Source organism: Kitasatospora sp. NPDC001547, from assembly GCF_042894165.1.
In the GTDB taxonomy this organism is placed as follows: Bacteria; Actinomycetota; Actinomycetes; order Streptomycetales; family Streptomycetaceae; genus Kitasatospora.
This window is the reverse complement of record NZ_JBIAVL010000032.1, coordinates 1-45,179: the sequence shown is the minus strand read 5'-3', so window position 1 is coordinate 45,179 and position 45,179 is coordinate 1. Positions and strand designations below refer to the sequence as shown.

Sequence of the window (45,179 nt, the reverse complement as noted above, 5' to 3'; positions counted from 1 at the left end):
CCCGCGGCCGGGGTGGGGGTCCACCCGGCCCCGGACCCCTGCGCCCGCGGCACCCCCGCCCCCCCCCCCCCCCCCCCCCCCGCGGGACTGCCCCGCCTGCGGGGGCACCGGATTCGCCGCCGCCGGCAACGGCTGGTCCCACCCCTGCCTCGGCTACCTGGAGATCGAGGACGACACGGTCGCCGCCGCCGACGACCCGTGGAACCGGCCCTGAACGACCCCCGCCGGGTGCGCGCGGCCAACCGCCGCGGGCACCCGGCGGCGTGCCGGTCCGACCTCCGTCCGCGACCGGATTGCCCTACCGTGATGGGCGAGCGCCCACCCGACGTCAAGGAGAACCCGTGACCGACACCGGCACTCCCGGGATGGACCCCGTCCTGGACGCCCTGTTCACCACGCAGGGCACCCTCGTGCGCTTCACCGCCGGCGAGACGCTCATCCACCAGGGCGACCTCACCGACGACGTCCTCGCCCTGCGCACCGGAGCCGTCAAGGTGCTGCAGCACGGCGACGGCGACGGCACGGCGATCGTCGTCGCCTTGCGGGAGCCGCCCGAGCTCGTCGGCGACCACGAGACCATCGCCGGCGGCCCCCGGACCAGTTCGGTGGTCGCACTGACCGACGGGAGCGCCCTGGCCGTCCCCGGCGCCGACTTCCGCGCCCTGGTCGACGCCGACCCGGCGGCGGCCCTGGCCGTCTACCGGATGGTCTCGAAGCAGCGGCGGGACGCGGACCAGGCCTACGTCGAGCAGCTCTCCCACACCGTCACCCAGCGGGCAGCGGCCCGCCTCCTGGCTCTGCTGCCCCGTCTCGGCGCCACCGACGAGGCGACGGGCGCCGTCAGCCTCCAGCTCAGACCGCGTTTGAGATCTGCAGCAAGCCGCTCGACTACTGAACAAAGTCCTGCCAGAAGGGGACGTTCGGTCGCGGGTTCCAGGTCTCGGGGTGCTCGTACCCCTCTTCGAACTCGGCGCTGATGTAGTCGGCAAGGTCTTCGCCGTAGAAGATGATGTCCGTGCCCCAGATCGAGAGGACGGGGTGCCCGTGGGTTCCGCTGCCTGCGGGAAGAAACCGGTGTGCGTAGAGAGGTACCAGTCGGGGCACCGCTGCCAGGTGCCTTTCTGCCGTAGCCCGGGCGTCCTCTGGTTCGGCGGGGCGTGTGCCCCACGAGGTGTGCCAGTAGCCGCGCTCGACCGCCCGTAGCACTCCCTCAGTCGGCCATGCGAGGTGGGAACGGAGTTCGTCGGGGTTGCCGTTGCGCCAGTCGGGCCAGGGCTTGTCCCAGGTAGTGCCTTCTTCGGGTGGCGAATAGACGGGCAGGCCGGCCGACAGGAAGGCGCGGTGGTCGTCGGAGAACTGGATGCCGTACTCGGTCTCGACGCGCTCGAACTCGTCGTCGCTGAGGCCGGGTTCTATGGTGCAGCAATCGGCCTGCCGCAGGCGGCGGGCGGCTTCGGCCCCGAGACGGGCTCCGTCGATGTCGATCACAGCGGAACAGTAGCCCTTGCCGCACCGGAGGTTCAGCTGGGGGTAATCGGACCGCAGTAGACAAGTGAGCGCGGACCGGAGCGGGTTGCCGCCCGGCCTCGGGCGAGCCGACGGACCATGACGCCGATCATCGCCCAGCGGATCATCGTCTCGGAGTGGGCCGGGCTGGTCTCGTAGTCCCGGGCAAGGCGCCGGTGCGCGGTGAGCCAGGAGAAGGTGCGCTCGATGGCCCACCGCTTGGGCTGGACCTGGAATCCGCGCTGACCGGGGTCCTTGCGGACGATCTCCAGCTCGCGGCCGAGGATCTGGGCGGACCAGTCGACGAGTCGTCCGGCGAAGCCCTGGTCCGCCCAGATCTTCCGGATACCTGGGTGGTCGAGGCGGGTCCACAGCAGTGGGCGGCGACCGCCGTCGCGGTCCTGGATATTCGCAGCGACGACGTGGACGGCCAGGAGCAGGCCTAGGGTGTCGGTGACGATGAACCGCTTGCGGCCCTTTACCTTCTTGCCCGCGTCGAAGCCCCTGGTCGTGACTGGGACGGTGTCGGCGGTGCGGACGGACTGCGAGTCGATCAGCCCGGCGCTCGGTTCCGCGTCGCGGCCGTCGGCTTCACGGACCTTGCCGCGCAGGGCGTCGTGGATGCGCTCGACGGTGCCGTCGTCGTGCCACCAGGTGAAGTACCAGTACACGGTCGGCCAGGGCGGGAAGTCCTTCGGCAGCTGCCGCCAGGCACATCCGGTCCGCACCACGTAGAAGATCGCATCGACGATCCGCCGCCGCGGGTGCTTCTCTCGCCGGCCACCCTTCGGCCCCACCCTCGCTGGCGGCAGCAACGGCTCCACCAGCGCCCACTGCTCGTCCGCCAGGTTCGACGGATACCCACCCCCAGAACCACTCACACAGAGCTCAACGACACTGACAACCCCACGGCACGGCAGATCTCAAACGCGGTCTCAGAGGCTGATGAAGGCCGCCTGAGAGGACTGGCGGGCGGCGTCGACCAGGCTCAGCCGGGTGAAGGCTGCGGGGGTCATCAGGGGCTGCCAGCCGTGGAGCGTGTGGGTGCGCCACTCGGTGTGTTCCTCGGGCTGGAGCACGATGTCGTTGATCTGTTGTTCGCTCATGCAGCCGCCGTCGAAGACGAAGCCCGCCTTCGCGCGCGGCCAGTGCGGGGAGGGAGCGGCGAAGGTGACGGCGAGGAGACGGGGCTCCTTTACAAGATCGGCGCGCAGGGTCGCGATGTCGTGGCCGGTCTCCTCGTAGAACTCGCGGACCGCGGTGTGGAGCGGGGTCTCGCCGTTCTCGACGTCGCCTCCGGGCCAGTTCCACACGGTGGGGTCGCGGCGTGAGCGCAGTGCCAGTGATCGGCCGTACGGATCGGTGATGTAGAAGCAGCCGTACAGGGTGGCGTTCTGGATCGTCGTCACGTACTGCTCCGGCGGCAGCCAGCCCATGGTCCCTCCGTAGCGCGACGTCCCGGCGGGATCACGCTACCGTCCCCGTCCGGCGGGCGGAGGGCGGACACGGGCCGAGGGCCCGCCCGTGTTGACGGGCGGGCCCTCGGCGAGCGGGGGGTGGGTCACGCGGCCAGGGTCTCGCGGCCGCGGCGGGTGCGCCGGTGGAAGGTGTCGCGGAAGGTGGCCTGCCAGCCCTCGGGGTCGATGTACTGCATGGCGATCATGGCGGCGATCACCGCGCCGGTGAGGTCGTTCTGCACTTCGGCCCAGGAGTGGTCGTCGGGGCAGGTCGTCAGCCCCTTGAGGCCGTGGAGGGCGTGCATGGCCTCGCCCGCCTCCTCGCCGACCTTGCCGACCTGGAGGGCCTTCAGCTCTTCGCCGGGGATGTCCGCGCCGGCGGCGCGGCAGACGGCGGAGAGGCGTTCGACGGCGTCGAAGATGTCTTGCACCGGTTGCTCCTTCACTACGGGGTGTGGTGGGTGGTGGCCCCCGCCCCGGCCGCGTGAGGCGGTCAGGCGTCGGGGGAGCGTGTGGGGCGGCCCATCTGGTGGACGGTCCAGCCGGCGGCCAGCCAGGGTTCGGCGTCCAGCGCGTTGCGGACGTCGACCACCGTTCGGGCGGGCGTGCGGTCGGCCGCCGCGACGGGCAGCTTCGGGTCGCGGGTGTACTGCCCCCACTCGGTGGCGACGACCACCAGGTCGGCCCCGGCGACCGCGTCCAGGGCGGTGTCGGCGAAGGCCAGCTGGGGGTGGGAGCGGCGGGCGTTGTCGAGCGACTCGGGGTCGTGGACGCGCACCGTGGCACCGAGGTGGTGCAGGCGGTCGGCCAGGCGCAGTGCGGGCGAGTCCCGGACGTCGGAGGTCCCGGCCTTGAACGCGGCTCCGAGGTAGCCGATGGTCAGGCCCGCCAGGGGGCGGGCGGCGGCATGGGCGACGAGTTGGACGGCGGTGTCCATGCGTGCGCGGTTCACGGCCTGGACGGCGTCCAGGAGCCCGGCGGCGTCGGTTGCGCCGAGCTTGGTGACGGCGTGGGCGAAGGCGGCGACGTCCTTGGGCAGGCAGCCGCCGCCGTAGCCGAGCCCGGCCCGCATCCCGCCGTGGCCGATGCGCTTGTCGATGCCCATGACGTGGGCGACGTCGTCGATGTTGGCGCCGGTGAGGTCGCAGACCTGCGCGATGGCGTTGATGTAGGAGATCTTCGTGGCGAGGAAGGCGTTCGCTGCGGACTTGGCGACCTCGGCGGTCGCCGGGTCGGTGACGACCATCTCGATGTCGCCGCGGGCCGTGATCGGGGCGTAGACCTCCTGGACGGCGGCCAGCGCGGTCGGGGAGGTCAGGCCGACCAGGATGCGGTCCGGGAAGAGGCTGTCGGCGACGGCGTGGCCCTCGCGCAGGAACTCGGGGTTCCAGACCAGTTCGATGCCCTCCACGCCGGCGCGCTCGGTGATGATCTGCTGGAGCCGGGCGACGGTGCCGACGGTGACGGTGGACTTGCCGATGATCATGGCGGGCCGCCTCAGCAGCGGCACCAGCTGTTCGACGGCGCCCAGGACCTGGGAGACGTCGTAGCCCTGGCCGTCGGCGCGCAGCGGTGTGCCGACCGCCAGGAAGTGGACGTCGGCGAAGGCGGCGGCCTCGGCGAGGCTGGTGGTGAAGCGCAGCCGGCCGGTGGGGACGTGCTTGGCGAGCAGGTCGTCCAGGCCTGCCTCGTAGAACCAGGAGGCGCCGGTGGCGAGGGTGGCGCACTTGTCCGGGTCGATCTCGACGCCGATGACCTCGTGGCCCAGCTCCGCCATCGCGGCGGCGTGGGAAGCTCCGAGGTGGCCGCAGCCGATCACGGATACGCGCATGAACTGTCCTTCGTCGATGGGGTCTTGGGGTGCACCAGTGCGGTACACCCCAAGACGCTACCGCGACAACGCCGCCCTACCTGACGACCTGTCAGTTGATCAGATGGTCACGCCGAGCAGTTCGCACAGCTCCGTGAGCGCGGGGATCGCTTCCCGGCGGACGACCACGTCGCCCTCCCGGGCGCCCTCGACCGGGTACTCCTTGAAGACGCCGTTCTCCTCCAGGCCCTCGGTGTCGAGGAACACGATCTTCTTGCCCTCGGCCCGGGCCCGCTTCTGGACGGCTCGCCGGTCCGCGTGCAGGCCGATCACCAGCAGCGCCTTGGACTCGGGCAGCAGCGGCACCGGCGGCTCCTTCTGGTCGTAGCGGCGCACGAAGCACTCCTCCAGCCCGGCCCGCGCGGACAGGGTGTCGAAGTTGTGGGTGATCACCGGTCCCACCAGCGCGCCGGCGTCGTGCAGGGCCTTGAGCGCCCGGTGTGCGGCGGTCGGCCGGGCGACGAAGCACGAGCGGAACATCGCCACCAGGTCCGGCGCCTTGAGGTCGGCGCTGACCAGCATCTCGCGCACCAACGCGTCGTCTCCCGGGCGCATCGTGAAGGCGTGCGACTGCGTGAGCGCGTTGTCCCGCCGGTCGGTGACCCGGTAGACCTCGTGCAGGAAGTGCAGCGGCGGGATTCCCGCCTCGATGCTGGTGCCGCACCCCACCTCCACCTGGAACGGCAGCAGCTCCGCCAGGACGGACAGGTCCGGCGCGTAGGACGGGTTCCCGCGCCGTTCCTTGACCCGCATCCCGCCCCTCAGCACGTCCCAGGGCAGGTTGCGCACCGTACGCGGCACCGCGTACTCGTCGGTGATGAAGGTGACGTCCAGCGACCGGAAGCCCTCCGGGGTCGCCCGGCCAGCTCGCTCGTCCTGCGGGTGCTCGTCGTACTCGGCCAGGCCGAACCGCAGGTCGCCCTTCGCCCACACGTCGCCCTTGTCGCGCCAGTGGCCGTCCGCCAGCCACTGCCCGATCGACTGCCGGTACTCGGCGATCTCCTCGGCCGGAGCCGTGAACGAGACCGCCAGGTAGAGGTTGTCCAGCACCAGCCGCGGCACCGGGAACACGTGGTTCAGGTTGTACTCGTAGCGGTAGTGCACCACCCGGCGACGGCCCTGGTTGTCCTCGGACCAGCCCGACTGCTCGGCGTTCGCCGGGTCCTGGGTGCGCCGCCAGATGCCCTCCTCCAGATTGCGGGCCCGCTCATGCCCGCCACCGGCGAAGTGCCGCTCCCAGGACTCCACCTGCGCGGGGGTGAGCTGCTCGATCACGGGATAGGGGAAGAACACGAGACCTCCTTTGGTCGGCTGAGCGGGGGAAGACCAGCAAACGCCTGGAGGACCCGCCCGGGGAGGGCTCACAGCGGGGGCTCACAATCGTGAATCCCCGCACACACACGGCCAGTTGGGGCTACGCTCGCTCTCCCGGGCGTGCGGCTGACGCGGAGCCCATGCCGCCCCGGTTCCACAGGTCCGATCCGGACATGCAAGGGAACACCGTGACGCCACGTCGTGAACCGAACCACCGCCTCGCCCGGCTCATCAAGGAGAGCAAGGCCAGCAACGCCGCCCTCGCGCACCGCGTCAACGAACTCGCCGCCCGCGCCGGCGCCAAACGCGCGTACACGCACACCTCGATCAGGAACTGGACCGTCCGCGCCATGGTCCCGGACGCGCCCGCACCCGCGCTTCTGGCCCTCGCTCTCAGCGAACGCCTCGGCCGAACGGTGTCACTCGAAGAGATGGGCATGGCCGATACGCCCACGCCCACCGTCGAGACCGGCTTGAATTTCCACAGAGACCCCGACCAGGCCCTCAATCTCGCGGCCGAGTATTGGAGCACTGTGGACCGCCGGAGCTTCGTCAAGGCCAGCCCCTTCGCGCTCACCGCCTACAGCCCCGCGACCATGCGCTGGATGGCCGTCCCCGCCGACCCGCCCCGCGCCCGCGTCGCCGGCCCGCGCGTCGGCCGCGCCGACATCCTCGAACTGCGCACCGCCGCCGACGAGGCCCGCCGCTGGGACTCCAAGTTCGGCGGCGGCAACTGGCGCGCCCCCATGGTCACCGACTGCCTCACCCAGCGCGCCGCCCCACTGCTGCGCGGAACCTTCACCGACAAGATCGGCACCGAGCTCTTCGCCGCCACCGCCGAACTCGCCCGCGTCGCCGCCTGGCACGACGTCGACATGGGCAACCACGCCAGCGCCCAGTCCCACCTCGTCCAAGCCCTGCGCCTCGCCCGCGCCTCCGGCGACCGGGCCGTCGGCTCCTACGTCCTCGCCACCATGGCCCTGCACACCTTCCTGCGAGGCTTCCCGAACGAGGCCATCGACATGGCCGAAGGCGCCTACGAGCGTGCCAAGCACGACGCCCCGGCCCGAGTCCTCGCCTTCGCCAAACTGGCCGAAGCCCGTGCCCACGGCCTCGCCGGCGACGCCCCAGCCGCAGCAGCCGCGCTCAGCCGCTGCGAACAGCTCGTCACCACCGCCGACACCGACCCCCGCGACCCCGACTGGCTCACCTACCTCACCCACGCCCGCGTCGCCGCCGACGCCGCCGAGATCTACCGGGACCTCGGACGCCCCGCCGACGTCCTGCGCTGGAACGAGCAGGCCACCGCCATGCCCGCCGGCGTCTTCAGCCGCGCCGTCGGAATCCGCCACACCATCATCGCCACCGCCCACCTCCAGCAGCGCAACCTCGAACCCGGCCTCGCAGCCGGCGAACACGCCCTGACCATCCTCAGCACGGTCCACTCCACCCGCAGCCGCACCTACCTACGCACCCTCACCACCAACCTCAACCCCTGGCGCACCGAACCCGAAGTCGCCGACTTCCTCCACCGCGCCGACCAAGTCCTCACCCACTGAGGGACCAAACCCCCGAACGCGAGGCGGTTCGGCCTCCCGGAAGGATCGGAACGATCAGCAGCCGCGGGCGCCGCCCAGCCGCCGTCCTTCGGCGAACGGGACCGGCGAAAGGTGAAGCGGCTGGCCGGCCACTGCCTGCCTCCCGCGACGGCCACAGGCAGCGACCGATGACCGCCCGTAACCCTGCTCGGCGGCCCTCGCCAGGCGCCGGGAAGTGGTGCTGCGGATCGCCCTGCCGAACATCCCGGCCTGCACCGCCACGCTCGGCACCGGCGGAGTCGGTGCGGCCTTGCTCCACGGCACCGTCCCGGCCGCGGCCCCACCCGTCTGGCCACCCGTCGTCCTCGATGGCGTACGACGTCGCGCTGCGCACCTTGCACCGCCGCGACGGCTGACACAACCTGACTCCGTCAGCTCGGCATGTCGTACGGCCCGGAGCTCCAGCACCGGGCCGTACGACACGGCCTCCGGGGAGGATCGGAACGGCCAGTAGCAGGAACTATTGGAGGGGGTGCGTGGGCGCGGTGTCTGCGAACTCGGCGTAGATCAGGGCGTAGTCGGCCCGCGGGGCGAGCGCGCCGGGACGGTGAGGGCCAGTGCCGTCCGCGTCCCAGTAGGTGCCGGTCAGCCACACCGTCTCGCCTCCGCCCTCGGGGGTCACCTCGCTGAACCGGGCGCAGTCGGCGCTGCTGCGGGCGTGGCGCAGGCGAATGATCCAGTACAGGGTGCAGCGCACTGCCCGGACGCCGTTCACCTCCGCGAAAGCCGGCTTGCGCTCGGCCCAGAACGCCGCAGCGGCGGCCGGGTCGGTGGGCGGCTCGGTGCGGGCGGGCACCTGCTGCAGCGCGCCCCAGCAGGTGCGCCGCTGCAACTGCTTCAGGGTGATGCGGCCCGCACAGAACGCCGAGGCGGTGCCGAACTCGCAGGCGATCTGGTCCAGGTCCGCGGCGACGCCGGCGTCGGCCAGGGTGACGCGCATCTGCCGGGCCTCGTCCAGCTCGGAGGCGGTGACCGCTCCCGCTACTGGCCGTTCCGATCCGCCGGCGCTCCTGCGGCACAGCAGGCGCGACCGGCGGCGCTGTACGGTCGGCGGATGCACCCTGGCAACCAGCCCGGTCCCGCCGGATCGCGCCCCCGGATTCCCGCCGTCGAGCAACTCGTGGACGACGGCCTCGACGCGGTTGTGTGCACTGGCGATCCCGGCGTCGTGCGGGGCCTGCTCGCCGAGCTCGCAGACCGCGGGGATACCGCGCTCTGGGAGGCGGCAGTACTCCTTCTCGGTCTGTTGGCGACCCGGCCGGTCTACGGGCTCGGGGAGCACCAGGGCGTCGAGCGTCTGCGGCAGGTCGCACGGACCGCGGACCCCGGCACGGCCATGGTGCTGTCACTCCAGGCCGTCCACCGCTCCGAAGGGACCATTGCCGCCCACGACACCTGGCAGCAGGCCCCCGCGGCGAACCGGGAGCTCACCTTGAAGCAGCTACTCATCGCTGCCGCCTGCACGATCGGCGCAGACCACGGACGACTCGATCCACAACGCACGGTGCGTCTCATTCGTGCGGCCGTCATCGACGCAACGGCTCCCTGACCGCTCGAGACCGGCGGGGCACCTCTAGTCAGCTCAGGGTGAGCGCACCGGTTCGGACGGCGTACGCGAGGGCGCGCGGGGTCGCCTCGCTGTACCGGGTGTTCGCTGAGAACGAGGATGCAGGCTGGGCCTCAGCGGCCGGACAACAACTCGCTCAGCGTGGACTTCGCGATGCCCAGCTCCACCCGTGCAGCCGCCTGCGAACCATGACGCTCGACGAGGAACTGCGCCGCGATGCCGCGCTGCGTCCGGACGTCCGTTCCGACGGTGGAGCGCAGCAGTTCGGTGACGGTCGCGGCCGCCCGGACCCCGGCGAGGGCGTGGACGGTGCGGGCGTCCGGCGGCAGGGCGAGGGCGGCGACCATCCGCCGGGCGTGCCGGGCAGCGAGCAGCACCGGGGGAAGGTTCTCCTCCGGGAGGTGGCCCTGCTGCTGGTAGACGAACCGGGCGGCCTCGTGTTCGCTGAGCTCGCTCAGTTCGTTGGCGGTGTCGATGTGCACGTAGCGCCCGCAGCGGGGGTCACCATCTACCGATGCAGCTTGATGGGTTGGCGACCTTTGCCGGCCCGGTCCTAGCAGTAGCCGTCCATCCTGCCGCTGGCCGGGGCGAGGTTGGGCCAGGGATGCCCGGCGTTGTCGGAGGCTGCCGACCGCAGGAGGTCAAGAAGAGCGCACCCGGGGTAACCCAGGAAGCTCGCGTAGGCGCCGCGGTAGTAGCAGCTCCAGTAGCTCACGACCCGCCGTTGCGTGCGTGCGAAGAAGGCTGGGTTGTCCACGATGAACTGTCCGTAAGCAAGGTGGCCGCTGGCGCCAGGGGCGGCGAGATCACGCAGTTTGTCGCAGATGACGACAAGGATCTCCAAGACGTACTCGCCGACCAGTTGCACGACGAAGGGCATGACCCACGGGTCCGTGCACCCGACGATCTTCTCCAGATGGCGCTGTCTGACCAGCCCGTCGCTGTGTCTTGAGTACAGGCTGTGCAGAAGCCGCTGTTGGCGCGGCGAAAGGGAGGCCACGACGTCAGGCGAAGGTTCGTCGTTGTAGAGGCGCCCAGGGATCGAAACCCGCTGGCCCTCTACAACGACAGAGAACGGGGCATGCGGCTGGAATCGAGCAGCTGGCATTACCGCCCGGACCGCCTCGGCGTCACTCGCGAGCTCGGTTGGGAACGCCGCGATCAACGGATCGCTGGTTTTGGAGAGCGGCTGCACGAGCCGAGCATAGGCGGCGGCCCAGCCAAGCGGAAAACGGCATGACCGCCCCTGGGACCTGGCACCCTGCAGCCGCACACCTTGAAACCAGGCTCGCATGGCTGATGAGCAACTCCTCGGATACGAAATTTAACAAGATGACGATTGTCATCAACAACGCAGATGGAGTCTGCCCGAAGCAGTGCCCGAATGCCGTTCCGAAGATTCTCTATGACGACCAGGAGATCACCGTCTGGTACAGGCGCGAAGACGGAACCCTCCAGAAGGATAATACTCCCCTCAAGGGGACCAGGCCTGCGGCATCCAGGCCTAAACGAAGGTAGACTGCTGCAATGCTGAACGCCAGGTACGACAGAAAATGGCATCACGCCAACAGCCATGATGGCGCCTCCGCGCTCATCACCGCAGCACTCGCCGCCCTGAAACCGTTTCGCGAAACGGGCGACAACCTCGTGGCACCGGGGACCATGGCGGAGTTCTGCATCGCCGACCGCCCCTTCACTAATGAGTACGGGGGCGACAACACCCTGCTCGTCTCCGCCAACTCAACCACCGGATTCGGCGCCCTGATCTGGTACCTCGCAGATTCGCATCCGCTGAAGCGAGGAACCGGCGAGCACGCATGGATCTCCGACAATCCGGAGCCACCCAGCTTCGACCCCCGCGTGGTTTCCGACCCGGGCTACCCCCTGTTCCACGACTCCGCCAGCACCTTGCCGATCAGCCAGATAAAGGCCGCACTGGAGGAGTTCGCCCGCACAGGAACAGGCGCACGCCCGGAATGCATCTCATGGACACCTGGCAACGCTGACGGGCAGCGCCACGACAGGCCTCCGATCTGGGAGTTCGACGAAGAGGAAACGCCCTTCTAAGAGGGAGCAGCCATCCGACCCTCTGCTGTTCATCTGGCCCAGACCGAGGAACAACACGCTGGGAATAATCACTCTCCCGCGGTATAACGCATGGCCAAGAGGACCGTCACCGGGTTGTGGCGGTCCTCTTCGCTGTCCTGACGGTAAGCACCCGACGTCGACTTCTCCGTCCGTTGCTCGCGGCGAAGCAGGTCATGGGCACGTATGCGCCCTGACGCTCTCAATGGGTGTCACGTCGCCCAGCGCACCGAACATGCCCTGGTCGGACTTCGGCGCCGCCAAGTCCAACGTCCGCTTCGACTACGCCGGCCCCGTCGCGGGCAAGTACAAGGGAACCGAGCGCGCTGCACATCATGGACGCCCAGAACACCCCCGAGCGAACCTTCCCGTCCTTCGCCGGCAAGGGCATTCCCGGGGCGAAGCAGCCGCTGCACCAGCTCATCAACCGCGAGAAGCAGGACGAGAACCGCAAGGTCGCGATAGCCACGTGCCGCATCATCTGGGGTGACTATGCGAACTCGGGCCTGCAATGCGACGAGTACCCGTTCTCGTCCACCTACGAAGGCGCGAACCAGAAAGACAGCACAGGCAACCTCGTGAAGCGATACTCCGCCCGCCTGATAGACGGAAAGGACAATGGGGACGGCGGCAACTTGATCAAGGATGTCTTCACCGTGAACCGGATCTTGGACACCGACCCGTTCTACGTCACGATCGTCCCGTAAGCCGTACGCACCTAAGGCCGGAGGACGACCAGTGCCGATCGTTTTCGAGTTCCGCACCGAAGCCAGGCCCGACAACGGCCTCATCGAGGTGTATGACTCCGACTCCTACCTCACCGACTCGGAAGCCGTCAGGCAGACCTGGGACACGGTGGTAGCGGGTACCGGCACCCAGATCTACCTCCGCAGCCTCCAGGGCATCGCACCTGCGGAGGTCCTGGTAAGGGTCTGGGACGGCCCTGCACCGGCCGACAACAGCTGGATCGCCGAGGGGGAACGCCCGACAGTACTCGACAGTGCCACGGGCGAGGTGGTCGTCCGCGCCTTCGCCCCGGACATCGCCGGTCACTTCCAGCTGCCGCGCCCAGGAGTCTACGAAGGCCGGGTGTCGTGGAAGGGCAGGCATGAGGCGGCCGCACAGGAGACGCGTCTCCACGTCGAACTCGGCACGGCGGAACAACATTCACAGGCCGACACCGACGCTATCTGGGCAGCCCACAGGGGGGTCCTTGAGACCTACCGGATCGACCTGTGGTGGACCGCCGAGTCCGAGGACGACGAGGAGAACGAATAGGCCTACCCCGGGTGCGGCACCTCCCCGACAGAGGTCCGTCTCCTGGTCCCGGACGAAGCGCAGCACCGGCAGCACGGGCAGCACCACCAGGTCGAGGCCGAGCTCCGTACGCAAAGTCGATCGCGCAACTGGGCGACACAGGAGAAGGATGGCACCAGGTAGGAAGCGAGAGGACCTCCGTGATCATCTTCGACACGAACGCCATCAACCGGATCAACCCAAGGAGCCCGCGGGCGGACATCGTGCGTGCCCTGCGTGCATCAGGGCAACACAGGGTCGGCATCCCGGGAACTGTCCTGGAGGAACTGGCCGCTCACAAAGCGAAGGACTACATCGCGCAGCGCGAGACGGCATCGACCGCACTCAAGGCCCTGCAACGGATGATGCCCTGGAAGCCTGCGACGGTGTTCGAGGAGCCGCCGCTGGAGCTGGAAGAGTGCCAGGAGTACTGGCGGAAGGCGTACTCGGAGCTCTTCGAAGTCGTGCCCACCTCGGGCGAAGCCGCATTGAAGGCACTCTCCCGTGAAGCGCTCGCACTGCCCCCGGCCAAGCAGGGCGACAAGCGGGCAGAGGGCGCGCGGGACGCGGCGATCTGGTTCACGCTCCTCGACTTCCTGCAGGAGTACCCGGACGAGGACGTGCACTTCGTCACGGACAACACCACCGACTTCGGCGACGGCAGCACCTACCGCTTCCCCATGAACCAGGACCTGGGGGACTGTGCCACACGTCTCAAGCGCCTGAGGGACTTCAACGCCGTCGTGACCGCATTCACCGTACCCGTCGACAACTCCTCCGCCACCGCGGGGGCGAAGCGCTACCTGGGTTCGGAGTCCGTCGCCGCAACAATCGGAAACCGCGCCTTCGCCGCACACCGTGCCGTACTCGGGTTTACGGGGTCCACCACGACCGGTGCTCCCGTCGAATGGAACTCCTGGATCACGCCACCAGCCTGCGCGCTGCTGAGCACCGGCAGAGTCGACGGCCACCGCATCGGCAAGGAGATCTGGTACACCGCCGAGACAACCTGGCTGCTGTACGGCCTCGCAGCCGCCGTGGGCCAGGGGCTGGAAGGCGTCTCGTGCGTATGGTCGGTCAAGCTCCTGTTCTCTGCCGACGCGGACGGCGATCAGGGAGCGCCCACGCTGCTGTCGCCTGACGGCCCGGCTGCTCCAGACCTACAGGACAAGACCACCGCAGACGCCCTGGCAGCACTCCACAAGGAGGTCCTACGCGAGCTCATCTCCAAGCGGCAACCCGGTTCGACAGCCGCCATAGACCAGGCCGGCAGGCCGACCGGCCCGGCGGACGTCAGCCTTCTGTACAAGACCTCCGGCATGGCCGATGCCGTAAGAGCGGCGATACTGCCGAAGTTCGACGTCGCCTCGTGGCTGACCAACTACACCTCGCCGGTTGCGGAGGCCGCCAAGGCGTCGGACCTGTATCAGAGCAACCTCTCCGCAATTCTGGCCAGCGCCACCAAGACGACCGATTTCGTCTCCGGCCTGCCCAACTACTCCGACTTCCTGCTCCCGACAAACGCGGCCATGTACGTCCGGACATGGCCGCACGATGACATCGACGCGCCCGAGGAGCTCCCCAGCTCCCAGGAACCGGAAACGCCAGGCGAAGACGACGGCTGAGGCGCGATGCACACTCCGCAGGGCCTGTCCACAGGCCCCACGCGCTGGGCCCGAAGACCCCTGCCCGCCGCACTGCGGCACCGGAGGTGGTGGCGTGGGCCGGGACGGCGTGTCCACTGACCGCCGAGCCCGTACCGGCGCGCAGGCGGTGCGCGGCCACGTAGCCGGGCCGGAGTTTGGCAGGGCCATGGTACGTGCGGTCGCGCAGGTCGTACAGGTCCCAGGGGCCCTTGCGGCCGGCGGGGTTGCGGGCGGTGACGACGGCGCGCACGGGGCCGGCGGGCTGACGCGGCAGGTCCAGGGCGGCGAGCTGGGTGGTGGTGCGCAGGTGGTCGGGGACCTGGCCCCACCAGTCGTAGATGGCCGGGGCGGTGACGGGCTGTTCCACGTGCTGCTCCCTTGGTGAGGGCGGGACGGGGTTGGGTGGCCGCCGCCGGGTGGCGGCGGCCGGTCGTACGGTCAGAGCCGGCGCAGTTGCGGGGCCGTGGGCGGCGGCGGGGCGGGGGTGAGCGACTGGTCGGCGGTGCGCTCGATCTGGTGGTCGCGCACGCCGCACTCGGGGCCGCGGTCCCAGGCCACGACGTACGGCCAGGGGGTGGGGTAGCGGCGGACCGTGGTGATGACGCCGAGGGTGCCGGCCGGGACGGCGGCGTAGGTGCGGGCGTCTTCTTCCCAGTACTCCTCGGCGGCCAGGTCCTCATCGATCCAGGACGCGCGGATCGGCTCCAGCAGCTCCACCCGGTCGCCTTCCTCCAGGCGCACGTGGGCGGTGCGGACCTGGGCCTGGTAGTGGAGCAGCTGGACCAGGGCCCGCTCGCGGTCGGCCGGATCGGTGAGGACTCCGGGGTCCAGGAGCAGCACCGGCGGGGTGGTCGACTCTGGTCGGAGCGGCGGGGACGGTGGGGTGGTCGTGGTGGTCACGGCCGGCCTTTCGGGTCGTCGGGACGCGGAGACGCCCGGCGCGGGGCGGGCTTCATGCCGTCGGCCAGGTCTCGCAGGTGGTGGACTGCGTCGTCCCAGCCCCGGCCGTACCAGTACGGTCCGGTCAGCGCGGCCGGGTGGTGTGGGACGGCTTCCAGCAGATCCGCCGCCCGGGTCCAGGACGAGGCCAGCCCCGTCCTCATCCGGCCGAACTCCTCCACCAGGGCGGCCATGTCGACGTCGGGCAGCGGGTCTCGTCCGGTCCCCTCGGCCAGTTCGCGGGCCAGCCAGCCGACGGCCAGACGCGCCCGGCGGGTGGTGTCCCAGGCCTGCGACCGGTCCCCGCCAGCCTCCGTACGCGGGCCCTGGGCGGCGGTGGCCGGGACTTCGGCGGCATGGGCGTCCAGCGCGTCGCGTACCTCGTCCTCGGAGCAGACCGTCGCGGGGCCGTGGTCGGTGCGGATCACCGCCTGTAGCCGTTCTCGGGCGTTCACCGGGTGGTCCTCTCCGTGCGGTGCAAGGCGCACTCCTCGATGAGTGGGGGGCGACTCGATGTGCGGGCCGCCCCGGGGCGGTGGTGCTACTGGTCGGTGTCGCAGTCGTGGTCGGCCTCGACGTGGTCGCCGTCCGCGAAGTCGGTGTCGAGCGTCCAGCCGCACTCGGCGCGGCCGTCCCAGCCGATCTGGCTACCGTCTCCCTCCTCGCAGTCGTGGTCGGCGTCCACGATGGTGCCGTCCTCGAACCAGGCCTCGCCCGCGCTGCCGCAGTCGCCGCAGTACCAGTCGGCGCACCAGTTCACGGTCGGCGGTTTGTAGGTGTGCTGCTGTTCGTCACTGCCTCTCCTCGGAACGGGGGTGGGTCCGTCCTGCCGGGGTGGGTCGGGACGGCGGGAGCGGTGCGGGGCGGGTCAGCCGGTGACGGTCTCGGCGTGCCGGGTGAGCGCATCCAGGAGCGTGGCCTGCTGCTCGGTCAGCTTCCCGTCGGTGCGGGCCGCCGCCTGCTTGCGCAGCCACGTGCCGGGCCGAAACGCGGGGTCGTCGCCGAGGCCGGTGCGGTTGGCGGGGCCGTCGAGGGTGCCGCCGGCGGCGAGGTAGGCGAGCAGGCGGCGGTAGGAGCGGTTCCAGTCCGGCTCCAGGCGCCACAGCTCGTCCAGGCTGTCGAGCTTGGCGACCTGGTCCTTGGTGAGGCCCACGGCCTTGCGCTGGCGGCGCATCCACGCGCCCACCGCGTAGTTGTCCAGCTTCGCGGTCGCCGGGATCGCCAGGTGACCGTGCCGGCGGTGGAACGCCGTGGCGTAGGCGTAGCCGCGCTCCCAGGCGTTGGCGTTCTTCGACCAGATCATGCCGAGCGCGTCCAGCTCCGAGACGCGGGCCGGGTCGAGCAGGTGCTGGCCGTTCAGGTGGCGCTGGCGGGTGAGCCAGGAGATCAGCTCGCCGTGCTTGGCCTTGTCGGTGGGGTCGAGGTGGCCGTGCTGGAGGTGGAAGACCTCCGCGACCGCGTGCATGCGCTGCCACTCGACCGCCCTGGGGTTGAACGCCCGCAGCTTCACGGTCTGGAGGATCTTCGCCGCGTGCTGCCGGGCATTGATCCGCAACCACTCGACCGGCGACTCCATCGGGGCCGCCTGCTGCTCCCCCTCGCCGCCGGCCTCGGCGGTCTCGCCCCCGGCCGGCTTGGCCGCGGTGGTGTGCGCGGTGCCCTGCGAGCGGGAGGCGCGCAGCTCGGTGATCCGGCCGACCACCCGGGCGTCGTGCGCCGCCAGCGCCCGCAGGACCCGCCAGATGGTGCGGAAGCTGGAAGCCTCGATCTCGGCGTCGGCCTCGGCCTTCACGGCCTCGCCGACGTCGTGGACCTCGGCCGGGTGCGCGGTGGCGGTGTTGTCGCCGACCTCCGGCGTCGGCAGGTAGACCGGGATGATGACCCAGGACACCTTGCCCTGCCGGTAGGACTGGCGCAGCGCGCGGCCGACGGCCTGGACGATGTCGATGACCGAGGACTTGGGGTCCGCAAAGACGATCGCGTTGACCGTGGCGACGTCGATCCCTTCGGTCAGGAGCCGGCTGTTGCAGAGGAATCCGCATTCCTCTCCGTCCTCGCCGGTGTGAGCCTTGAACTCCGTGAACGCGGCCCGGCGGTCCTTGAGCCGGTCGGTGCCGGCCACCGCCTTCGCCCAGATCCGCTCCGGACGCTCCGCGTCCTCGAGTAGCTCCGAGGCCTCCAGCAGCGTGCTGGCGAACTCCCGCGCCCCAGCCACCCGCGAGTGGAACGTGATGACCCGGCGCAGCCCGAGGTCGGCGACCGCGCGCAGCACCGCGATCTGCAGCGCCAGGCGCAGCAGATCCTCGTTGGAGCGCTGCGAGCGCAGGTCGGCGATGGCCGGGAGGTTGAGCAGCTCGCGCAGGTCCTCGTCCGTCACCACCGGGACGAGGACGCGGTAGTCGGCGAGGTAGCCGTGCTCGATCCCCTGCCCGAGCGTCCACGTGAAGACGGTGGGGCCGTAGATGGCCTCGTCGTCCATCGAGCAGAGGACGGGAAGCTTCTCCGTGGTCTCACCGTCGGCGTCTGCGGCGAGGTCGGCCAGGCCGTCCTTCGCCCGCCGGTCGTCCGCAATCCTGGGGGTCGCGGTGAGGTACAGCCGGCGCTTCGCCGGGACCTGGGCGTCGTCGTGGATCGCGGCCCACGCCTTCCCCTCAGAACCGGCCGTACGGTGGGCCTCGTCGATGATCACGAGGTCCCACTGGGCCAGACCCCAGCCCTGGTGGGCTTGGACGATGCGCTCCAGCGAGGCGTAGGTGGCGTAGACGGTGACCGGCTGGTTGTCGGGTGCGCCGTTGACGAGGTCGGTGATCCGGACGGCCTGCGTGGTCACCTCGGCGTGGACCCGGCCGCCGGCTTCCGCGCTCTCCAGTGCCTCCTCGCGCGAGCACGCCGCCACCGCCAGCCCCCGGCGACCGCCCCGGAGCGACCAGGACTCTGCGGTCTGCTCCAGCAGCTCGATCGTCGGGACCAGGACCAGCACCCGGCCACGAGCGGCCAGGCGGCGGGCGCACCCGGCGGCGATCAGCGTCTTGCCGGATCCGGTCGCCGCGACAACGGTGGCGCGGCCGCCGTCCTTCACCTCGCGCACCGCGGCCGCCACGGCGTCCTTCTGGAACCAGTGCAGCGGCAGCGGGTTCACGGTGGCGGCGCCGGACGGCTGCGCGGGGACCGGCTGAGCGGCTGCGGCGCGGAACGCGGCCGGCACGTCGGCCTCGGTGGCGATGGTGGTCTCCACGGCGGTGCTTCTCCTTCGGATGCTGAGGCGGTGGGGCGAGGCGCTCGGTCCTGTGGAAGGGTCGGGCGGGCGGCCTCTCCCCGGGGCCAGGTCATGGTTGGGGAGAGGCCGACCGGACTCTCTACTGCTGCTCGGGCGGCACCCAGCCGCGGACTTCGAGGTAGGCGATGTCGGCGTCCTCGACCGCGCGACCGGTCTCCACCAGCCACTCGCGCATCGCCTCTGTGACGTCGCCGTGGTGGTCGGCGACGCGCTGGGACCACTCGGCGGCGTCGAACCCGCCGGTGCTGGCGGAGCCGTAGGTGCGTTCCTCGGTGCCGTCGGCGCGGGGGATGAAGCCGCGGCGCAGGCCCGGGGAGTCCTCCGTGGAGCCGGCCGACATCGTGTACTGGTCGGCCTTCATCCGGACGGTGAAGGCGAGGCGGCCGCCGGCCTGGCTGGTCTCGTGGACGACCGGGGCGAGGTGGGAGGCGCCGGACTTGATGGCCTGCTTGCCCGCGCGGCCGGCCATCGACTCGCCGGGCTTGCCGACGACGTCCTTCTGCCGCGTCCGGGCTTTCTGCCCGGTCTTGGTGCGGCGCCGCTCGACGTTCTCCTGGGCGACCGCGGACAGGGTCTCGGTGTCGCGCTCGCCGCCGCGCACCGCGCGCACGACCTGGCGCAGCGCGCCGACGAACGCCGCTCCTTTGCCCTTGGTGAAGAACTGGGAGACGAGGCTGGCGTCGCGGCCGAGCATCTTGGCGACCTGGCGCTTGGTGTAGCCCTGGTCGAGCAGCTGCTGGGTCAGCCGGGCGGCCTCGTTCGGCTGGTTCGGGTCGGCCGGACTCACCGGTCACCTCCGGCCGCCCGCTCGGCGGCGAGTTCGGCGCGGCCCAGGCCGCGCAGCTTGAGGTACTGCTCCTGGCTCCTCGGGTGCTCGATGGGGCCGGTGAGGTGTCCCTTGAGGAGGTAGTCACCGGGCTCGCCCCGGTAGGGCCAGGGCTGGCGCTCGGTCAGGGCGATGCCGTCCGTGCCGAAGTACACGACCGTGCCCGGCCGGGCGTGGAGGGCGCCGGCGTAGCCGATGACCTCCTTGCCCTGGCGGTACTTCATGTCCAGCAGCGCCGCCCGGGCCCCCGACCACACGTAGGCGGCCCACTCGGGGTGGGCGTAGGGGTCGCGGGAGAAGCCGGCCTGCCGCTGCCAGGTCACCACCTGGTCGTCCTGGCCGAGGATCTCCACCCCGGCGGGGAGGGCCTCGCCGAGCGGGGTGGTGCCGGAGACCAGGCGCGGGCGCTGGGCGAAGCCGCCCAGGCCGAACAGCAGCACGGAGCGCACGGCGCGGCTGGCGAGGTAGGCGGCGGTGCGCTGCCGCTCGTCGCCGTGCAGCTTCGAGAGGTTGGTCAGATCCGCCCAGGCCGCCTTCAGCCGCTTGCCCCACTCGTCCAGCGGCTTGCCGTCCTCGAACAGCAGCCCGCCCAGGATCTCGACCTTCCACGGGGCGATGTGGTTTGACAGCGCGAGGTGGATCTCCGCGCCGCCCGCCCAGGTGGTGAAGGTGGCGCCGGGCTCGGACGGGTAGATCCAGGCGCGGTCACCGGTCACCGGGGCCGGGAGCAGGCCGACGTGGTTCCAGCCGGCCGGGACGGTCACCCGCACGTTCCAGTGCGAGCACGACATCAGGGCCTTGACCTGCTCCGCATCCGTCATCGCGGCGAACGCGGCGGCGGTGACGCGGCGCGGGGTGCCGACCGGGGACTTCCACAGGTGCTTGGCGTAGGCGAAGGTGCGGTCGTACTCGACCAGCGCGGGCAGGTGCTCCGGGACGCGAGGGGGCATGATCAGCTCGGTGCGGCCCTGGCCGCCGGTGGCGTGCAGCAGGCCCCGTAGCTCCTCGGACAGGACGGGGTAGCCGCCGGCCCACTTGCCGGTGGTGGGGATGGTGCGCGACCACAGGTCCCGGCCCGTCTGCGACGGCGAGCCCATCAGGACGGCGTCGTCCCAGTGGCGGCGCAGCGCCTGCCACAGCAGCGTGAACGCCTGACGGCAGGTGACGACGTCGGCGCCGTCCGGGTCGAACCACTCCCCCATCGACCGGATCTCCGTGACCGGCCCCTCCGGGGAAGCGGCGGGGGCGTAGCGGCCGACCGGCTGGCGCTGGTGGACGAAGTGCCCGGCCAGCTTGTCCCGGCCGGAGCCGACCGCGGTGGTCCACCGCTCGCTGGGGGTGTTCAGCCAGGCCGCGACCGCGTCCTTGAGCGTGGAGTACCGCTCGGCGCCGTCGTGCCACGGCGCGCCGGCGGTGATGTAGACCCGCTCCGTGCCGGGCGCGGCGTGCAGGACGGCGTCCAGGACCTCGCCCGGGGTGCGGGCGCCGAGGTCGAGGCGCAGCACACGGTCGCGCACCGCCAAGTCGCCGGTCGCGGCGTCCAGGAACACCGTGGCGCGGGCCTGCTGCGTGAAGTTCGGGCGCTTGGAAACCAGGCCGGTGGTCACGGCCTCGAACCGGGCACCGGCCGGGCCCTCCGGGAGGGTGGGCAGTTCGCGCGGCCCGAACTCGACCACCGGACGCGGCGTGGCAGCGACCGAAGCGACCGAGGCAGCCGGGATGACCGGCGCGGTGGCCGGGGCGGGCGGCTCGGCGACGGCCTGGTCCTCGGCCTCGGCCGACGCCTCCGTCACCGGGGCGGCCGGGGCCGGCTGCTCGAGTACGGGGGCCGGGCGGGTCAGCGCCGGAGCGACCGCGGCGGCGGGCTCGGCGGCCGGGACGGGCTCGGCGGCCGGCGGGGGCTCGGGCACGGGCGCCGGGTCAGGCGCGGTGGCGGGGGTCTGGGCGTCGGCCTGGGCGGCGCGGACGGCGGCCGGGGTGGGGTCCAGCAGCGGAGCGATCCGCACGACGTCGCCGACCGACAGCCCGGAGGCCTTCGCGACCGCTGCGGCCTGGGCTCCCTCGTACCCCGCGAGCCCGGCAACCCGGCGCGAGCGCTGGGCGGTGAGCTTGTCCAGCTCCTTCTGCGCGGCCGCGACGGTCTTCTCGGCGGCCGTGATCTCGGTGCGCAGCTCACGCAGACCGGCGAGCTCGGCGGTGTACGTCTTGCGGTCCATCAGCGCCTCACTCCCCCTTGGTGGCGGACTGGTCGGTGGTCGGATTGGTGGCGACGTAGGCGATCGGACCGCCGGACACGGAGGCCAGGCGGGTGCCGAGCAGCAGGCCCGCCAGGCGGGCGTCCTCCGGGTCCTGGGGGTTGGCGGCGTTCGCAGGGGCGGTGAGGTCCCTCAGGTAGCCGGCGAGGCGCGCCTTCGGGAAGCGGAACCGGCCCGTGGTGCCGACCGTGCCGTCCGACTCCCACTCGGCCAGGCCGGTCAGCACCGCGACGACGAACCCGGCGACCGTCACCGGCAGCACCCCGCCGGCGGCGACCCGCGCCGGATCGCACCGCCACCAGCCGGACAGCGCGGCCAGCAGCTGTGCCTCGTTCAGTGCGGTGCCGAAGCCGATCCACTGGCGGTCCGGCTCCTCGACCCGGGCCGGGGCGTCCGAACGCAGCACCGCCACCTCGGCCGCGCCGAGCGCGGTCAGGTCGGCGGCGGGCCGGGCCTGGAGCGCCTGGAGAGCGGCCAGCGGGAACACCTGGCGGCCCTGCTCGCGCACGCCGGGGACCACGCCGGTGGCCATCAGCTTCTTCACCGTCGGGATCGAGCACCCCAGGGCCGTCCCGGCTTGACCGGTCGTCACGAACACGCCCACAACCTCCACGCCTATTCATCTCACTTAAAACGCTAGAGCGACTCTATGCTTCCCTGCCGACACTGTCCACGCCTTTCTAGTAAGTCATACAAGCATGGCTGAGCGGCTGCACGCCCTCCGGCGTTCGGTGCGGCGAGACCGTGGCCGGTCTGAAGCCAGCAGAAGCGCCTTGCGCGTCGCGAGCGCACTCGGATCCCACGACGTCACAGGCGTGGCCGGCGACGCCGGCCACGGCCACGCCGACAACAGGTCGGGCGGCGGAAGCGCGCAGACGTTCGGAGAGCGGCAGACCGCGCGTCAACGGAGAACCGCGGCGCGCCGCGCATGAGGTGACGGGCCATCACCGTAGCGCCGCCGGCTGCTAGCCGTAGACCATGATCACTTCCAACTGGTGGCGCCGCGGCGCCACCGCGCTGACCGCCACCGCCCTCGCCCTGCTTGCCGTCCCGGCCCAGGCCGCCCCCGTACCCACCGCCGCGCACCGCGTGCCCGGCGAGGCGGTGACCACCACGTTCTTCGCCGCGATCGACGCGCTCGACGTCGCGGAGGAGCGCCGCGACGGCTACGTCCGCACCGCCTACCGCCACTGGACCGACGCCGACCGCAACGGTTGCAACGCCCGCAAGGACACGATCATCGCCGAGGCCGTCCAGGCCCCGGAGGTGGGCCCCGGCTGCACCCTCACCGGCGGCGAGTGGTTCTCCCCCTACGACGACGTCACCGTCACCGACACCGCCGGCCTTGACGTCGACCACGCCGTCCCGCTTGCAGAAAATTGGGACTCCGGCGGCTACAGCTGGACGGCGAAGGAGCGCGAGCAGTACGCCAACGACCTGTCCGACCCGAGGACCCTGATCGCCGTCACCGCCCGCTCGAACAGGCAGAAGGCCGACAAGGACGTCGCCGAGTGGCTGCCGACCGCAGGCTATCAGTGCCGCTACACCGAGGACTGGGTCGCGGTGAAGACCCGCTGGCGCCTGGCCGTCGACCCCGCCGAGCTCGCCGCCCTCCACCGCATCGCCGCCGGCTGCGACGACGTCCCGATCACCGTCGTCCTCGCACGCTGACCATCCCGACCGCTCCCACCCACCACCGACCGGCAGACCCCCCAGGCACCGACCGGCCGCCGTGCCACAGGCCGGCCGCGGTCGCTGGCCCCGGGGGTCCCGGGCCGGCGACTACCCGAGGGCAGCCGAGCAATTCGGCCCGGACGCCGGACCTTCGGCAGGTTGAGAGCGGCGGCGCTGGTGTGGAGCCAGGCGTTCACCCGCCCGGCGGCTCCCGGTGGGCCCACGGCCGCAGCGGCTCGTCCATGTGGCCGTGGCGGTAGGCCCAGGAGGTGCCCGAGGACCTCCTGGCGGGCGATGCGCCGACGGTCGAGCCGGTCGGCGAGGGCCGCGGCTTGACAGTCGACATCGCGCTTCAGCTCGGCCGGCAGGGCCGCGGACGGCTTGGGCTGCGGCGGCTCGGCCGACTCGATCGCGTCGTTCAGCGCGTGGGCGATGACCTCCGGATCGTCCTCGCCGCTGAGGGCCAGGTCGCCGGGCAGCAGGCGTACGGTCTCGCGAATGCGCTCGGCGGTGGCCTTGTCGGCCCCGACGGCGTCGACCACCAGTCGGCCGTCCCCGCCGTCCGCGCGCCGTGGGACGGCTACTTCTACCCCGACGCCCCGTGCCGGGACGACTTCAGCTGGCCCGACCCCACCGAACTCCATGCCTCCGCTGTGGGGCGGCGAGCACGAAGTCGGGCATGCCGCCGCCGGTCCGGCCCTGCGGAGTCAGCGGGCGTTGCGCCGCACGAGGACCTTGAGGACCTCCCGGGCGTCGCGGCGGCGGTCGGCGTTGCGGGCGGCGACGGCGGTGACGGCGGCGGCGGTGATCGCCAGGGCGTACCAGGCGGTGCTCGCGGCGGTGATGAGGGCGGCGTGGTGCAGGGCGGGGGACACGGTTGTTCTCCTGGTGCTCGGAGTGGGTGGGTTACTGGCAGACGAGGTCGTGCAGTTGCTCGGCGATGGTTTCGGTGGGCAGGACGAAGATGCCGAAGCGGTCGTCCTCGCGCACGGTGTCCAGGTGGTCGACCGTGCTGCGCAGTCTGGGGTCGGGGCGGGCGAGGTCGGCGGTGCTCTCTGGCAGGTGCTGGCTGTGCCAGGGGGTGTTGAAGAGGTAGAGGTCGATGCCCTGCGGGACGCTGGGCGGGGGCGGTGCGGTGGGGAGGGAGCGGTCCGACTGGTCCATGAGCTGGGCGGTCTGGTGGTACCAGTGCTCGGCGTCGCGTAGCTCGCCGAGGGAGGCGTGGTGGAGGTAGAGGGCGTAGGCGGCGTTGCTCTCACCGGCTCCGGCGGCGAACTGGAACCAGAACTGGGCGAGGAGGGGGTGTCCGCTGAGGTAGAGGAGGGCGGCGAAGACGAGGCCGCCCTTGGGCTCGATGTCGGGGGCGTTGACGAGCAGTCCGTCGAGGAGGTCGGGGGCGTCGTACTCGTTGATGATGCAGGTGGCGAGGGTGCGCAGGTCGCGCTCCGCGTGCTGCTGGAAGGTGAGGGCCTGCGCGTGCCCGTCGGCGGGGCCGTCGGGCTGGGCCGCCGGGCAGGGTGCCACCTCGTGCTCCGGCTCGGGTGCGGTCCGCTGCTTGAGGGCGGCGATCTTCGCCGCGATGCGGCGGCGGCCGGCCTTCGGGTCGTAGCCGGTGAAGCGCGCGTAGGGGGCGGCGGCCTGCGCCAGGTGGTCGAGTTCGGTGTGCACGGGTCTACTCCTCGTCGGATTCCGAGACGGCGAGCAGCGTCTGCTTGCGGAGCTTGCTGTGGGCCTGGTGGATGAGCACGCGGACGGTGCTGGGGCTGATGCCCATCACGGCGGCGATGTCGGCGGTGTCGTATTCGAGGAAGCGGCTGTACAGGAGTGCGTCGTACTGGCGCTCGGGCAGGCGGCTGATGGCGTGGTAGATCCCGAGGCCGTCCTCCATCGCCGCGATGACGGGGCGGGTGGCCTGGTTGGCGGCGTTCATGAAGAGGGCCTTCTCGACCAGCATGAGGACCTCGCCGCGCTGGCGGCGTTCGTGTTCCACGACGACGCGCAGGAGCCCCCAGGCGCAGCCGGTGGGGTTGGGTTCGGCGAGGACTTTGTCCCAGCGGAGGCCGAGGTGGGCGAAGACGTCCTCGACCAGGTCCTGGATCTGTTCGGGTTCGCTGAGGGTGAGCTGGGCGCGGGCGTAGTCGAGGTAGCGCTGGTGGTAGTGCTCGAAGAAGGCGTCGAACTCTATGGACACCAGCGGCTGGTGATCGTCGTCGCCGTCGTGGCCGTGGCCGTGGTGGTTCACGCGGCGGCCGCCGGGCCGGACGCGGCACGGTGGCGCTCGGCGGTGCCGGGGTGGTCGGCCATGGGCCGCACCCAGTCCTGCCCGGCCAGCGGGGTGGGCTGAGGACGGGCGGGGCGGATGAGGGTGTTCACTGCGGGACCTCTCGCGCTCGGTGCTGTCATTGCGTGGGGGAGACGTGACGTCAAGTGACAGCTTTTCGGACCGAGCCGGGTTTCGTTTAGCCCGAACGAGAAGAAAGTTGCGGAGCGTGTCAATCCGCCTACGGAGTGATCATCCGAAGGGTGGACCTCCGGAAGGCCACACGCCCGGGCCCAGGCCGCGGGGGCATCTGCATCCGGACGTCCCCGGCGGCGCACGGCACGCGGGACACAGTGGTATCCCCCCGGCATCGCCGGCTCCGACGTCCTGCCAGGAGCGTTGTGGGGCCAGCCGTCAGCTCACGGTGTGTCGGCTGCGGCTTCCGGCTCGGTCCGCAGCGCGGCCGGGTCCATGGCGGCGACCGTACGGGCAAGGTCCATCACGACGTCCAGGACCAGGCTGCGTTCCGGCTCCGCGCCGATTCCGGCACCGGGGTCGCGCAGCAGGCCGACCGTGCGGGCGAGCGCCTCGGAGAACCGCGCGCTCCGCAGGGGCCGGTCCGGCAGCGTGGCTGCCATGCACCGGGCGATCGCCTCGGGGCCCGGATCGCCGGAGACGGCGAGCAGCAGCTCGCGGGCCAGCGTCTGGTCCGCTCGGCTGGGCGTCCACCGGCCCGCCTGGAGATCGTCCCGGATCTCCCTGACCCTGTCGCCTGGGACGGTGTAGGGGGCGGAGCCGGACTGGACGACGATCTGCCGCAACAGCTGGCGGCTGGCCTCCGTCTCCGCCTCGTCGCTGAGGCCGGCCCATCGGGCCACCCACCCCGTGCCGCACCGGCTGCAGGTCAGGGTGAGCTGGTCGTCCCAGCGCCCCTGCCCGATGTGACCCTCCGTCGACGAGCACCGGTCGCACGACAGCGGCAGGAGGACCTCCGAGACGTAGACGTCCCCGTCGGGGGTCGAGTAGTCGGCGTCGAGACCCGGCGGGAGCGGGGTCACCCAGTCGACCGTCCGCACCCGGATCTCACCGGTGACCAGGACCTGCCACAGATGGAAGCCGGTGGCGCCCTGCGGGAGTTCGTAACCGATCACCGACATTGCGGGCCCCTGCCTGCTCGATTCCGATGTCTGGCATCCGCAGCCGCCCCTGCGGTGACGGGAACGGCCGCCCCAGGTACCGTACCGCCCCGCGGCCCGCGTGCGGGCCGCTCCGACGTCGTGGAACCTCCCGCGGCAGGCAGGACCGGGCGGCGGCCGCCTGCCAGCGGTCTCCTACGCCAGGGCGGCCACCGCGACGACGGTCTCCGCGCCGTCGGTGCCCGTCACGGCGGGCACCGGGACGGCCGTACTGACGCCGCCGCGCTCGTCCGGCAGCTGCAGCAGCACCTCGCGGGGCCGACCGGCGCGGCCCCGGCCGGTGCACCGGGCCGTGATCGTGCGCGAGCACAGAGCCCCGTACCCGTCGCCGACCCCCTCCCAGACCGCTCCCCCGACCGTCAAGCGCAGTTCGGCGGTGCCCGGCCACGGGTCGAGGGTCAGAAGCGTCGCGCCCGTGGTCCGAAGGCGTTGTTCGAGGCGGGCGAGCTGGCGCGGTGCGGGGGCTCCGGCGGGGCGCAGGATGATGGTGTCGCAGGCGTCGGCGAGGACGGAGGCGACTTCGGCCCAGTGGTCGCCGGGGTCGTCTGCCAGCAGGGTGCGCTCCCAGGGCAGGCCGTAGGCGCGGGCGGCGGCGAGGCCGACGTCGGGCCAGCCGATGATCGCGGTCCACAGAAGGCCGGACGCGGCGGCCGGGCCGGACGCGATCGCAAGCAGCAGGCCCGGGTCCAGGACCTCGACGACGGCTCCCTTGGGCAGGCGCCCGTCGGGCAGCAGGGGCTCCAGGGCGGGCAGGACCGGCCGGGTCGCGGCCTCCACGCGGGCCCGGCGGGCCTGCGGGCTGGTCTCCTCCAGCAGCGCCGCCAGCCGTTCCTCGCGCGTGGGCGCGGCCGGGTCGGGCACGGCGGCGATCCGCAGGCTCACCGCCGCTTCCCCGTGGCAGCCGCGGCCGCCGGGGTGGCCTGTCCGTGGGCGGGGATCGGGCGCACCGTGGCCGGGTCGGCGAGCAGCCAGGCGGCCTGGCGGTCCTCGCCCCAGCGCGCGTCGGCGATCCACGGCAGGTCGGGAGCGGGGCGGCGCTGTTCTCTGATCAGGCCGGAGCGCCAGCGACCGTCGGTGCGGATCCAGGCCAGGCGCCAGCAGCGCCCGGAATCGGCGGTGGCGGATGTGCCGGTCATCTCCAACGGCACGACGACGGCGTCGCGCGGCGGGGCGGGATCGGCCGGCTCGGGCAGCGGGCGGATCGTCGTCTCGTCGAACAGCAGCCAGGCCCACGCCTCCTCACCCGGGCCAGGCCCGTCCGAGCCCCAGCGGACGTGGACGACCCAGCGGGTGCTGCCCGGCGGGCGCCGCCACACCGTGAGCAGCGCCGGCCTCCAGCCGCCGCCGAGGCGGACCTCCACGAGGCGCCAGCGCCGCACGTCGTGGTGCAGGCCGGGCAGCGTCATCAGCTCCCGCGGCGCCCGCTCGGCGTCACCGGCCACGGGTACGGGGTGGCCGGGACGGGAGAACGGCACATCGACACTCATGGGAACAATTGTTCGATACCGGCTTCGAGTGATCAAACGTCAGCTCTGGCCGCCCCCGGCACGCGCCTACCGTGGGTCGAGGCGACCGCTGAGGTGGACGTGGCCCACAGCGCGGCGATGACCTGGCGACGCCGGCGGACGCACCGTCCCCTGGAACCCGTGGGGGCCTGCTCCATCGACTGCTTCGACCGGGACCGCGGCACGGCCGAGGAGCAGCAGGAGATGATCGACAGGGTGCCGGAGGCCCTGGCCTACTTCCTCGGCCTCGGCCCGGGCGCCCGCACGGACGACGGCAGGTAGTGCCCCGGGCCCGGGATACGCCGCAGGCCTTCGCGCCGGGCTGCCCGTAGAGTCCGAAGGGTGGCAGATGCGCCCGACGTCCCTCCCGGCTTCGACTCGATCGCCGACGCGCTCTACGCCCTCGTGCCGGAGGCCTTCGTCGCCGCCCGCAACGCGCGCGCCGACGAAGCCAAGTCGGCGGACCGGGCGCTGGCCAAGCGCATCCGCGCGTTGCACCGGCCCACCCTCGCCGCCTGGGCCGCCAACCTCCTCGTCCGCCACCACCGCGACCTCGTCACGCAGCTACTCGACGTCGGCCATGACCTGCGGGACGCCCAGGTACACCTCGCCGGAGACCGGCTGCGCGCGCTGACCGACCAGCGCCGCCAGCTGGTGCGCGCCCTGACCGAGCAGGCCCGCCGGGACGCGGCCGCCGCCGGTCACCCGCTCGGCACGGACGCGGTCGCCGACCTGGACCGCACCCTGTCCGCCGCCCTCGCCGACCCGGACGCCGCCCGGGCCCTGGCCCAGGGGCGGCTGCACACCGCCCTCGAACCGCCACTGTGGCCGGGCGCCACCGCCGGCGCACCCGAGAACGGCGGGAACGAGGCCCAGTCAGCGGACGTCCCCGCTGGAACCGAGGCAGGCCCGGCCCCGCGTACGGCGGCGAGCCGACCACGGCCGGCTGCGCAACGGCGCCCGGCCCAAAACTCTGCTGGCCCCCGCACACCGGCCGAGCCCCCGCACCGCCGGGAGCCCGCCGCCGACCCCGCCCACGGCGACCTCGACCGGGCCCGCGCCCGTACGCGTGAACGCGAGCTGACCGCAGCCCGGGCAGCCGTGACAGCGGCCGAGAAGGCCGAGCGGAAGACCGCCGGGCAGGCCGACACCGCCGAGCAGGAACTGCGCGCCGCCAGGGCGGCCCGGCAGAACGCTCAGGACGAGGCCGACCAGGCCGGCGCCGACCTCCTGCGCGCGCGGGAACGCAACGACCAGGCCCAGGACTCCCTCGCCCGGACCGACGGCCGAGTACGGACCGCCGAGCACGCCGTCGCCTCCGCCCGCGCCCAGGCATCCCGGGCGCACGACGCCCTCACGCAGGCGGCCGAGCGCCTACGCTACCTGGAGGAAAGCGGTCCCAGCGGCCGGTCCGGCTGACCACTGCGGAACCAGGACACCCCGTGGTTTGGCCGGGCAGGCCACTGTGCAAGCGCCCAGCAGGGCGTCGCCGTACCGCCTCCGAGCGGGGCGCAGCAGGGCGGCGACGCCCGTCCGCCCCTGTCGCACGGACCGGGACCGGAGGCGGGGCTGGCCATAGACCGTCCCGGATGAGCGGCGGCGGGCGCGGGGAGCAGCGTGCGAGCGAGGTTGGTGACCTGCCAAAGAAGGTGACGCCATGACGTGGGTCCTGCTGGAGACGATGCTGACCGTTGCGGTGAGCGGTCCTGCGGCGGGACCTTCCCCGGTCATCGTCCCCACTCGGAAAGGGGCGGTGCGGGGATGATGTGGTCGCTACCGGCCCCAAGGCTGACCGTGGCCACGAGCTGCCGCCGGGGCATGCGGCAGAGGCCAAGTTCGATGGGTTCCGGACGGCGCTCATTGTCCAGGAGGGCCGGGTGGAGCTGCGGTCCCGACGCGGTGCCGACCTCGGAGCAGCGTGCCGGGAGATCCGGCAGGCCGCGCACGACAAGCTGCCCGCCGGGAACGGCCTGGACGGGGAGCTGGTGGTCTGGGAGGAAGGGCGGTTGGCGTTCGAGCGGCTGCAGGCCCGCGGTGCCCGAGCGGCAGCCTCGGCGAGGGAGGGGCCAGCGCACTTCGCCGCCTTCGATCTGCTGCACCAAGGTGAGAAGGACCTGACCGCCTGACCGTACCGGCGGCGCAGGGCGGCGCTGGAGGCGTTGTTCGCCGAGCGGGAGCTGGGCGGGGTGCTGGCTCTGTGCCCGTCGACGACCGACCCGGCCGTGGCGCGGGAGTGGCTGGGCTGGACGGCCGTCGGGTTGGAGGGGTTGGTCTTCAAACGGCTCGATGAGCGGTACTTGTCGGGCTGCCATGATCTCTGACGAGAACGTGATGAAACGTTCCGCGGAAGAGCGGCTCCACGGCTTCTCGGCGGTGCGGGAACTGCTGGACGCGCTGCTCGCGGAGCCCGGCTGGCGGATCCTGGACGTCGGCGACCCGGCACTGCTGCCCGCTTCCGCGTCCACGGACTGACCGGCCGGCCGCCGGAAGACGCCGTGCGGCCGTGGCCGACCGCGGGAGCGGTCGGCCACGGCGCGGTGACGGCGTCACATCCAGGAACTGCAGGCCCCCGTGGTCACCCACTGGTGGGAGGAGATGGCGTCCGCGACCTCCCCTCCCCCGCCGCCGCCGAACACCCGCAGGGCGAGATTGCCGACAAACTGGCCCTGCCTCAGACAGGCGTAGCCGTTGCGCCAGGCGTCGCCACCGCCGGCGTCACGGTAGAACGCCACGTGCACCAACCCGTTGGGGTCCGACAGGCCGTTGTTCATCACGGAGCTCGCCCGGTTGTTGTCGGAGCCCTGGAAGGGGCCCGACGCATCACCCCAGTTGGCGTCGTTCCCGAGGGCGGTGCCGAGGAGGGAGCCGGTGCACCAGGTGTCCTCCCAAGCGATCACGGCGCCAGCCCACTGCGTCCGGTACGGCGAGCAGGTGTCCACGACACCGGCCTCCCGGCTGCTGTCGGCCACGGCGGTGCCGGACGGCAGGGCGGCCGTCAGCAGTGCCACGGCGGTGGCCGCCAGTGCGATGCGGGTCCTCTTCATGGTTTCCTCCCTGTCACACCCGCGGCACGGTGCCGCGGGCCGGTAGTTGTCAGGCCGTCCGGCCCGTGATCGCCCGGGCTCGCGGCAGCGCGGCCCGGGCGAGTTTTGTGCGTTCCCCAATCACGGACCGGTACCGCTCCGGCAACCGCCCGCGGTAGTGGGCCTCGAGACGCCGGGCGGTGTCGGCCAGGCCGGTGGACGCACCGCACCCTGCCTCGGCCACCGCCAGCGGCACCTCTGCCGCGGTGACCGCGTCCGGGCCGAGACCCGCCGCCCGGCGCCGGGCCTCGGCCCGAGCCTGGTCTGGCCGTTCGTACGGGAGCCCGGCCGCCGCCATGCACGCGGACCATGCGGAGAGCGCTTCGGCGAACCGCGCGTCCCGTGTGAGGTCCGGCAGATACAGCGGAGTCAGGTTCGCGGCGAGGGTGTCCGCGCGGATCCAGGCGGCGAGGTCCCCGTAGAGCTGTCGGCCAGCCGAGCCCTCGCAGCCGCCGAGGCGGCTGACAGCGGTTCCCCCGCCGGGCAGGTCGACGGAGAGCTCCGGGGTCCCGGCTCCCCCGCGCAGCGCCGTCGCGTACGCGTGCTGCCGTTCCTCGGCCAGCCCCCCGATGTAGGCAGCGTTCGGGTCGGTTGCCTTCTCGGCGGCGGCGCGGGCGAGACTGCCGCCCCCATAGCCGTGGGCGCGGGCCCACCGGGTGTCGTCCAGGACGAACCCGAGCGGCCGCAGTCCCTCGTCGCCACGGGTGGGCACGACCCAGTAGCGGAAGCCGCGCTCCGTCATGCAGTCCGCCACGAGCCGCTGTTCGGCTTCCCGCAGCAGAGCGCTCTCCACCTCGGTGGGGGGCGGCGCCGACTGCGAGGGGACCGGAGGATCGGAGCCGGTGTCTGACGCACAGGCCGTGAGCGCGGCGGCCGCCATCAGCGGCGCGACGATCCCCGGCACGAGGCGCGAGGGTCCGCCCGGGAGTGGCCGGCGACGCGTCAGTAGACGTCCCATCGCCGGTTCCTAAGGCTTGTAGATGCGGTCGATGTGGGCGTACTCGTCGGTGGAGATCTTGTGCCAGCCCGGTCCCCAGGCAACCCAGCGGTTGCCGAAGGGGGCGGTGATGAAGACATCCATCTTCCGCTGGGTCGGGACGTAGATCCCGTCTACGTCGCCCCAGCCCTCGGTGTTCGCGTGCCCGTTGAGGCGGCAGATGTTGTTCTGGATGTCGCCCCAGTTCATGGTGACGGAGACGGTTTCGGAGGTGCGGTTGTAGACGGTTCCGCAGACCCCGAACACGCAGCCGCCGAGGATCCGGGTGTCCGCGGCGGCCGAACGTCCGTCCCGGGGGCACTGGTCGGAAACCGCGGCCGCGGAAGCGGAAGCGGCGGGGAGTGCGAAGGAGGCGGCGATGACGGCTGCGAGGCCGGCAGCAGCGGTGCGCAGGCGCATGTGGGTCCTTCCTGGACACATGGTGGTTCGCATGGAGAGATCGCGTCGGCCTGCCGTAGCACCGGGGCTGCGGGGGACCGTCCGGTCGTCCGGTCCTCACTCGGTCCGGCGCGGTGGCCATCCTCGGCGCGCCGTCCGGACGCGGACAACGGCACCGGCGTCCCGAGCTGGGGTGGGACGCTCCCACCCCCGTGGACCTGGCGTTTCACCGGCGGCTCGGGACGCCCTGTGGAATGCTGTCGACGACGACGATCGCCACCGGGGGGATGACGATGGATCGGGAGACTGACGCACGCGAACTGGCGGCCGCCTTGACCCGGCTCAAGGACCGCAGCGGACTCAGCTACCAGGAACTGGCCCGGCGCACGTTTACCGGCCGGACCACGCTTCACCGTTACTGCACCGGCCAGGGGGTTCCCGGCAGCTACGACGTGGTCGCCCGGTTCGCCCAGGAGTGCGGCGCCCGGTCCGACGAGCTGAACGTCCTGCTCCGGTCCTGGCGGGCGGCCGCCGGCGCGACCGCTACCGTTCACGCGGAACCGCCACCGGAGCCGGGATCGCCACAGCCCCCTCCCACGCCGGAGCCACCCGGCGGTCCGGCGGAGGACGGATCGCACACCGACGGACCGCCACCTCGTCCTACGACTGGCCCGGCCGGCTGGCGCCGCGTGGCCGCCGGACTCGCCGCACTCTCGCTCCTCGCCACCGCGGCCGACAGTGTCCGGACCGAATCAGCCTCTCCTCCGTTTCTCCCGATCACCGCGGCCACCGCCCCGGCCGCATCCAGCTGGGCGGAGGCACCAGCCCCAGTACCCCGGCCGGCCTTCGGCGTCACCCTCAACAGCAGCTCCGGCGCCATGCCCACGTTCCGGGTGGGCAGCGTGCGGCTGTGGGACAGCGAGACCCGCTGGTCACAGCTCGAACCACAGCGTGGCGCCTACGACTGGTCGGTGCTCGACCGGCTGCTCCAGGGCAGCCGGGAAGCGGGGCTTCCGGCGCTGTTCGTGTTCGGCGGCACACCTGGGTGGGCCGCCCCCGCCGCGCGCCGGGCCGCCTACCCCGAGGATTCACGGGCTGCTCCGCCGGACGACCTGGCCGACTGGGAGGCCTTCGTCCGGGCGCTGGTCGAGCATGCTCGCGGGCGCATTGAGGCCTACGAACTGTGGGTGATGGCCAACCACCCGCACCACTTCAACGGCCCGACCGAGACACTGGTGGAGATGGCCCGGCGGGCCGGCCGCATCATCCACGCCCGAGACCCGGGAGCCATCGTGGTCTGTCCGTCGGTCACCGGGCTGTGGGAGCCGTCGGCCGACGCGTTCGTCCAGCGCTTCGCCGAACTCGGCGGCTATCAGGACTGCGACGCGGCCGGGGTGAAGCTGTACCAGCGCAGGATCCAGGACCCCCCGGAGACCATGCTGGAGGCCGTTCAGTCGGCCTACCGCAGCTTCCACCGGGCCGGCGTGCACCTACCGCTGTGGAACACCGGGACCACCCAGACGCTGCCCCTCAACGACCCCCTCGACCCACAGCGCGCCGCGAACCACGCCGTTCGGTTCTACCTCACCGGCTTGTACGGCCGCCGGTACGGCCTGGACCGGATGTACTTCTACGCGTGGGGGAACAGCACGCTGCCGATCGTCCTGCAGCCGGAGGGAAGACCGCCCACGACCGCCGCCCTCTATGTGGAACGGCTGCAGCACTGGCTCGCGGACGCGAGCCTCACCGGCTGCGGCCGGGGTTCGCAGGTCTCCCTCCCGGAGAACGCCTGGCAGTGCGAGTTCACCGTCCCGGTCCCCGACGGACCGCCCTCACGCGTGGTCGTCCTCTGGACCGACGCCGGAGAGGCCGAGACCGCGGTCGGACCGCGCCGGGCCTTGATGCACGACCTCGACGGTGCGACCCGCGAGGTGGGGGAACGCAGCCAGCTGCGCCTCACCGAACGGCCGACCCTTCTCACCTACGACTGACCGGGCCGTCTCGACGTGGTGCGTCCCAGCCCCGGGGGCACCTGCCGCCCCCGCTGGGCGCGCCGGAAGTGCGGGACCGGGAGCATCCACGTGATCCAGCCGAACACCTGATGCCGACGTCGCATCGATCGGCCCGACGTGTCCGGGCTCCGCCGCTCGGACCCGATCACCGTAGCGAGAAATCACCGAATGTGTCCGCGAACGAGCCAGTTCCTGGCAGGCTGGGCGGCTGCCGCCCGGCAGGGAGCATCGGCGGCGGAGCAGGTTGACGTTGCGTCAGTTCTGTTGAACCGTCCGTGCAGGGTGGGCCGTGGTCCTTGGATGGATGGCGCACGATGCCGTCCGGTGCCGCTTCGGCAGCAGACGATCCATTTTCGGCGGTTTCTAGGCAAGCGTCGTGCCTGTCTGTCGCGGCCGCCGGGAGACGCGGAGTGATCCGCAGGCAAGGGGGCTTCAGTGAGGTATGCAGGCCAGCGGCTGATCGGCGGAATCGCTGCTCTTATGAGCGCTGCCGCGCTGATCACTGTGACAGGCAGCGCTCAGGCGGCGGATACGGGGGCAGGGGCTGGCGCCGGGCCGGTAGTGCAGGCTGCGGGAAGTCCGCAGGCGGATTCCGGTGGAACGCCCCTTCTCGGTGACGGCGCAGCAGGCGGGGTGGCCGCTGTGCAGGACCGGCTGGAAGGCGCACGGATGACGGTCGGCCTCACGGCGTCTGCGGCTCCAGGACCGCGTCAGGGAGCGATCCCGTCCTGGTGTACCAGTGAATGGGAGGTCAACCGGACGGAGGCCTGCTACACGCAGACGAATCAGTGGGAGATGACCGACCAGCACGGCACGCCGGTCGGTGGGATGACCTACAAGGTCACCAACTATCTGAAGGCCGACCCCAAGAGCACGCAGGTATACGGCTATTTCCAGGTCGACTTCCCGTACGTGTGGGGTGAGGCCGCCAGCGCCGACTTCACCTATACGACCGGCTGCACCAGCGTGTCCTGCAAGCCCCTCTCCTTCTACAACGGCGGGCGGATCAGCCAGGGAGCCTCGTTCTACTCCAACGACGCCTACACCGACACTCCCGCGGCTTCAACCCAGGACCACGCCGAAGCGACCTACAAGATCACGATCCACCCCCTGGGTGGGACCGAGGTCGCCGGTGAGTGGAACTCCCCGTACTTCCGGTGCGATGACCAGGTCCCCGGATCAGCGGCCGGCTGTGTCATGCCGAACGGGCGGCCGGTGACAGACATGCGCTACCTGCCGACGATCTCTGCGGGCATCCGGAAGGTGCAGAGCGCTCCTCTGCACATGGGCCAGCCGGACAGCCCGAATCCGCTCACCCGCTCCACCTCCCCGACCGTGGAGTCGGACAACCGGAAGGCAGCATGCCCGGTACCCGGCGTCCCGAAGCCCACGACCCCCGCCGGCACCGTGTGGTCGTGCGACGAGTACCCGTTCGCCACGACTCTGGAAGGCGCCGCCAAGACACCTCCGCCGAACAGCGGGTCCGTCTGGGTACCCAAGGCCGAGAACGACAGTCAGGGCGGCACTCTCAGCGCGTTCTACGCGGCCCAGCGCGTGCTGAACGGCGACAAGTTCTACGTGGCGGCGTGATGAGCACCTTCTCGATCGAGACCAGGGTGTCGCACTCCCAGTTCTGGATCAGGGATCCCGATACCGATCCCGACCCCGACGTCTACACCGGGCTGAACGGCCTGATCCAGACCCGCGGCGGGGAGAACCGCGCCACCATTCTGACCGGCACCGCGTTCGGGAAGATCGCGCTCACCTTCGAGCCGTGTCAGACAGAACCATCGCTCACACTCGACGGGTGGGAGGACGTCGTCGACGTCAGCATGACCTTCACCACCCCGAGAGCAGGCTTCGTCGGCCATGGCTTCCAGGACGACCCGATCACCAGCCTCCCCTACCTGTCCGCCCCGGGTCCCGGCTCCTACCGGGTCAGAGTCCACGTCCGGGGCCGCAACGAAGGCCTGGACCTGGAAGACAACTACGGCGACCCGGTCGAGTCCTACCTGATCCAGGCATGGCCGCACCCCGTGAACCCCGAGATCCGGCACAAGCTCACCGACCGACGCGGCCGACACGTCCGCACAGCCTGAAGCAACGGTGCCTCGGCCGTGGGCAACCCCAGCCGAGGCACCGCGCCCTCAGCCGCAGCAGCCCCGCACCCTCAGCGCTCACCGCCTTGGCGCTGCGCACGCTGACGCTGGGGGAAGCATCTGCCGCGGCACCGCCCAGCCTGACCAGCCGACCGCCCCGCCGTCGACGACCACGCTGCGCCCCTGCCGCGATCCCCGCCCCACAGGCCGCTGGGTCCACCGCGGCAGCGGCTGCGCCTACCCCCGCGGGCCAGTGCGGGTCGTCGCCGACAGGGAATTCGCGGCGATCACGGTGGTACGCGCGGTACGGTCGGCCCACCGTCGATCCCGGAGGCCCTCATGGTGTCCACTCCGCCTGCCAGCCGTCCGGGTTGGGACGATCTTCCTCCCGCTGTCCGTATGGCTGTCGAGGAGCGTTCGCGGGCCCGGGTGAGGGGCGTGAGCTACCCGTCGGGCGGGTTCACTCCAGGCATCGCCGCGCGCCTGCGGCTCGCCGACGGCGGTCGAGTGTTCATCAAGGGTGCGCCGGTGGCTGACCGGGCGGCGGGGATGTACAGGGCCGAGGCCGCTGTGGGAGCGTATCTGCCCTCTCGGATCGCTCCGGCGCTGTTGTGGACGGTGGAGACCGGCGGGTGGCTGGTCCTCGGCTTCGAGGATGTCGACGGCACGAATCCGGATCTCGCGCCCGGCTCGGCGGAGCTCGACGCGGTGCTGGAGACGGTCGGTGAGCTGGGTGAGCTGCTGACACCGTGCCCGGCCGGACGGGCCGGGCCGTTCTCCGCGCTCGCCGAGACCCTGTGCGGGTGCTGGGTTCGTCTGTCCGAGGGCGGCCTGGACGGCTGGGACCAGGAGCACTCCGTGGAGCTGGTCGGCATCGACAGTCCGGCCGCCTTGGTGCGGGCCGCTGAGGGCGACACCCTTTTGCACTGCGACCTGCGCGCGGACAACATGCTGCTGAACGCCAGCCATGTGCGGGTCATCGACTGGTCGTGGTTCGCCCGGGGCTCGGCCTGGGTCGACGCCGCGTTCTTCCTGCCGCAGCTGGTCCTGGCCGGCCACACCGCCGCTTCCGCCGAGCGTCTGCTCGCCGAGCGGGTTCCCGCCTGGCGGGCTGCGCCCGAGAAGGGGGTGCTCGCGTTCGCGGTCGCCATCACCGGGTACTGGGCGTGGCAGCAGCGCACCGGGCCCGGCGGCGCGCTGGGCGCCTACCGGGCCCGGGCCTCCGCCGCGGGGCGTGAATGGATTGCTTACCGCGCGGGCTGGAACTCCCCCGCGGCGGTGACCTTGTAGGAGCCGCGGGCGACCAGGTCGGCGAAGCCTCGGGCCAGGACCGCATACAGGTGCGCGGGGCACAGGTAGCCGAGGTAGTCCTTACCGGTGCGACCGTCCGGGGCGTGCAGCAGGACCTCCGCGGCCTGACTTACCGACACCTTCTCTGCCTCGTGGAGGGTGTGGGCCAAGCGGGCGGCGGTGCGCTCTGCCCGGGCGGTGTGCCGCCGGTAGGCGGCCGGATTCCCGGCGAGGAAGACGTTCGGCGTGGTGAGCGCATTGAACACCAGCCGGAGTCGGAACGAGTCGGTGGTCAGGAACGCGGTCTCGCGGACGGTGGCCGGCGTGCCCTCACCGGAGGTGAAGCCTTCGCCGTCGGCGGCCTGTTCGGCCTGGTGGAGCGTGGTGTACAGCTTCGTCTCGTAGGGGACCTCGTCGTCCAGGTCGAGCCCGTGCCGCCGGTGGAGTTGCTTCACCCGCTCCACCAGGTCGGCCAGCCGCTCGGCGGTGAGCGGTGCGCGGCCGGTGTACAGCAGGTCGAGGTCCGACCCTGCCCGGTGGGTTGCAGTGGCGTGAGAGCCGTACGCGAGCGCGTAGCCGCCGGGGAAGGCGGAGAGGCGGGCGGCGTCCTCGAAGGGCGCGTTCACCGCTGTGCCTGCTCGGCGAGGGCGGTGACGTAGTCGAGGACCTCGGCCATGTGGGCTTCGGTGATGCGCGGGTTGATGGAGACGAAGCGCAGCGGGGCGAGAAGGGCGCCGTGCCGGACGCGGCCCGTGTCGTCGGGGATCGTGAAGTGGTGCAGGTGCCAGTGGCCCTCGTCGAGGATCCGAGCGTGGACGGCCCGGTTGAGGTGGTTGATCCGTTCTACGTCCGGGGCCTGCGGGTCGTGGTCGTCGGGCAGGACGAGGAAGGCGACCGCGCACATGTCCGGCTCGTTCAAGCGCAGCAGGCCGGGCCGAGCATCCACCAGGTCCGCGAATTGCCGGGCGCGCTCCAGGCGGTCGTCCATCATCTGGGCCAGGCCCTGTCGGCCGAGGGCGCGCAGCGTGGCCCAGGCGCGCAGGGACGTCCACTCCTTGGTGCCGATGAACGGGGTGACCTGCCCGAACGCGAAGTCCTCTTGCATGATCAGGTCCGAGTAGGAGGAGATCAGGCGTAGCGCGGCGGGGTCGCGCAGCAGGAGTGCGGAGGCTCCGTAGGGGACGTTGAGGACCTTGTGGGGGTCGACGGTGACGGAGTCGAACTGGTCGATGCCGTCGAGGAGGTGGTTCAGGCGTGGGGTGAGGGCGCACATCAGGCCCCAGCAGGCGTCGGTGTGCAGCCACACGTCGGGGTCGTGTTCGCGGACGGTTTCGGCGACGGCGCGCAGGTGGTCGACGGTCTGGGTGCGGGAGTCGCCGGCGTAGGCGACCACGGCCATCGTGTGGCCGCGGCCGGTTTTCACCGCGCGGGCGAGCGCGGACAGGTTGTAGCGGAAGGCGTTGGTGTCGACTTCGGTGATGTGCGCGCCGCAGCCGATCCAGGTGGACGCGGACTTCACGCTGTAGTGGCCGATGCCCTTGGGGACGATCAGGGCGAACCGGCCGGGATCGGTGACGCCTCGGGCCAGGGTGCCGGGGACGGCATGCTCGCGGGCGAGCATCATCGCGGCCGCGTTGGATCCAGTACCGCCGTAGGTGGTGATCCCACCCGCGTCCCACACCGAGGTGACTTGGCCGGTGGGCGGGTTGCTGTAGCCGATCAGGCCGCGCAGCCAGCGCAGCACGGCGATCTCGGTGAACGTGCCGGACGGTGAGCAGAAGGACTGGTTGATGAGGTTCTGCTGGGCGAGGACGGCGAACAGGGCGGCCGCGAGGGAGGCGGTGTCGGCGCCGGTGTCGCCGAAGCCCATGAAGCGGGGCGAGTTCATGTTGACGCAGTACGGCAGCACCGTGTCGGTGATCTCCCGCCAGATCTGCTTGGGGCTGGACGGGGCGTCGGGGAGGTCGCTGAGCAGGAGGACGCGCAGCTGCGCGGTGGTGGCGCGGGCGGCGTAGACGCTCTCGGCGCTTTTGTGTGCCAGGCCGGCGGTGACGACGTCTTGGAGCAGCCTGGTGGTCTGTTCCAGGGTGTCGGGGGTGAGGGCGTGCATGGTTGCTCCCGAGTGTGGGCTGGGCGGGTGGTACCGAAGGCCTCTGCTGGGCCGTGAGGCCGGGGAGGCGTGGGTGATACCGGGCGGTTGCAAGTCCCGGTGGGGCAGTGGGCGGCACGGCCTTTTGGCGGCGGCTGGTGCGTGTGTGCAGCGGTGAGGGGCCGGGGTGCCCGGCGGGGAACAACGAGGATGTGCCCCACCACCAACCGTGTTAGGGCTAGGACTATGCTCGACCTGGACCGACAGGCCGTCAATAGGCCTAGTCCTAATCTGGTTCTGGCGTGCCGCGAGTGAACAAGGAGGCTCAATGAACGTCCCTGCCTACCGGCAGGTCGCCACCGACCTGCGCACCGCGATCGAGCGCGGGGACTACCCCGAAGGCACCGCACTGCCGAAGCTGGAAGAAATCGCCCAGCAGTACGGCATCGCCAAGCAGACCGCCCGAGAAGCCGTCTCTGAGCTGGAGAACGAGGGCCTGGTCGAGCCGGTCCGCCGACGCGGCACCGTGGTACGACCCGTCCCCGCCCGGCTGCGCCTGCTACGCACCAGGACCGTCTACCGCGACGAACGCGGCTACTACTTCGACCCCGCGGCCCAGCCCTGGGTGGCACTGGAACCACCCACCATCGACTGGGGGCCCGCCCCACGCGACCTCGCGCCCGTCCTCGGCGTCCAACCCGGCGAGAACGTCCTCATCCGCGACCGCGTCATGGGCGACCCCGACACCCGCGCACCCAAACAGCTCGCCACCAGCTACCTGCCCGCCCCGCTGGCGCGCGGCACCCGCCTGGCCGAACGCGACACCGGCCCCGGCGGCATCTACGACCTGCTGGAGCAGATGGGCCACGGCCCCCTCGCCTGGCACGAGGGCCTCGGCGCCCGGATGCCCTCCCCCAAGGAGGCCGAGCGCCTGGCCCTGCCCAAGGGCGTGCCGCTGCTGCGCGTCGTGCGCACTACCTCAAGCCCCGCCGGCACCGTGCTGGAAGTCAACGACACCCGCATGTCCGGCGACGACTTCGAGTTCGGCTACACCATCACCCGCGACCCCTCCGCCGCCCCGGCCCCGTAGGCGACCATCGCGGACCCAAGACAACCGCGCCGATCCCGACGCCGTCCTCCTCGCCGACCCGACCACCCAGAGACCGGGTCCGTGGCGAGGGGATTTGCCTGGGCAGCGCGGGGCGAGCCTCGACGGTGGAGAGCCTCTGTGCTGCTGGCGTCGGCGCTCCCGCGGCCGCAGCCTCACCGAACAGCTCGCGGCATGCGGCCTGGACACCTCCCGGATGGAGACCGACGGCGACGCGAGCCTTGGATCTATGCGAACGCCTGGCCGTTCATTTCCGCGATTCGGTCTCGGCACCGCTGGTCCACTGTCCTCTGCCAGCGGAGATTCGAGTAGTCGACGACCTGCCCGGTCCGGGGCACCCGGAAGTCGAGACCGCACCCGACACGAGATGCAGATCCGCAGTTGCAACATCCGCGCTCCAGCTGCCAGCCAGGGCTGGTGCGCAGCCCGTCCACGAGTTGCTCGCACGGGGGGCCGTCGGTTGTCTCAACTCTCAAGCTGTGCCCGCTGGTCCAGGCCTCGGTTGCATTGACGGTGCCGCTGCCGACCGTTACGCGGATGCGGCGCAGAAGTGGGGAGGCGAGCCGGGTGTCGTCGCTGTCGTACAGACAGCGGGATGTGTGCACTGATCGCTCAAGGGATGTCCAGTCCGCTTCTGCGGCCAGTTCCGTTTGTCCCACCGCTGTCGCCATGCGGTTCCACCAGCGTGTTGGGAATCCGGTAAGACGGATTTCGGCGTCGTGGCCCGGCCGGTACAGGCGGACGGCTCCGGACGTGGTCTGGTAGCGCACGCCGGGCACGCCATTGAACTGGTCCACCGGGTCAGGAGCAATGTCCGGGTAGTGCTGTGGCAACAGGCGCTCGGCCCAGTGTCGGACGATGTAGGGCTCACTAACCAGACGGATGGCCAGCTGCATGGCGCTTCGCGGGCGGACGTTGATGATGCCTGCCGGGTGAGGCGAGAAGCCGCCGGCCTTGCAGACCTGGAGGAAGACTTCCGCCTCGAGGTCAGCCTGTTCGGTGCTGGCATCCGGCACGGTTCGGATGTCCTCGCCCGCCTGCATCATCGCCAGCAGGAGCCGGTGCGGCTCACCGGTGAAGCGGCGCCGTGCGGCGGTCAGCTCCAGCTTGGAGGAGATCGGGTCCACCATGGTCACATCTTCCATGCCGGCGATGCCCCCGAGGACCGGCACTGTGGATCGTGTGACGATGGAGACCAGTGAACGCGAGCTTGGGGCTGGTCCTATGCAGCAAGCCTCGGGGGATGCCAAAGGCTGCGCAGCCGGGCGCTCACGGGCCCGCTCAGATTGAAGAACAGCGCACCACGGCTCGTCAAACCACCGCGCCTGAACGAGGCGAGACCTCTCTCCTGGTCGTCTCGCTCGAAGACGGTGTGGTGTCCTGCATTCCGTCCGGTCTCTTGCATGCAGCACGCAGCCAGTGCCCTGCCGCAGGGGGCCTGCTCTGGGTCCGCCACGCCCGGATCGGCTACCCGTGTGCGACCTGACCTGGATGTTCTGACATCCTGTGTCGGTCCGAAGTACCAGCCAACTGGGAATCACACGGAGCTTCCATGGCACACGTGCATGTCCTTCTGAACCAGAAGGGCGGCGTCGGCAAGTCGACGCTGACCGTCAACCTCGCCGCCGTCACCGCCGAGGTCATCGGCCGCAAGGCCGGCGAACAACCCCCCGTTCTCGCCGTCTCCGTCGACCCGCAGGGCTCGACGGCGTGGTGGTCCAACCGCGTCGGCGACGAACTTCCCTTCCTCTTCACCCAGGCCCACAACGACCTCGGGTCGCTACGCAAGCTGCGTGCAGTCAAGAGTGTCCGGCACATCTTCGTCGACACCCCGGGCTGGCTCGACCTGTCCGACGACGACACCACCGCCGACCCGCTCGGCGACGGTAAGGCCGCGGACATCCTCCGGGCCGTCCTGGACAACGCCGACAGCGTGATCCTGCCGATCGAGCCGGAGCCTCTGGGCTTCAAGCCGACCGTCCGCACGGTCCGCCAGATCGTCGAGCCTCGCGGCCTGCCCTACACCGTCGTCATCAACAACTGGGACCCGCGCGACGGCGACGTCGACCTACGGCAGACCCAGGAGTTCGTGGAGAAGAACGGCTTCCCCCTGGCGAAGACCGTCGTGCGCCACTACAAGGTGCACTCCCGCGCCGCTGCAGAAGGCCTGGTCGTCACCCAGTACAAGCCCAACCGGGCCTCCTTCGAGGCCCGGGAGGACTTCTTCAAGCTGGCCCTGGAGCTCAACCTGAACGGAAACGCCCGATGACTCGCCGCGTCAATCTCGCCGACATGCTCGACGGCGAGCCCCTCGACGAACCCACCCACGCCGCTCCCCGGCCCCCGGTCCTGAACGTCACGCAGATCGCACACAACCCGGACAACCCTCGGGGCGTCATCGACGAGACCGACCAGGAGTTCCTGGACCTGGCCACCAGTGTCGAGAGCGTCGGTGTGATCACACCGCTGACGGTCTGTACCGCTACGGCGTTCCTGAGGCACAACCCTCAGCACGCCAAGAAGATCGCGGGCCGCCAGTATGTCGTCGTCGCGGGCCACCGCCGGTTGGAGGCGGCCCGCCGGGCCGGGCTCACCGAGGTACCGGCGTTCGTCAACGAGAACGCGGCAGAGGACCCGCTCGTGTGGGCCGTGGCAGAGAACCTGCTCCGAGTAGGGCTCACCCCGATCCAGGAGGCCCACACCCTGCGGGTCCTCACGGACAAGCCGCCGGCGGGGCGCGGGATGTCCCAGAGCAAGGTTGCCAAGGGCATCGGCAAGACCCAGGCGTTCGTGTCCTTCCGCATCGCGCTCCTTGGTCTGGTCCCGGAACTCCAGGCCAAGGTTGCCTCCGGCGAACTCGGGGTGAAGGCCGCCCGGGCCTACACCAGCCTTCCGGCCGAGGAACAGCTCAGCACCTACGAAGCGTCTCTCGCCAAGCCCCCGGTCGCGTCCGCGCCTGCTGGCAGGCCGGCCGTCCCCCCGGTCAGCTCAGGAAAGGACCTTCCGGCTACTCCCCCTCCGGCAGCTGATCCCGCTCCGCGCCCCGCCGATCCGGCCCCGGTACCGCCAGCACCGCGCCTCGAGAGCCCTGTCGGTGCAACTGCGGATTCCCGGACACCGACGCCTCAGGAGACTGCGGTGGTCGTCGCCGACTCAGGCGGCGTGCCGGAACCGCGCGCGCCGCATGCGGAGCCCGCGTCAATCCCGGACGTCGACTGGCATGACATCGACGCCTTCGCCAGGGCCGTGCGGTCCGTCCTCGACAAGACCGAGGTGTACGAGCTGGCCGAGGCACTGATCGACAGTCTCCGGGACTGACACCCATAACCGGGTTATGGGCGCCCTGGTGATGGCGGTCCGGCCCCGGACTGTCCTCGCAATAACCGGGTTATGAGTCCGGCCAGAAACACAGAAGGGCCTGCATCCTCAGCTCCATGCTGACGGTGCAGGCCCTTCTGTGCACTGGTCACCGCAGGCACCGCCCTGGCCGCTCGACCCCTACGGTAGTAAAGCCCCGATCGAAGGACCTGCATCGAGGAGGCTACTGAGCAGGAGCCTCCCGGGCCCGGCCGCGAGAGCCGGTGCCAGCAGATGAGTGCGCATCCCAGGCTCAGGAAGGCCCCGGGGTTGTCATCGCGGATCTCCCAGCGGACGCGCAGGCGGCGGAACCAGTGAACGGCAGCGAAGGCGCGTTCCACGCCCCAGCGGAGTGCTAAGTCCGGAGCCGTGCTCGATGCCTCGACGGGCGTGACGGCGAGAGCAATAGTCAAGAGTTGTGGGTGAGACCCTCCGACTCGACGGTGGTGATCTCGGCTGCTGCGAGCCGGGCCTCCTTGCGCACCTCTGGGTCTG

Annotated in this window: 50 protein-coding genes and 1 pseudogene; 21 read left to right on the top strand and 30 right to left on the bottom strand. The window is 71.4% G+C overall.

Features of this window, described 5'->3' with window-relative positions:
- Positions 1-341 precede the first annotated feature (341 nt).
- Positions 342-977 (top strand): Crp/Fnr family transcriptional regulator, encoded by a 636-nt coding sequence (locus tag ACFY0X_RS33965; RefSeq protein WP_387760365.1) that lies wholly within the window; start codon positions 342-344, stop codon positions 975-977.
- Here the strand turns inward: ACFY0X_RS33965 and ACFY0X_RS33960 are convergent.
- From ACFY0X_RS33960 to ACFY0X_RS33935, 6 genes are all read right to left on the bottom strand, one after another.
- A complete protein-coding gene (locus tag ACFY0X_RS33960; RefSeq protein ID WP_387760364.1) occupies positions 889-1,488 on the bottom strand; it encodes a hypothetical protein in 600 nt (199 codons plus the stop codon). The two genes, ACFY0X_RS33965 and ACFY0X_RS33960, sit on opposite strands and share 89 nt — an antisense overlap.
- 32 nt (positions 1,489-1,520) lie before the next feature.
- Positions 1,521-2,426 carry an IS5 family transposase gene (locus ACFY0X_RS33955; RefSeq protein ID WP_387760396.1) on the bottom strand — a complete coding sequence of 302 codons (906 nt, stop codon included), beginning with the start codon at positions 2,424-2,426 and terminating at the stop codon, positions 1,521-1,523.
- 15 nt (positions 2,427-2,441) lie between these two features.
- A complete protein-coding gene (locus ACFY0X_RS33950; RefSeq protein ID WP_387760363.1) occupies positions 2,442-2,942 on the bottom strand; it encodes an NUDIX domain-containing protein in 501 nt (166 codons plus the stop codon).
- A 125-nt stretch (positions 2,943-3,067) separates the two neighbouring features.
- The gene (locus tag ACFY0X_RS33945) at positions 3,068-3,394 is read right to left on the bottom strand and encodes a MazG-like family protein (RefSeq protein ID WP_387760362.1); all 327 of its coding nucleotides are present in this window, start codon (positions 3,392-3,394) and stop codon (positions 3,068-3,070) included.
- A 62-nt stretch (positions 3,395-3,456) separates the two neighbouring features.
- Positions 3,457-4,794, bottom strand: coding sequence for a UDP-glucose dehydrogenase family protein (locus ACFY0X_RS33940; RefSeq protein WP_387760361.1), 1,338 nt, complete (start codon positions 4,792-4,794; stop codon positions 3,457-3,459).
- Positions 4,795-4,893: 99 nt separating this feature from the next.
- Positions 4,894-6,126, bottom strand: a complete 1,233-nt coding sequence (locus ACFY0X_RS33935) for a hypothetical protein (protein ID WP_387760360.1) — start codon at positions 6,124-6,126, stop codon at positions 4,894-4,896.
- A 194-nt stretch (positions 6,127-6,320) separates the two neighbouring features.
- Between ACFY0X_RS33935 and ACFY0X_RS33930 the strand changes: the two genes are divergently transcribed.
- Complete coding sequence (locus ACFY0X_RS33930) at positions 6,321-7,706, top strand: sporulation protein (protein WP_387760359.1); 1,386 nt, start codon at positions 6,321-6,323, stop codon at positions 7,704-7,706.
- A gap of 499 nt (positions 7,707-8,205) precedes the next feature.
- Here ACFY0X_RS33930 and ACFY0X_RS33925 read toward each other — a convergent pair whose 3' ends face one another.
- Positions 8,206-8,685 (bottom strand): hypothetical protein, encoded by a 480-nt coding sequence (locus tag ACFY0X_RS33925; RefSeq protein WP_387760358.1) that lies wholly within the window; start codon positions 8,683-8,685, stop codon positions 8,206-8,208.
- Between the two features lie 114 nt (positions 8,686-8,799).
- On the opposite strand from ACFY0X_RS33925, the gene ACFY0X_RS33920 reads away from it, so the two are divergent.
- A complete protein-coding gene (locus ACFY0X_RS33920) occupies positions 8,800-9,294 on the top strand; it encodes a hypothetical protein (RefSeq protein ID WP_387760357.1) in 495 nt (164 codons plus the stop codon).
- Positions 9,295-9,425: 131 nt separating this feature from the next.
- Here ACFY0X_RS33920 and ACFY0X_RS33915 read toward each other — a convergent pair whose 3' ends face one another.
- A complete protein-coding gene (locus ACFY0X_RS33915; RefSeq protein ID WP_387760356.1) occupies positions 9,426-9,794 on the bottom strand; it encodes a hypothetical protein in 369 nt (122 codons plus the stop codon).
- A 71-nt stretch (positions 9,795-9,865) separates the two neighbouring features.
- Positions 9,866-10,507 (bottom strand): hypothetical protein, encoded by a 642-nt coding sequence (locus tag ACFY0X_RS33910; protein ID WP_387760355.1) that lies wholly within the window; start codon positions 10,505-10,507, stop codon positions 9,866-9,868.
- A gap of 41 nt (positions 10,508-10,548) precedes the next feature.
- Between ACFY0X_RS33910 and ACFY0X_RS33905 the strand changes: the two genes are divergently transcribed.
- From ACFY0X_RS33905 to ACFY0X_RS33885, 5 genes are all read left to right on the top strand, one after another.
- Positions 10,549-10,830: a DddA-like double-stranded DNA deaminase toxin gene (locus tag ACFY0X_RS33905; RefSeq protein ID WP_387760354.1), complete on the top strand. Its 282-nt coding sequence runs from the start codon at positions 10,549-10,551 to the stop codon at positions 10,828-10,830.
- A 9-nt stretch (positions 10,831-10,839) separates the two neighbouring features.
- Positions 10,840-11,379 (top strand): Imm1 family immunity protein, encoded by a 540-nt coding sequence (locus tag ACFY0X_RS33900; protein ID WP_387760353.1) that lies wholly within the window; start codon positions 10,840-10,842, stop codon positions 11,377-11,379.
- 353 nt (positions 11,380-11,732) lie between these two features.
- The gene (locus ACFY0X_RS33895; RefSeq protein ID WP_387760352.1) at positions 11,733-12,104 is read left to right on the top strand and encodes a NucA/NucB deoxyribonuclease domain-containing protein; all 372 of its coding nucleotides are present in this window, start codon (positions 11,733-11,735) and stop codon (positions 12,102-12,104) included.
- A gap of 31 nt (positions 12,105-12,135) precedes the next feature.
- On the top strand, positions 12,136-12,675 hold the full coding sequence (locus ACFY0X_RS33890; RefSeq protein ID WP_387760351.1) for a hypothetical protein: 540 nt from the start codon (positions 12,136-12,138) through the stop codon (positions 12,673-12,675).
- A 179-nt stretch (positions 12,676-12,854) separates the two neighbouring features.
- On the top strand, positions 12,855-14,318 hold the full coding sequence (locus tag ACFY0X_RS33885) for a PIN domain-containing protein (protein WP_387760350.1): 1,464 nt from the start codon (positions 12,855-12,857) through the stop codon (positions 14,316-14,318).
- A 459-nt stretch (positions 14,319-14,777) separates the two neighbouring features.
- On the opposite strand, the gene ACFY0X_RS33880 is transcribed toward ACFY0X_RS33885, so the two are convergent.
- The 7 genes from ACFY0X_RS33880 to ACFY0X_RS33850 all read right to left on the bottom strand — a co-directional run bounded on the left by ACFY0X_RS33880 (position 14,778) and on the right by ACFY0X_RS33850 (position 22,228).
- A complete protein-coding gene (locus ACFY0X_RS33880; RefSeq protein ID WP_387760349.1) occupies positions 14,778-15,239 on the bottom strand; it encodes a hypothetical protein in 462 nt (153 codons plus the stop codon).
- Entirely contained in the window at positions 15,236-15,733 is a 498-nt protein-coding gene (locus ACFY0X_RS33875; protein WP_387760348.1) for a hypothetical protein, read from the bottom strand. Before ACFY0X_RS33875 ends, ACFY0X_RS33880 begins: the two co-directional genes overlap by 4 nt.
- 86 nt (positions 15,734-15,819) lie before the next feature.
- A complete protein-coding gene (locus tag ACFY0X_RS33870; protein WP_387760347.1) occupies positions 15,820-16,038 on the bottom strand; it encodes a hypothetical protein in 219 nt (72 codons plus the stop codon).
- Positions 16,039-16,146: 108 nt separating this feature from the next.
- Positions 16,147-18,513 (bottom strand): Helicase associated domain protein, encoded by a 2,367-nt coding sequence (locus ACFY0X_RS33865; protein ID WP_387760346.1) that lies wholly within the window; start codon positions 18,511-18,513, stop codon positions 16,147-16,149.
- A 121-nt stretch (positions 18,514-18,634) separates the two neighbouring features.
- Complete coding sequence (locus ACFY0X_RS33860; RefSeq protein WP_387760345.1) at positions 18,635-19,342, bottom strand: helix-turn-helix domain containing protein; 708 nt, start codon at positions 19,340-19,342, stop codon at positions 18,635-18,637.
- Positions 19,339-21,597, bottom strand: coding sequence for a hypothetical protein (locus ACFY0X_RS33855; protein ID WP_387760344.1), 2,259 nt, complete (start codon positions 21,595-21,597; stop codon positions 19,339-19,341). Before ACFY0X_RS33855 ends, ACFY0X_RS33860 begins: the two co-directional genes overlap by 4 nt.
- A 7-nt stretch (positions 21,598-21,604) precedes the next feature.
- Positions 21,605-22,228 carry a DNA-binding protein gene (locus ACFY0X_RS33850; RefSeq protein WP_387760343.1) on the bottom strand — a complete coding sequence of 208 codons (624 nt, stop codon included), beginning with the start codon at positions 22,226-22,228 and terminating at the stop codon, positions 21,605-21,607.
- Between the two features lie 386 nt (positions 22,229-22,614).
- Between ACFY0X_RS33850 and ACFY0X_RS33845 the strand changes: the two genes are divergently transcribed.
- Positions 22,615-23,307 carry an HNH endonuclease family protein gene (locus ACFY0X_RS33845; RefSeq protein WP_387760342.1) on the top strand — a complete coding sequence of 231 codons (693 nt, stop codon included), beginning with the start codon at positions 22,615-22,617 and terminating at the stop codon, positions 23,305-23,307.
- Positions 23,308-23,503: 196 nt separating this feature from the next.
- On the opposite strand, the gene ACFY0X_RS33840 is transcribed toward ACFY0X_RS33845, so the two are convergent.
- The 8 genes from ACFY0X_RS33840 to ACFY0X_RS33805 all read right to left on the bottom strand — a co-directional run bounded on the left by ACFY0X_RS33840 (position 23,504) and on the right by ACFY0X_RS33805 (position 28,253).
- Positions 23,504-23,656, bottom strand: coding sequence for a hypothetical protein (locus ACFY0X_RS33840; protein ID WP_387760341.1), 153 nt, complete (start codon positions 23,654-23,656; stop codon positions 23,504-23,506).
- A gap of 361 nt (positions 23,657-24,017) precedes the next feature.
- A complete protein-coding gene (locus tag ACFY0X_RS33835; RefSeq protein ID WP_387760340.1) occupies positions 24,018-24,185 on the bottom strand; it encodes a hypothetical protein in 168 nt (55 codons plus the stop codon).
- A gap of 31 nt (positions 24,186-24,216) precedes the next feature.
- Complete coding sequence (locus ACFY0X_RS33830; protein ID WP_387760339.1) at positions 24,217-24,978, bottom strand: hypothetical protein; 762 nt, start codon at positions 24,976-24,978, stop codon at positions 24,217-24,219.
- Between the two features lie 4 nt (positions 24,979-24,982).
- Positions 24,983-25,552 carry an RNA polymerase sigma factor gene (locus tag ACFY0X_RS33825; protein WP_387760338.1) on the bottom strand — a complete coding sequence of 190 codons (570 nt, stop codon included), beginning with the start codon at positions 25,550-25,552 and terminating at the stop codon, positions 24,983-24,985.
- A complete protein-coding gene (locus ACFY0X_RS33820; protein WP_387760337.1) occupies positions 25,549-25,683 on the bottom strand; it encodes a hypothetical protein in 135 nt (44 codons plus the stop codon). The genes ACFY0X_RS33825 and ACFY0X_RS33820 overlap by 4 nt, the downstream gene beginning before the upstream one ends.
- A gap of 306 nt (positions 25,684-25,989) precedes the next feature.
- Positions 25,990-26,727, bottom strand: coding sequence for a hypothetical protein (locus ACFY0X_RS33815; protein WP_387760336.1), 738 nt, complete (start codon positions 26,725-26,727; stop codon positions 25,990-25,992).
- A gap of 174 nt (positions 26,728-26,901) precedes the next feature.
- Positions 26,902-27,648, bottom strand: coding sequence for a hypothetical protein (locus tag ACFY0X_RS33810; RefSeq protein WP_387760335.1), 747 nt, complete (start codon positions 27,646-27,648; stop codon positions 26,902-26,904).
- A complete protein-coding gene (locus ACFY0X_RS33805) occupies positions 27,645-28,253 on the bottom strand; it encodes a hypothetical protein (protein ID WP_387760334.1) in 609 nt (202 codons plus the stop codon). The genes ACFY0X_RS33810 and ACFY0X_RS33805 overlap by 4 nt, the downstream gene beginning before the upstream one ends.
- Before the next feature lie 159 nt (positions 28,254-28,412).
- Between ACFY0X_RS33805 and ACFY0X_RS33800 the strand changes: the two genes are divergently transcribed.
- The 4 genes from ACFY0X_RS33800 (at position 28,413) to ACFY0X_RS33785 (ending at position 30,743) form a co-directional block, all read left to right on the top strand.
- Entirely contained in the window at positions 28,413-28,553 is a 141-nt protein-coding gene (locus ACFY0X_RS33800; protein WP_387760333.1) for a hypothetical protein, read from the top strand.
- A 60-nt stretch (positions 28,554-28,613) separates the two neighbouring features.
- Positions 28,614-29,690, top strand: a complete 1,077-nt coding sequence (locus ACFY0X_RS33795) for a hypothetical protein (protein WP_387760331.1) — start codon at positions 28,614-28,616, stop codon at positions 29,688-29,690.
- A gap of 347 nt (positions 29,691-30,037) precedes the next feature.
- Positions 30,038-30,397: a hypothetical protein gene (locus ACFY0X_RS33790; RefSeq protein ID WP_387760330.1), complete on the top strand. Its 360-nt coding sequence runs from the start codon at positions 30,038-30,040 to the stop codon at positions 30,395-30,397.
- 205 nt (positions 30,398-30,602) lie between these two features.
- Positions 30,603-30,743, top strand: coding sequence for a hypothetical protein (locus ACFY0X_RS33785; RefSeq protein ID WP_387760329.1), 141 nt, complete (start codon positions 30,603-30,605; stop codon positions 30,741-30,743).
- Positions 30,744-30,817: 74 nt separating this feature from the next.
- On the opposite strand, the gene ACFY0X_RS33780 is transcribed toward ACFY0X_RS33785, so the two are convergent.
- The 3 genes from ACFY0X_RS33780 to ACFY0X_RS33770 form a co-directional block, all read right to left on the bottom strand.
- A complete protein-coding gene (locus ACFY0X_RS33780; RefSeq protein WP_387760328.1) occupies positions 30,818-31,315 on the bottom strand; it encodes a hypothetical protein in 498 nt (165 codons plus the stop codon).
- A gap of 49 nt (positions 31,316-31,364) precedes the next feature.
- Positions 31,365-32,258 (bottom strand): hypothetical protein, encoded by an 894-nt coding sequence (locus ACFY0X_RS33775; RefSeq protein WP_387760326.1) that lies wholly within the window; start codon positions 32,256-32,258, stop codon positions 31,365-31,367.
- Between the two features lie 63 nt (positions 32,259-32,321).
- Positions 32,322-32,750, bottom strand: a complete 429-nt coding sequence (locus tag ACFY0X_RS33770; protein WP_387760325.1) for a hypothetical protein — start codon at positions 32,748-32,750, stop codon at positions 32,322-32,324.
- Positions 32,751-32,983: 233 nt separating this feature from the next.
- Here ACFY0X_RS33770 and ACFY0X_RS33765 point away from each other — a divergent pair.
- The 5 genes and pseudogenes from ACFY0X_RS33765 to ACFY0X_RS33745 all read left to right on the top strand — a co-directional run.
- A pseudogene (locus ACFY0X_RS33765) lies at positions 32,984-33,217 on the top strand (helix-turn-helix domain-containing protein); the annotation flags it as partial.
- A gap of 390 nt (positions 33,218-33,607) precedes the next feature.
- On the top strand, positions 33,608-34,720 hold the full coding sequence (locus tag ACFY0X_RS33760; protein WP_387760395.1) for a beta-galactosidase: 1,113 nt from the start codon (positions 33,608-33,610) through the stop codon (positions 34,718-34,720).
- 816 nt (positions 34,721-35,536) lie between these two features.
- Positions 35,537-36,331, top strand: a complete 795-nt coding sequence (locus tag ACFY0X_RS33755; RefSeq protein WP_387760324.1) for a NucA/NucB deoxyribonuclease domain-containing protein — start codon at positions 35,537-35,539, stop codon at positions 36,329-36,331.
- Positions 36,331-36,840, top strand: coding sequence for a hypothetical protein (locus ACFY0X_RS33750; RefSeq protein WP_387760322.1), 510 nt, complete (start codon positions 36,331-36,333; stop codon positions 36,838-36,840). Before ACFY0X_RS33755 ends, ACFY0X_RS33750 begins: the two co-directional genes overlap by 1 nt.
- Before the next feature lie 438 nt (positions 36,841-37,278).
- Complete coding sequence (locus tag ACFY0X_RS33745) at positions 37,279-38,130, top strand: phosphotransferase family protein (RefSeq protein ID WP_387760321.1); 852 nt, start codon at positions 37,279-37,281, stop codon at positions 38,128-38,130.
- On the opposite strand, the gene ACFY0X_RS33740 is transcribed toward ACFY0X_RS33745, so the two are convergent.
- Both ACFY0X_RS33740 and ACFY0X_RS33735 read right to left on the bottom strand, forming a co-directional pair.
- The gene (locus ACFY0X_RS33740; protein ID WP_387760319.1) at positions 38,088-38,756 is read right to left on the bottom strand and encodes a hypothetical protein; all 669 of its coding nucleotides are present in this window, start codon (positions 38,754-38,756) and stop codon (positions 38,088-38,090) included. The genes ACFY0X_RS33745 and ACFY0X_RS33740 overlap by 43 nt on opposite strands.
- On the bottom strand, positions 38,753-40,240 hold the full coding sequence (locus tag ACFY0X_RS33735) for a pyridoxal phosphate-dependent decarboxylase family protein (RefSeq protein ID WP_387760317.1): 1,488 nt from the start codon (positions 40,238-40,240) through the stop codon (positions 38,753-38,755). The genes ACFY0X_RS33740 and ACFY0X_RS33735 overlap by 4 nt, the downstream gene beginning before the upstream one ends.
- Before the next feature lie 307 nt (positions 40,241-40,547).
- On the opposite strand from ACFY0X_RS33735, the gene ACFY0X_RS33730 reads away from it, so the two are divergent.
- Positions 40,548-41,309 (top strand): GntR family transcriptional regulator, encoded by a 762-nt coding sequence (locus tag ACFY0X_RS33730; RefSeq protein ID WP_387760316.1) that lies wholly within the window; start codon positions 40,548-40,550, stop codon positions 41,307-41,309.
- Between the two features lie 245 nt (positions 41,310-41,554).
- Here ACFY0X_RS33730 and ACFY0X_RS33725 read toward each other — a convergent pair whose 3' ends face one another.
- Positions 41,555-42,472: a hypothetical protein gene (locus ACFY0X_RS33725; protein ID WP_387760315.1), complete on the bottom strand. Its 918-nt coding sequence runs from the start codon at positions 42,470-42,472 to the stop codon at positions 41,555-41,557.
- Between the two features lie 407 nt (positions 42,473-42,879).
- Between ACFY0X_RS33725 and ACFY0X_RS33720 the strand changes: the two genes are divergently transcribed.
- Entirely contained in the window at positions 42,880-43,596 is a 717-nt protein-coding gene (locus ACFY0X_RS33720) for an AAA family ATPase (protein WP_380456771.1), read from the top strand.
- Positions 43,593-44,645, top strand: a complete 1,053-nt coding sequence (locus ACFY0X_RS33715) for a ParB/RepB/Spo0J family partition protein (protein ID WP_387760314.1) — start codon at positions 43,593-43,595, stop codon at positions 44,643-44,645. Before ACFY0X_RS33720 ends, ACFY0X_RS33715 begins: the two co-directional genes overlap by 4 nt.
- Positions 44,646-45,179: the final 534 nt, after the last annotated feature.

Excerpts from the sequence above, each read along its gene's own strand:
- ACFY0X_RS33950 (WP_387760363.1), bottom strand. The coding sequence starts at position 2,942 with ATGGGCTGGCTGCCGCCGGAGCAGTACGTGACGACGATCCAGAACGCC.
- ACFY0X_RS33940 (WP_387760361.1), bottom strand. The coding sequence starts at position 4,794 with ATGCGCGTATCCGTGATCGGCTGCGGCCACCTCGGAGCTTCCCACGCC.
- ACFY0X_RS33930 (WP_387760359.1), top strand. The coding sequence starts at position 6,321 with ATGCAAGGGAACACCGTGACGCCACGTCGTGAACCGAACCACCGCCTC.
- ACFY0X_RS33925 (WP_387760358.1), bottom strand. The coding sequence starts at position 8,685 with ATGCGCGTCACCCTGGCCGACGCCGGCGTCGCCGCGGACCTGGACCAG.
- ACFY0X_RS33920 (WP_387760357.1), top strand. The coding sequence starts at position 8,800 with ATGCACCCTGGCAACCAGCCCGGTCCCGCCGGATCGCGCCCCCGGATT.
- ACFY0X_RS33905 (WP_387760354.1), top strand. The coding sequence starts at position 10,549 with ATGACCGCCCCTGGGACCTGGCACCCTGCAGCCGCACACCTTGAAACC.
- ACFY0X_RS33900 (WP_387760353.1), top strand. The coding sequence starts at position 10,840 with ATGCTGAACGCCAGGTACGACAGAAAATGGCATCACGCCAACAGCCAT.
- ACFY0X_RS33895 (WP_387760352.1), top strand. The coding sequence starts at position 11,733 with ATGGACGCCCAGAACACCCCCGAGCGAACCTTCCCGTCCTTCGCCGGC.
- ACFY0X_RS33855 (WP_387760344.1), bottom strand. The coding sequence starts at position 21,597 with ATGGACCGCAAGACGTACACCGCCGAGCTCGCCGGTCTGCGTGAGCTG.
- ACFY0X_RS33845 (WP_387760342.1), top strand. The coding sequence starts at position 22,615 with ATGATCACTTCCAACTGGTGGCGCCGCGGCGCCACCGCGCTGACCGCC.
- ACFY0X_RS33840 (WP_387760341.1), bottom strand. The coding sequence starts at position 23,656 with ATGTCGACTGTCAAGCCGCGGCCCTCGCCGACCGGCTCGACCGTCGGC.
- ACFY0X_RS33815 (WP_387760336.1), bottom strand. The coding sequence starts at position 26,727 with ATGTCGGTGATCGGTTACGAACTCCCGCAGGGCGCCACCGGCTTCCAT.
- ACFY0X_RS33805 (WP_387760334.1), bottom strand. The coding sequence starts at position 28,253 with ATGAGTGTCGATGTGCCGTTCTCCCGTCCCGGCCACCCCGTACCCGTG.
- ACFY0X_RS33785 (WP_387760329.1), top strand. The coding sequence starts at position 30,603 with ATGAAACGTTCCGCGGAAGAGCGGCTCCACGGCTTCTCGGCGGTGCGG.
- ACFY0X_RS33780 (WP_387760328.1), bottom strand. The coding sequence starts at position 31,315 with ATGAAGAGGACCCGCATCGCACTGGCGGCCACCGCCGTGGCACTGCTG.
- ACFY0X_RS33770 (WP_387760325.1), bottom strand. The coding sequence starts at position 32,750 with ATGCGCCTGCGCACCGCTGCTGCCGGCCTCGCAGCCGTCATCGCCGCC.
- ACFY0X_RS33760 (WP_387760395.1), top strand. The coding sequence starts at position 33,608 with ATGCCCACGTTCCGGGTGGGCAGCGTGCGGCTGTGGGACAGCGAGACC.
- ACFY0X_RS33755 (WP_387760324.1), top strand. The coding sequence starts at position 35,537 with ATGACCGACCAGCACGGCACGCCGGTCGGTGGGATGACCTACAAGGTC.
- ACFY0X_RS33750 (WP_387760322.1), top strand. The coding sequence starts at position 36,331 with ATGAGCACCTTCTCGATCGAGACCAGGGTGTCGCACTCCCAGTTCTGG.
- ACFY0X_RS33735 (WP_387760317.1), bottom strand. The coding sequence starts at position 40,240 with ATGCACGCCCTCACCCCCGACACCCTGGAACAGACCACCAGGCTGCTC.
- ACFY0X_RS33730 (WP_387760316.1), top strand. The coding sequence starts at position 40,548 with ATGAACGTCCCTGCCTACCGGCAGGTCGCCACCGACCTGCGCACCGCG.
- ACFY0X_RS33725 (WP_387760315.1), bottom strand. The coding sequence starts at position 42,472 with ATGGAAGATGTGACCATGGTGGACCCGATCTCCTCCAAGCTGGAGCTG.
- ACFY0X_RS33720 (WP_380456771.1), top strand. The coding sequence starts at position 42,880 with ATGGCACACGTGCATGTCCTTCTGAACCAGAAGGGCGGCGTCGGCAAG.
- ACFY0X_RS33715 (WP_387760314.1), top strand. The coding sequence starts at position 43,593 with ATGACTCGCCGCGTCAATCTCGCCGACATGCTCGACGGCGAGCCCCTC.